50 protein-coding genes (2 of these 50 only partly in view) are annotated in these 57,671 nt (G+C 69.0%); 29 read left to right on the top strand and 21 right to left on the bottom strand.

The genetic code is table 11. The features are described 5' to 3' along the window. The 6 genes from FVE25_RS20970 to FVE25_RS20945 all read right to left on the bottom strand — a co-directional run. Positions 1–1,102, bottom strand: the 5' portion of a protein-coding gene (locus FVE25_RS20970) for an alpha-amylase family protein (RefSeq protein ID WP_157248701.1). 560 nt of this gene lie to the left of the window's left edge; 1,102 of the gene's 1,662 nt are visible here — the first part of the coding sequence; the start codon lies at positions 1,100–1,102; its stop codon lies off the left edge, out of view. Then, entirely contained in the window at positions 1,099–1,995 is an 897-nt protein-coding gene (locus FVE25_RS20965) for a TIGR03885 family FMN-dependent LLM class oxidoreductase (protein ID WP_246267241.1), read from the bottom strand. Before FVE25_RS20965 ends, FVE25_RS20970 begins: the two co-directional genes overlap by 4 nt. A gap of 81 nt (positions 1,996–2,076) precedes the next feature. Continuing rightward, positions 2,077–2,415, bottom strand: coding sequence for a PRC-barrel domain containing protein (locus tag FVE25_RS20960; protein WP_157249044.1), 339 nt, complete (start codon positions 2,413–2,415; stop codon positions 2,077–2,079). Positions 2,416–2,568: 153 nt separating this feature from the next. Further along, positions 2,569–3,408: an alpha/beta fold hydrolase gene (locus FVE25_RS20955; protein WP_157248699.1), complete on the bottom strand. Its 840-nt coding sequence runs from the start codon at positions 3,406–3,408 to the stop codon at positions 2,569–2,571. A gap of 44 nt (positions 3,409–3,452) precedes the next feature. After that, positions 3,453–3,704 (bottom strand): LuxR C-terminal-related transcriptional regulator, encoded by a 252-nt coding sequence (locus FVE25_RS20950; protein WP_157248698.1) that lies wholly within the window; start codon positions 3,702–3,704, stop codon positions 3,453–3,455. A 136-nt stretch (positions 3,705–3,840) separates the two neighbouring features. After that, on the bottom strand, positions 3,841–5,694 hold the full coding sequence (locus tag FVE25_RS20945; protein WP_181019657.1) for a BTAD domain-containing putative transcriptional regulator: 1,854 nt from the start codon (positions 5,692–5,694) through the stop codon (positions 3,841–3,843). A 187-nt stretch (positions 5,695–5,881) separates the two neighbouring features. Between FVE25_RS20945 and FVE25_RS20940 the strand changes: the two genes are divergently transcribed. The 6 genes from FVE25_RS20940 to FVE25_RS20915 are packed head-to-tail and all read left to right on the top strand — an operon-like array spanning position 5,882 to position 12,318. Then, positions 5,882–6,823: an ABC transporter ATP-binding protein gene (locus tag FVE25_RS20940; RefSeq protein ID WP_157248696.1), complete on the top strand. Its 942-nt coding sequence runs from the start codon at positions 5,882–5,884 to the stop codon at positions 6,821–6,823. A gap of 1 nt (position 6,824) precedes the next feature. Then, positions 6,825–7,637: an ABC transporter permease gene (locus FVE25_RS20935; protein WP_157248695.1), complete on the top strand. Its 813-nt coding sequence runs from the start codon at positions 6,825–6,827 to the stop codon at positions 7,635–7,637. Between the two features lie 13 nt (positions 7,638–7,650). After that, positions 7,651–8,787: a YcaO-like family protein gene (locus tag FVE25_RS20930; RefSeq protein ID WP_157248694.1), complete on the top strand. Its 1,137-nt coding sequence runs from the start codon at positions 7,651–7,653 to the stop codon at positions 8,785–8,787. Continuing rightward, positions 8,787–10,082: a TfuA-like protein gene (locus tag FVE25_RS20925; RefSeq protein ID WP_157248693.1), complete on the top strand. Its 1,296-nt coding sequence runs from the start codon at positions 8,787–8,789 to the stop codon at positions 10,080–10,082. The genes FVE25_RS20930 and FVE25_RS20925 overlap by 1 nt, the downstream gene beginning before the upstream one ends. Continuing rightward, on the top strand, positions 10,079–11,275 hold the full coding sequence (locus FVE25_RS20920; RefSeq protein WP_157248692.1) for a cytochrome P450 family protein: 1,197 nt from the start codon (positions 10,079–10,081) through the stop codon (positions 11,273–11,275). The genes FVE25_RS20925 and FVE25_RS20920 overlap by 4 nt, the downstream gene beginning before the upstream one ends. Further along, positions 11,272–12,318, top strand: coding sequence for a methyltransferase (locus tag FVE25_RS20915; RefSeq protein WP_157248691.1), 1,047 nt, complete (start codon positions 11,272–11,274; stop codon positions 12,316–12,318). Before FVE25_RS20920 ends, FVE25_RS20915 begins: the two co-directional genes overlap by 4 nt. Here the strand turns inward: FVE25_RS20915 and FVE25_RS20910 are convergent. From FVE25_RS20910 to FVE25_RS20895, 4 genes are all read right to left on the bottom strand, one after another. Further along, a complete protein-coding gene (locus FVE25_RS20910) occupies positions 12,239–13,561 on the bottom strand; it encodes an NAD(P)/FAD-dependent oxidoreductase (protein ID WP_157248690.1) in 1,323 nt (440 codons plus the stop codon). The two genes, FVE25_RS20915 and FVE25_RS20910, sit on opposite strands and share 80 nt — an antisense overlap. A gap of 13 nt (positions 13,562–13,574) precedes the next feature. Next, positions 13,575–13,853 (bottom strand): PqqD family protein, encoded by a 279-nt coding sequence (locus FVE25_RS20905; RefSeq protein ID WP_157248689.1) that lies wholly within the window; start codon positions 13,851–13,853, stop codon positions 13,575–13,577. Between the two features lie 12 nt (positions 13,854–13,865). Beyond that, positions 13,866–15,326 carry a StsB family radical SAM/SPASM domain sactipeptide maturase gene (gene stsB / locus FVE25_RS20900; RefSeq protein ID WP_157248688.1) on the bottom strand — a complete coding sequence of 487 codons (1,461 nt, stop codon included), beginning with the start codon at positions 15,324–15,326 and terminating at the stop codon, positions 13,866–13,868. 64 nt (positions 15,327–15,390) lie between these two features. Then, positions 15,391–15,657 (bottom strand): StsA-related sactipeptide RiPP, encoded by a 267-nt coding sequence (locus tag FVE25_RS20895; RefSeq protein WP_157248687.1) that lies wholly within the window; start codon positions 15,655–15,657, stop codon positions 15,391–15,393. Positions 15,658–15,812: 155 nt separating this feature from the next. Between FVE25_RS20895 and FVE25_RS20890 the strand changes: the two genes are divergently transcribed. The 6 genes from FVE25_RS20890 (at position 15,813) to FVE25_RS20865 (ending at position 22,895) form a co-directional block, all read left to right on the top strand. Then, the gene (locus FVE25_RS20890; protein ID WP_157248686.1) at positions 15,813–16,013 is read left to right on the top strand and encodes an aroma-sacti cluster domain-containing protein; all 201 of its coding nucleotides are present in this window, start codon (positions 15,813–15,815) and stop codon (positions 16,011–16,013) included. Further along, positions 16,010–18,940 carry an AAA family ATPase gene (locus FVE25_RS20885; protein ID WP_157248685.1) on the top strand — a complete coding sequence of 977 codons (2,931 nt, stop codon included), beginning with the start codon at positions 16,010–16,012 and terminating at the stop codon, positions 18,938–18,940. Before FVE25_RS20890 ends, FVE25_RS20885 begins: the two co-directional genes overlap by 4 nt. After that, a complete protein-coding gene (locus tag FVE25_RS20880) occupies positions 18,931–19,797 on the top strand; it encodes a S8 family serine peptidase (RefSeq protein ID WP_219825587.1) in 867 nt (288 codons plus the stop codon). The genes FVE25_RS20885 and FVE25_RS20880 overlap by 10 nt, the downstream gene beginning before the upstream one ends. After that, positions 19,787–20,383, top strand: a complete 597-nt coding sequence (locus FVE25_RS20875; RefSeq protein ID WP_157248683.1) for a GAF domain-containing protein — start codon at positions 19,787–19,789, stop codon at positions 20,381–20,383. The genes FVE25_RS20880 and FVE25_RS20875 overlap by 11 nt, the downstream gene beginning before the upstream one ends. A 506-nt stretch (positions 20,384–20,889) precedes the next feature. Next, positions 20,890–21,240 (top strand): effector-associated constant component EACC1, encoded by a 351-nt coding sequence (locus FVE25_RS20870; protein WP_157248682.1) that lies wholly within the window; start codon positions 20,890–20,892, stop codon positions 21,238–21,240. Then, positions 21,237–22,895 carry a caspase, EACC1-associated type gene (locus tag FVE25_RS20865; RefSeq protein WP_157248681.1) on the top strand — a complete coding sequence of 553 codons (1,659 nt, stop codon included), beginning with the start codon at positions 21,237–21,239 and terminating at the stop codon, positions 22,893–22,895. Before FVE25_RS20870 ends, FVE25_RS20865 begins: the two co-directional genes overlap by 4 nt. Before the next feature lie 674 nt (positions 22,896–23,569). Here the strand turns inward: FVE25_RS20865 and FVE25_RS20860 are convergent. Then, a complete protein-coding gene (locus tag FVE25_RS20860; protein WP_157248680.1) occupies positions 23,570–24,121 on the bottom strand; it encodes a hypothetical protein in 552 nt (183 codons plus the stop codon). A gap of 1,523 nt (positions 24,122–25,644) precedes the next feature. Between FVE25_RS20860 and FVE25_RS20855 the strand changes: the two genes are divergently transcribed. After that, a complete protein-coding gene (locus tag FVE25_RS20855; protein ID WP_157248679.1) occupies positions 25,645–27,075 on the top strand; it encodes an HNH endonuclease in 1,431 nt (476 codons plus the stop codon). A gap of 234 nt (positions 27,076–27,309) precedes the next feature. Here FVE25_RS20855 and FVE25_RS20850 read toward each other — a convergent pair whose 3' ends face one another. Continuing rightward, positions 27,310–27,519 carry a hypothetical protein gene (locus FVE25_RS20850; protein WP_157248678.1) on the bottom strand — a complete coding sequence of 70 codons (210 nt, stop codon included), beginning with the start codon at positions 27,517–27,519 and terminating at the stop codon, positions 27,310–27,312. A 125-nt stretch (positions 27,520–27,644) separates the two neighbouring features. Here FVE25_RS20850 and FVE25_RS20845 point away from each other — a divergent pair, with 125 nt between their 5' ends. Both FVE25_RS20845 and FVE25_RS20840 read left to right on the top strand, forming a co-directional pair. Further along, positions 27,645–27,986: a DUF5713 family protein gene (locus FVE25_RS20845; protein WP_157248677.1), complete on the top strand. Its 342-nt coding sequence runs from the start codon at positions 27,645–27,647 to the stop codon at positions 27,984–27,986. Between the two features lie 274 nt (positions 27,987–28,260). Beyond that, positions 28,261–28,647, top strand: coding sequence for a RidA family protein (locus tag FVE25_RS20840; RefSeq protein ID WP_157248676.1), 387 nt, complete (start codon positions 28,261–28,263; stop codon positions 28,645–28,647). 51 nt (positions 28,648–28,698) lie between these two features. Here FVE25_RS20840 and FVE25_RS20835 read toward each other — a convergent pair whose 3' ends face one another. Continuing rightward, the gene (locus FVE25_RS20835) at positions 28,699–31,659 is read right to left on the bottom strand and encodes an AfsR/SARP family transcriptional regulator (RefSeq protein ID WP_157248675.1); all 2,961 of its coding nucleotides are present in this window, start codon (positions 31,657–31,659) and stop codon (positions 28,699–28,701) included. Positions 31,660–31,718: 59 nt separating this feature from the next. On the opposite strand from FVE25_RS20835, the gene FVE25_RS20830 reads away from it, so the two are divergent. Together FVE25_RS20830 and FVE25_RS20825 are read left to right on the top strand one after the other, a co-directional pair. Continuing rightward, positions 31,719–32,093, top strand: a complete 375-nt coding sequence (locus FVE25_RS20830) for an NADPH-dependent FMN reductase (RefSeq protein ID WP_157248674.1) — start codon at positions 31,719–31,721, stop codon at positions 32,091–32,093. Continuing rightward, positions 32,090–33,616, top strand: coding sequence for an MFS transporter (locus tag FVE25_RS20825; protein WP_157248673.1), 1,527 nt, complete (start codon positions 32,090–32,092; stop codon positions 33,614–33,616). Before FVE25_RS20830 ends, FVE25_RS20825 begins: the two co-directional genes overlap by 4 nt. 57 nt (positions 33,617–33,673) lie before the next feature. Here FVE25_RS20825 and FVE25_RS20820 read toward each other — a convergent pair whose 3' ends face one another. Continuing rightward, positions 33,674–34,183 (bottom strand): AAA family ATPase, encoded by a 510-nt coding sequence (locus FVE25_RS20820; RefSeq protein ID WP_157248672.1) that lies wholly within the window; start codon positions 34,181–34,183, stop codon positions 33,674–33,676. Further along, on the bottom strand, positions 34,180–35,772 hold the full coding sequence (gene lysS, locus FVE25_RS20815) for a lysine--tRNA ligase (RefSeq protein ID WP_157248671.1): 1,593 nt from the start codon (positions 35,770–35,772) through the stop codon (positions 34,180–34,182). The genes FVE25_RS20820 and lysS overlap by 4 nt, the downstream gene beginning before the upstream one ends. 202 nt (positions 35,773–35,974) lie before the next feature. On the opposite strand from lysS, the gene FVE25_RS20810 reads away from it, so the two are divergent. Beyond that, positions 35,975–36,706, top strand: coding sequence for a glycosyltransferase family 2 protein (locus FVE25_RS20810; RefSeq protein ID WP_157248670.1), 732 nt, complete (start codon positions 35,975–35,977; stop codon positions 36,704–36,706). Then, on the top strand, positions 36,691–37,656 hold the full coding sequence (locus FVE25_RS20805) for a ketopantoate reductase family protein (RefSeq protein WP_157248669.1): 966 nt from the start codon (positions 36,691–36,693) through the stop codon (positions 37,654–37,656). The genes FVE25_RS20810 and FVE25_RS20805 overlap by 16 nt, the downstream gene beginning before the upstream one ends. Here the strand turns inward: FVE25_RS20805 and FVE25_RS20800 are convergent. Further along, positions 37,622–38,149 (bottom strand): DUF6886 family protein, encoded by a 528-nt coding sequence (locus FVE25_RS20800; RefSeq protein WP_157248668.1) that lies wholly within the window; start codon positions 38,147–38,149, stop codon positions 37,622–37,624. The two genes, FVE25_RS20805 and FVE25_RS20800, sit on opposite strands and share 35 nt — an antisense overlap. Before the next feature lie 85 nt (positions 38,150–38,234). Between FVE25_RS20800 and FVE25_RS20795 the strand changes: the two genes are divergently transcribed. Both FVE25_RS20795 and FVE25_RS20790 read left to right on the top strand, forming a co-directional pair. Then, positions 38,235–38,609, top strand: coding sequence for a hypothetical protein (locus FVE25_RS20795; RefSeq protein ID WP_157248667.1), 375 nt, complete (start codon positions 38,235–38,237; stop codon positions 38,607–38,609). A gap of 64 nt (positions 38,610–38,673) precedes the next feature. Further along, on the top strand, positions 38,674–40,575 hold the full coding sequence (locus FVE25_RS20790; protein ID WP_157248666.1) for a sensor histidine kinase: 1,902 nt from the start codon (positions 38,674–38,676) through the stop codon (positions 40,573–40,575). Positions 40,576–40,689: 114 nt separating this feature from the next. Here the strand turns inward: FVE25_RS20790 and FVE25_RS20785 are convergent, their stop codons facing one another. After that, positions 40,690–41,430 (bottom strand): MBL fold metallo-hydrolase, encoded by a 741-nt coding sequence (locus FVE25_RS20785; protein ID WP_246267240.1) that lies wholly within the window; start codon positions 41,428–41,430, stop codon positions 40,690–40,692. Between the two features lie 9 nt (positions 41,431–41,439). Beyond that, positions 41,440–41,580, bottom strand: coding sequence for a hypothetical protein (locus FVE25_RS53900; RefSeq protein WP_181019656.1), 141 nt, complete (start codon positions 41,578–41,580; stop codon positions 41,440–41,442). 309 nt (positions 41,581–41,889) lie between these two features. Between FVE25_RS53900 and rho the strand changes: the two genes are divergently transcribed. The 4 genes from rho (at position 41,890) to FVE25_RS20765 (ending at position 47,448) form a co-directional block, all read left to right on the top strand. Next, positions 41,890–42,969: a transcription termination factor Rho gene (gene rho / locus FVE25_RS20780; protein ID WP_157248665.1), complete on the top strand. Its 1,080-nt coding sequence runs from the start codon at positions 41,890–41,892 to the stop codon at positions 42,967–42,969. Positions 42,970–43,063: 94 nt separating this feature from the next. Beyond that, positions 43,064–43,915, top strand: a complete 852-nt coding sequence (locus tag FVE25_RS20775) for a putative RNA methyltransferase (protein ID WP_181019655.1) — start codon at positions 43,064–43,066, stop codon at positions 43,913–43,915. 143 nt (positions 43,916–44,058) lie between these two features. Continuing rightward, on the top strand, positions 44,059–45,822 hold the full coding sequence (locus FVE25_RS20770) for a prolyl oligopeptidase family serine peptidase (protein WP_157248664.1): 1,764 nt from the start codon (positions 44,059–44,061) through the stop codon (positions 45,820–45,822). A gap of 96 nt (positions 45,823–45,918) precedes the next feature. Beyond that, a complete protein-coding gene (locus tag FVE25_RS20765) occupies positions 45,919–47,448 on the top strand; it encodes an APC family permease (RefSeq protein ID WP_219825585.1) in 1,530 nt (509 codons plus the stop codon). Positions 47,449–47,589: 141 nt separating this feature from the next. Here FVE25_RS20765 and FVE25_RS20760 read toward each other — a convergent pair whose 3' ends face one another. Further along, positions 47,590–49,128: a PP2C family protein-serine/threonine phosphatase gene (locus tag FVE25_RS20760; protein WP_246267238.1), complete on the bottom strand. Its 1,539-nt coding sequence runs from the start codon at positions 49,126–49,128 to the stop codon at positions 47,590–47,592. Between the two features lie 120 nt (positions 49,129–49,248). Here FVE25_RS20760 and FVE25_RS20755 point away from each other — a divergent pair, with 120 nt between their 5' ends. The 3 genes from FVE25_RS20755 (at position 49,249) to FVE25_RS20745 (ending at position 55,840) form a co-directional block, all read left to right on the top strand. Next, positions 49,249–53,418: a HAMP domain-containing protein gene (locus tag FVE25_RS20755; RefSeq protein WP_157248663.1), complete on the top strand. Its 4,170-nt coding sequence runs from the start codon at positions 49,249–49,251 to the stop codon at positions 53,416–53,418. Positions 53,419–53,422: 4 nt separating this feature from the next. Further along, positions 53,423–54,052 (top strand): response regulator, encoded by a 630-nt coding sequence (locus FVE25_RS20750; protein WP_157248662.1) that lies wholly within the window; start codon positions 53,423–53,425, stop codon positions 54,050–54,052. A gap of 639 nt (positions 54,053–54,691) precedes the next feature. After that, positions 54,692–55,840 carry a VLRF1 family aeRF1-type release factor gene (locus FVE25_RS20745; RefSeq protein ID WP_157248661.1) on the top strand — a complete coding sequence of 383 codons (1,149 nt, stop codon included), beginning with the start codon at positions 54,692–54,694 and terminating at the stop codon, positions 55,838–55,840. 15 nt (positions 55,841–55,855) lie between these two features. On the opposite strand, the gene FVE25_RS20740 is transcribed toward FVE25_RS20745, so the two are convergent. Together FVE25_RS20740 and FVE25_RS20735 are read right to left on the bottom strand one after the other, a co-directional pair. Beyond that, positions 55,856–56,683, bottom strand: a complete 828-nt coding sequence (locus FVE25_RS20740; protein ID WP_246267236.1) for a GNAT family N-acetyltransferase — start codon at positions 56,681–56,683, stop codon at positions 55,856–55,858. 58 nt (positions 56,684–56,741) lie between these two features. Continuing rightward, positions 56,742–57,116, bottom strand: a complete 375-nt coding sequence (locus tag FVE25_RS20735; RefSeq protein ID WP_181019654.1) for a hypothetical protein — start codon at positions 57,114–57,116, stop codon at positions 56,742–56,744. 186 nt (positions 57,117–57,302) lie between these two features. Here FVE25_RS20735 and FVE25_RS20730 point away from each other — a divergent pair, with 186 nt between their 5' ends. After that, positions 57,303–57,671: the 5' portion of a sensor histidine kinase gene (locus tag FVE25_RS20730; protein WP_157248659.1), read on the top strand. It continues 882 nt past the right edge of the window; the window shows 369 of its 1,251 coding nt (coding positions 1–369); it begins with the start codon at positions 57,303–57,305; its stop codon lies beyond the right edge, outside the window.

Raw genomic sequence — 57,671 nt, 5'->3', positions numbered from 1 at the left:
AGAAGAGCAGGCTGTAGGCCATTTTGACGCGCCGCAGATCGCCGCCGAGCATGGTCGGCAGCCGGCGCCGCAGGCCGCGGCCGTAGATCTGCATGGTCTTCTCGGGGCCGAAAGCGGCGAAGATCTCCTCGCGCTCCTCGTCGGTGACCTTGTCGAGAGTGAGCTCGTCGTGGTTGCGGAGGAACATCCCCCATTGGCAGTCCTTGGGCGGCCGGGGACGCGCGCGCAGCGCGGAGGCCAGCGGCTCGGCCTCACAGCGGGCCAGCGAGAGCCAGGCGCGCTGCATTGAGATGAAGTCGAAGCACATGGTCAGCTCGGTGCCGTTGCCGCCGCCGAAGTAGCCCATGAGGTCCTTGTAGGGGAGGTTGACCTCGCCGAGGAGGATGGAGCCGCCATCGCGTCGGCCCATGAAGGCGCGCAGGTCGGCCAGGAAGTCGTGGGGGCTGGGCAGCTTCGGGTTGACGTTCTCGATCAGGAACGGCACGGCGTCGACGCGGAAGCCGGACAGGCCCAGCTCCATCCAGAAGCCCAGGATCCTGGCGATCTCGTCGCGCACCTCGGGGTTGGCGACGTTCAGGTCGGGCTGGTGCTTGTAGAAGCTGTGCAGGTAGTACTGGCCGCTCTTCTTGTCGAACTCCCAGAAGGAGTTCTCCTTGTCGGGGAAGACGACCTGCTCCGGATCGTCGGGCTCGGGGGTGTCGGACCAGACGTACCAGTCGCGGTAGGGGTTGTCCTTCGCGGAGCGCGCCTGCTTGAACCACGGGTGCCGGTCGGAGGTGTGGTTGACGACCAGGTCGGCGATCACGCGCAGGCCGCGGTCCTTGGCGGTGCGCATGAACTCCACGAAGTCCCCCAGCGTGCCCAGGCGGGGGTCCACGCTGTAGAAGTCGGTGATGTCGTAGCCGTCGTCGCGGTTGGGCGTGGGGAAGAACGGCATCAGCCACAGGCAGGTGACGCCCAGGCCCGCCAGGTAGTCGATCTGCTGGGTCAGGCCGCGGAAGTCGCCGACGCCGTCGGCGTTGCCGTCCTTGAAGGTCTCGACGTCGAGACAGTAGGCGACGGCGTTCTTCCACCACAGGTCGGAGGTGTAGGTGAGCCTCATGTCAGGGCCTTCGCGAAGGCTTCGACGAAGGGGAGCTGTTCCCTGCCGACGTGGTGGAGATAGATCTCCGTGAAGGGCTCGTAGTGGGACAGCATCTCGATATGGTGCGAAATTTCGTGGGATATCTGGACCACTTGCGCGACCTGTTCCGGTGTGACGTGCTCCGAGACCGCGTCGAAGACCTCGACGCTGTCGATGTCCCAGCAGGCCGGCGGCGGGAAGACGTTGGAACGCCATTGATCGTGCGCGATCCGCTCGGCCTCCTCCCGGGTGGGCGCCCAGCTCAGGTGAACCTGCACCCGCAGCGGCCCGCGTCCCCCGGCCTCCCGGTAGGCCCGGGCGACGTCGTTCGCCTTCGGGCCCCCGACCGTGATCAGCCCGTCGGCCCAGGAGGCGCACCAGCGGGCCGTCTCCTCGCTCACCGCCGCGCCCACCAGGGCCGGCGGCTCCTCCGGACGCGTCCACACCCGGGCCCGGTCGACTCTGACCAGGCCGTCGTGCGTGACCTCCTCGCCCCGCAGGAGCGCGCGGATCACCTCCACGCACTCCAGCAGGCGGGCCTTCCGCACCGCCTTCGGCGGCCAGCGGTCACCGGTGACGTGCTCGTTGGATGCCTCACCGGTGCCGAGCGCCGCCCAGAACCGGCCGGGATACATGGCGCCCAGCGTGCCGATCGCCTGGGCGACGATCGCCGGGTGGTAACGCTGGCCGGGGGCGGTGACCACGCCACAGGGCAGCGACGTGCTCTCCATCGCCGCTCCCAGCCAGGACCAGGCGAAGGCCGACTGGCCCTGCCGTACGCTCCAGGGCGAAAAGTGGTCGGAAGACATGAAGGCTTGGAAGCCCGCCTGCTCGGCCGCGGCTACGGCCTCGAGCAGACGGCTCGGAGGCACCTGTTCGTGCGATGCGTGCAAACCATAAAGCGGCATGGGTCCCACGCTGCCCCGAGAGCGGCCCGGCGAACCCGCCGGTGATCACATGCTGGGATAGCGGCCGTAGTACGTGCCGAGTTCCTCGCGGTAGGAGCTGTCGCGGTAGGTGTCCTTGTCGTACTTCGGCGCGTCCTTGATTTCCTGCTTGGTCCGTGCCAGGTAGACCTTGCGCTCCTGCGGGTCGATCCGGACAACGGTGCCGGCGGGCAGGACGTGCTTGGATCCGAAGATCCACGGGCCGGTGTCGACCACGATGTAGCGTGACCCGACCTCGTGCTGGGCCTCGTCCACGGAACCGATCGAGCCGTCGGTGGCCTCGACGTCGAAGCCGACGATGTTCAGGGTGTCGTCGTCGTAGACGCCGGAACCGTAGCTCCACATATCAGACACAAGAACCTCCTGGTGTGAGTTGAGAACGTGTGTCCTGGGCTGCTGCCCGGCTGTGGGGCGTTAAACGGGGACACCCGAAACGGGGACACCCGTCACGGGGGCCCGAGCGGCGTCGGCACGCCGATCTTCCAGCCCTCCCCGGTGTCAGTCCGACAGGAAGGCCAGGATGGCGTCGGTCTGACCGAAGATCGAGTGTCCGACCCCGGGCAGCGACCGCACCTCCGCGTGGGGGACGCGGCGGCGGATGCGGTCGGCGGTGTCGGCGGAGTCGAACAGGGCGTCGCGCTCGCCGACCGTCACCATGAGCGGCTGGGTCAGGCTGCCCAGCGTCTCGTCGGAGAACCTGGGCAGGCGGGCCGTGCGTGGCTTGAACTGGGTGAAGGTCAGCACCAGGTCGTCGAGGACGGACTCGTCGGGCAGGTTCTCCAGGCCCGCGACGCTGCGCGCGGAGCGGCGGATGCCCCGGCGGCCGAAGAAGCTGAGCGCGATGGCCTTGAACAGCCATGCCGATCTGGTCCTGCCCACGCCGCCCGGGCACATCAGGGCCAGGCGGGTCACCCGGTCGGGGCGGCGGGTGGCGTAGTCCAGGGCCATCCAGCCGCCGAGCGAGGTGGCGACGATGGGGGCGGCGGCGATGCCGAGGGCGTCCAGCACCTCGTCGAGCCATCGCGCGTAGGCGTCGGAGTCGAGCGGCGGGCGGGCGGGCGCGCTCAGCCCCGGCTCGCCGATGAGGTCGACGGCGTAGACGCGGAAATGGCGCGACCAGGAGGTGACGTCGCCGCGCCACATGGTGGCGTTGGTACCGGAGCCGTGCAGCAAGACCAGCGGGGCGGCGTGTTCGGGGCCGGAGGCTACGACGAAGGTCTCGCCCTGGTGGGTCGCCAGGCGGAGGTGGTCGGCGGGGACCGGCCAGGCGTCGAGGGCCTTCTGGTAGCGGTGCCGGATCTCGTTCTCGCCGGCTTCGGTCTTGTAGATCGCGCTCATGCTTGCACCCTATCGTTCCCTATCGAGGGGAGCGAAAGGGAGTATCACGGGTCAGCGCCGCCGGGCATGGGCGGCCAGCTGCCGACGTGCAGGACCTCGTGTACGTAGGAGTAGGCCACGAGCTGGCTGCGGTTGCTGCACTCGAAGCGGTCGAGGAGCTTGCTGATGCGTTCCGCGACCGTGTAGCGGCTGAGGTGCATCTCACGAGCGATGCGTGTTGTCGTGTACCCCCTGGCCAGCATGACTATCAGCGCTCTGTCGCGATCATCTATCAGGCCGTCGGAAGCCAAGTCCATGTGAAGTCCCGGGTCGGATCGCCTTGACAGGAGAAACTCCCCGCGGAGCGTCTCCGCTGCAAAGTTAGAAGCGACCGCTTAAGCAACGGTATGGCCATACCATGCCGCCGGTTATGGGTCCGGGCCGTTTCCGGATTCACCAGGACTGACGGAAACCCTTGCCCTGGAGGATTTCCTCATACAGATTCCGAAGCACTGGGCTCGGATCGATGCCGAGTTCGACAGCGAGGTGCCGGCGCACGGCCTCGTACTGGGACAGCGCCTCGGGTGCCCTTCCGCAGCCGGCGAGCGCCGTCATGCGGGCGGCCACCAGCCGTTCACGGCCCGGGAAGTAGGTGACCAGATCGTCGAGCCTGGTCAGGGCTTCCACGTGGCCACCGCGCTCGATCTCCAGCTCCGCCCAGTCCTCGCTGACGGCGAGGTGCAGGTCGGTGAACCTGCCGACCGCCTCGTCGATCAGCGGGACGCCGGAGAACTCCGCCAGCGGCTGCCCGCGCCAGAGGCTCAGGGCCTCGTCGAGCAGGGCCGCGGCCGCGTCGGCGTCACCACGGCGGCGCAGGTCGCGGCCCGCGGTGGCCAGGTGCCGGAAGCGGAGCAGGTCGAACTCGTCGGAGCCGGCGTCCAGCCGGTAGCCCCAGCCTTCGTAGGAGATCCGGTCGCCGATCTTCCTGCGCAGCATGGAGACGTAGACCTGGAGGTTCTTGCGGGCGGTGGCCGGTGGCCGTTCGCCCCACAGGGAGTCGATGAGCTGCTCGGTCGGGACGACCTGGTTGGCGTTGGAGAGCAGGATCGCGGTCAGCACGCGGGCCTTGCGCGCGCTGATGTGCACGAGCGTGCCGTACACCCGGACCTCGAGTGCGCCGAGCACGCGCACGTCCATGCCGGGCGTCATGTCCTTGGCCTGGCGGGTTCTGTCGGTGCCGAGCATCAGGAACCCGGTGAGGTCGATCGTCGGGCGGCTTTCCCTGGTCGCCTGCCGGTGCAGGTCCTGGACCATCGACAGGGCGGCGATCGAGACGTCGTCCACGCCGGCCTTGGACTCGAACCAGCGCCAGTCGCCTTCCGAGTTCACCTCGAGGAAGACCGGGCCTTCCTTGGTCAGCAGGAAGTCGAAGGCGCCGTAGCGCAGGCCCCAGAGACCGACGAGCCGCTGGACCGCTCCCGCGACGGCCTCGGGGGCGATCACGGGGCTGACGGCGACCGAGGCCGCGTCGCGCCAGATCGCCTCGGGTGAGTGCTTGCGGACGCGGAAGGCCAGGATCTCGCCGTCCAGGTGGTAGACGCGCAGTTCCGCCCAGTGCTCCACGTACTCCTGGACGATCATCGGCATCTCCTGGGCGGGGAGGTTCCTGGCGCCGGCGCCGTCCAAGATCTCGGGGAACATCGCCTCCATGGTGCCCGGCTCGGTCTCCACGAAGTGGCGGTCGAGCGCCTTGACGACGACCCGGTCGGTGGCCAGTTCGGCGCTGGCCGCCGCCGGGTCGGTGGTGATGATCGTTCTGGGGGTGCGGATGCCGGCCCTGGCCGCGCTGTAGAGCTGGACGAGCCTGCCGGGGTCGGTGCCGTCGGGCAACCGTACGGCCGACAGCGAGGACACCTGGTCGACGAGCGCGCACCACGAGTCGGCCCGGAACAGCGACAGGGCCGAGCCGTTCCCTCCGGGGATGGCCCGCGAGGAGAAGTGCCGCACCCAGGTGAGGGTGGGGATGATGCGGCGGCCGTCCACGGTCAGCGAGCCGTCGTCGGGCTGGCTGATGATCTTGAGGCTGGCGATCGCGCCGGCGTCGATGCGCAGGCTCGGCACGCCGAGGGTGCGCAGGCCGCGCTGGAGGACGGCGAACTCGGCCAGTCCCGTCCGATCCAGCAGGACGACGCAGGGCAGGGCCACCTCGGGGTCGGTCTCTTCGGGGAGCTGCCAGCTCACGCCGGGCCGGCCGGCGGGCATCCGCAAGGTGTAGGGCTCGGCTCCAGGTCCTCGCTTGAGATTCACTCGATGTCCCCGCCTCGTGATCGGTGCACGCTTGCTCAAGACGCCGTAAGGCATGGTATGTCGTCCATTGCTGGTCCTTATCAGGTGATCCCCACCCTGGACCGCCCCGGATGCCCACGTTTGTGGGGTTGTGTCACCCAGTGATCGCCAAGCAGTCTCGACGCGACGGCAAGAGAAGGGTGAGTCTGTGTCGAGCGACGTGGTGAAGGCTGCGGGGCTGACCAAACGCTACCGGCGGAGCCCACGACCGGCGGTGGACGACGTCTCGTTCGAGATCGACCAGGGGGAGACCGTCGGGCTCCTCGGCCCCAACGGCGCGGGGAAGACGACGTTGATCAAGATGATCTGCGGCGTCAGCGTGCCCACGTCCGGGCACGTCCGGGTGTTCGACGCCGATCCGGTCCGCGAGCCCGTCGCCGCCAAGAGCGGCATCGGGGCGATGCACCAGTCCGGGCCGTTCGACATGATGTTGCCGGCCCTCGACAACCTGCGGATCGCGGCCATGTTCCGCGGCCTGCGGTGGCGCGAGGTCCGGCCGTGGGCCTTCGAACTGGTGGAGTACTTCGGCCTGACGGAGTCGCTGCCCACGCTGTGCTTCCAGCTCTCGGGCGGGCAGCGGCAGCGCCTGCAGCTGATCCGCGCGCTGCTGACCATTCCCCGGCTGCTGATCCTCGACGAGCCCTCCGCCGGCCTGGACGTGCCCGGACGGCGGCAGGTGGAGCGGTTCGTCACATGGCTGCGCGAGGAGCACGGGGTGACCGTGTTGTGGACCAGCCACCACATCGACGAGGTCGAGCGCAACAGCCAGCGCGTCCTGGTGGTCAACCAGGGCAAGGTGGTGCGCTTCGCCAAGCCGCGCGAGCTCGTCGAAGAGTTCGGGACCACCCACCTGCTGATGACCGTCGAGGACCAGGACGCGGGCAGAGCCGTGGCCGCCTGGGCGGAGAAGGCAGGGCTGACGGCCACCGTCGGCGAGGCGGAGGTGCGATTGGACGGCACACGCGTGCGGGACGTGCTGCCGGAGCTGACCCGGTACTGCCACGAGAACGCGGTGCCGGTCTCCGGGTTCTCGACCGCCACCGACTCCCTGGAGCAGGTGTTTCTCCGGATGACCGAGAACGAAGGGTGACATGGCCGCCAAGCTGACGTTCGCCAGCACGCCCCCGGCCGCCAGGGCGCGGGGAGCCGACCTGCCGGCGGTGTTGTACAGGGAGTACGCGCTGCTCGCCCGCAACCGGGCCTACCTCATCCTCGGCCTGACGCCGATGCTGGTGTACCTCCTGCTGGTCAACACCTCGCTGAGCAACCTCGTCCAGGTCGTCGACTACCGCGGGCTGGACGTCAGGTTCTCGGTGTTCCTGCTGCCCATGACGCTGGCGATGTCGGTCGTCAGCGCCGCCGGCACCTCCGGCACCGCGGTGTTCCAGGAGGAGTTGAGCGGGGTGGCGACGCAGCTGTGGTCCTATCCGCTGCGCAGGTCCCGGTTCCTGCTCGGCAAGCTGATCGCCGGGGTCTCGCTGGTCCTGGGCCAGAGCCTGCTGGGCCTGGGCGTGGCCGCGTTCATCTTCGACTTCCCGTTCACCCCGGAGGGCTGGGTCGGCCTGCTGACGACGCTGGCCCTGGCCGCGCTGGCGTTCAACGGGCTGTACCTGGCGGTGGCGATGACGATCACCGACTTCCAGGCGTTCATGGTCATCTCGAACGTGTCCATTCCGGTGCTCGTCTTCAGCGCGCCCTCCCTGTACACGGTGGACAGCATGCCGCTGGTGCTGCAGTGGGTGTCGGCGGTCAACCCGCTCACGTACGCGATCAACGGCATGCGCGACGCGGCGCTGTTCGGCTTCGCCGACGCGTGGCAGGAGATGCTCGTGCTGGCCGTCATGGCGATCATCAGCTACGGCGTGGGCGGCCGCGCGCTGCTCAACCGCGCCCGCAACATGTGATGGGGCAGGAACCATGCTGACGTGGATGCTCTCCGGCTCCGACCGGACCAAACTGCGGCTGCCCGGCACCGACCGGGCCCACGACCCCGCCGCCACCCTGGAGATGGCCAATCGGGCGGCGGCCACGGCCGGGATCACCAGGGTGGCGGACATCACCTGGCTCGACACCATCGGCATTCCGACCTACCAGGCGATCCGCCCGGCCTCCCTGACCGTCGCCGTCTCCCAGGGCAAGGGGCTGACCCCCGACCTGGCGAAGTTGTCGGCGATGATGGAGGCCATCGAGGTGTGGCACGCCGAGCAGCCGATGACGCCGGTCACCGTCGCCGCCCCCCGGGACGTGGCCGACCAGCTCGTCTACGACCTCCGGGAGCTCCCGCTCTCCTCCCCCACCGTCCTGCACGACGGGCTCCCGCTGGACTGGCAGCCCGCCCGGTCGCTGCTCGACGGCACCCCCACGCTGGTCCCGCAGGAGGCGGTCGGATTCTCGCTCGCGCGCAGGTCCGGCTGGAACGCGCCAGCGTTCTTCGCCTCCACGAACGGCCTGGCCAGCGGGAACACCATGGCGGAGGCGATCCTGCACGCGCTGTACGAGGTGATCGAGCGGGACGCCGTCACCCTGGCCGTGACCGGTGGCGACCGCGGCACCCCGGTCGACCCCGCGAGCGCGGACTCAGCCGCCGTCGCCGAGCTGTGCGAGACGCTGGCCCGCGCCGGAGTGTCGCTGGAGGTCAGGTCCGTGCCATCGGCCACCGAGCTGCCGTGCTTCATCGCCACGATCACCTGCGCCGACTATCCGCCGCCGTTCGCCGGCTACGGCTGCCACCTCAGCTCCGAGATCGCCCTGACCCGCGCCATCACGGAGGCCGCGCAGGCCCGCGTGGCCTACATCTCGGGCGCCCGCGACGACCTCCACCAGGACGTCCACGCCGGCCGCCCGCAACAGCGCCGTCCCGCGGCCCCCGGCGCGGCCATCCAGCCGCAGCGGGCCCACGAAAGCCTGGCCGAGGACCTGGAGGACGTGGTCAAACGCGCCACGGTCGCGTTCGCGCACCCGCCGCTCGTCGCCGACCTGTCCCGCCCCGGCCTCGGCGTCCCCGTCGTCCGCGTCCTGGCGCCCGGCAGCCGGGTCAGCCCGGAGGTGTTCTAGTGAGCTGCGCCACCACCGTCGTCTACACGGGCCCGACGCTCGCCCCCGGCGACGTCCTCGGCGTCCTGCCCGAGGCGCAGGTGCGCCCGCCCGTCTCCCGCGGCGACCTGATGCGCGAGGACTGGACGCGCGGCGACACCGCCGTCCTCATCGACGGCTACTACCGCGAACGCCTGTCCGTCGGCCACAAGGAGATCCTCTGGCTGCTCAACGAAGGTGTGACCGTCATCGGCGCGGCCAGCATGGGCGCGCTGCGCGCCGCCGAGCTCAGCCCGTACGGCATGCGCGGCGTCGGCTCGGTCTACGACATGTACGCCACGGGCCGGATCGACGGCGACGACGAGGTCGCGGTGCTGCACGGGCCCGCCGAGTCGGGCTATCGGTCCGGGACGATCGCGATGGTCAATCTCCGGTACGGCTGCGCCGAGGGAGCACGCGCCGGCCTCATCCCCCCAGACAGCGGTGACCGGATCGTCGCCGCGGCCAAGGACCGGCCGTTCGTCACCCGGACCTGGCCGGACCTGGAGGCGTCGCTGGCGGAGGCCGACCACGAGAGCCTGCGCACGCTGCGGCGGATGATCGGGACCGGCGAGTGGGACCTGAAGCGGCGGGACGCGGTCGCGGCGCTCGAGGCCGTCGGCGACCGGCCTGCCGGGCAGGGGCGGACGTGGGCCGCCGCGCTGACCGGCATCACCCACCACGAGCTGCTGAAGGCGCAGCGGGAGTACGCGCCGGGCCGGTGGATGTCCGATCTGGACGTGCTGAACGCGGCACGGCTGTTCGACCCCGGCTACCCGCTGCTGCACGAGTGGGTGCTGACCGGGATGCTGACCGGCTTCGCCGGGGAACAGGGCCTGACCCTGGAGGAGCATGCCCGCGCCAGGCTCGGCGTGGGCGACGCCGTACCGGATGGGCCCGCGGCGTGGCTCACGGAGCGGGAGCGGGCGGCGCTGCCGGTCGGGGAGCAGGTGCGGCTGGTCATGGTGCGCGTGTGGCCGGTCTGGCAGTCGGCCGACTGGCGGCCGGTCGTGCTGGAGGAGATCAGGGAGTCCGGCGGGTGGCAGGAGTGGGCCGACGTCGTGGCTCGGGCGGACGAGGCCACGGAGCGGGCCCGGGGGCGGCTGGCCGTACCTGCTCCTGAGGTGTGCGGGCGGATCTTCCTGCGGCACTGGCACGAGCAGGGGACGGCGGCGGAGATCGAGATGGCGCGGCGCGGGTTCACGGGGCTGGACGTGCTGGGACGTGCGGTGCGGCGGTTCTTCGCGCTGGACGTCGAGAACGCGCGGCGCCGGTGACCACGCTGGAGCGTCTGGTCGACCCGGCGGATCCCTATCCGGGCCTCCGTCGGCTGCGTGAGCGGGCGCCCGTCTATCGGCACGTGAGCCGGACGACCGGCCGCTCGTACTGGTACCTGACGACATATGACGATGTGCAGAGGGTGCTGCTCGATCCCGGCCTCGGGCGGGAGCTCGACCGGCTGCCCGCCGAGCTCGCCGCGGCGCACCGGAGGGGGGAGCACGATCCGCTGGCGATGCTCCGGCGCAACGTGTTCAACCTCGATCCGCCCGACCACACCAGGCTGCGCCGGCTGCTGGCGCCGGCCTTCGGCGCGCGTACGGTCGCCGCGCTGGACCTGCGCATCCGCGAGGTCGCCGGCGAACTGGCCGACGGGCTCACCGGCGACGTCGACCTGATCGAGGCGCTGGCGCTGCCGCTGCCGATCCTGGTCGTCGCCGAGCTGCTGGGACTGCCCGCCGCGGACCGCCCCCGGCTGCGGCGGTGGAGCGACGTCATGCTGCGCAGCGGGGATCCGGTCCTGGTGCGCGCCGCCGGGATGGAGTTCGCCGCCTACGTCGAGGAGCGGATCGCCGAGCGACGCGCCAGCCCCGGCGACGACCTGCTGTCCCGTCTCGTCCGGGCGGAGCCGAGCGGCGCGATCGACCGCGACGAGCTGGTGTCGAGCGTCTTCCAGCTGCTGATGGCCGGCGACGAGACCACGGTCAACCTGATCGGCAACGGGGTGCTGGAGCTCCTGCGCCATCCCGGTCAGCTCGCGCGGCTGCGTGCCCGGCCGCAGCTCATCGACACCGCGATCGAGGAGATGGTGCGCTTCAACGGTCCCGTCGGGCATTCCCGGATGGTGTACGCCATGTCCGAGGTGACCATCGGCGCGACGACCATTCCCCAAGGGGACGTCGTCGTCCCGGTCCTGCTCGCGGCCAACCGCGACCCGGCCGCCTTCCCCCGCCCGGACGACTTCGACATCGGCCGCACCCCGAACCGGCACCTCGGCTTCGGGCACGGCCTGCACTTCTGCCTCGGCGCCGCGCTGGCCCGGTCACAGGCCAGGGCGGCCATCGGGACCCTGGTGCACCGCTTCCCCGAGATGTCGCTGGCCATCGACCCCGCCGACCTGGAATGGACGCCGGAGCTGTTCCTGCACGGCGTGCGCCGCCTGCCGCTCACGTTGAAAGGCACACGTTCATGACCGACGCGTACGCGTTGCTGTCCCGCATGGCCTTCGGCCACACCACCGCGCAGATCGTGTACGCGGCGGTCCGTCTCGGGGTGCCCGACCTGCTGGCCGAGGGCCCGATGCCGGCCGCGGAGCTCGCCGACGCCACCGGGGCCGATCCGGAGACGCTGGGACGGCTGCTGCGGGCGCTGGTGGCCCTGCGCGTCCTGGACGAGCCGGAGCCGGGACGGCTGGCGCTGACCCCGGTGGGGCGGCCGTTATGCGCCGGCCATCCCCGGTCGATGCGAGCGGCCGTGCTGCTGCTCGGGGACCCGGCGACCTGGCGGGCGTGGGGTGCGCTGACGTACGGCGTGCGCACCGGTGAGACGGCCTTCGACCACGTGCACGGGCTGCCGCTGTTCGACTACCTCGGCCGCCATCCCGAGCTGTCGGCGATCTTCAACGACGCGATGCGGGAGGGAACCTCGGTGCTGGCCGCCGAGGTGCCCAAGGTCTGCGACCTCAGCGGGGCACGGCAGGTCGTCGACATCGGCGGCGGCGCCGGCGCGTTGCTGGCGGCCGTGGTGGCGGCCGTGCCGCAGGCGCGCGGGATCCTGTTCGACACGGCAGAAGGCGGCGCGGGCGCGCCGGAGGCGTTGCGGCGGGCCGGAGTGGACGGCCGGTGCTCGGTGGTGGCCGGCGACTTCTTCGCCTCGGTGCCCGAAGGCGACCTCATGCTGCTGAAGGGCATCCTGCACGACTGGGACGACGAACGATGCGTCACCCTGCTGCGCAACTGCCGCGCGTCCATCGCCCCCGGCGGGCGCCTCCTGGTGCTGGAGCCGATCCTGCCGGAGGCCGCGGCCGTCATGAGCGACATCGCCATGCTCGTCTACACCGGCGGCCGGGAGCGCAGCCGGGAGGAGTACCGGGAGCTGCTGGCCGCCGGCGGGTTCGAGCTGACCGGGGTCACGGCGCCGCTGGGCGGGTCGGGCATCAGGGTTCTCCTGGCCGATCCCGGGCCGACCACCACGCGGACAGATGGGGGTACTGGGCGACCGCCTGCTCGGTGGTGAGCGGCGGGACCTCCTGTTTCAGCGCGGCCCCGCGCCGGGGTCCGGCGGGGATCAGGGTGTGCCGGGCGAAGAACTCGGCCGCGAGGTCCCGGCTGCTCAGCAACGCCCGGCCCAGGCGGGTGCGGATCTCGCGCTCGAACGGGCTCAGCCGTACCTGCTGATCGGTGCGTTCGACCGCCATGTGCCAGGAGTCGTCCGCTTCGGCGGCCAGCGCGGCCTGCAGTCCTTCGGTGGCGGTGCCCCGGCTGGTCAGCTCGTGGTCCAGTTTGAGCACGGTCATCGCGGCGACCGACATGCCGTGCGAGTACATGGGGTTCACCGCCACGGCCGCGTCGCCGATGACGGCGAACCCGGCGGGCAGGCGGGCGCGCTCGAAGAAGCGCCGCCTGTTCGCGGTGTCGCGGTAGGGCCGGATGCCGCCGAGCGGGGTGGCCGCCGCCATGAGGTCGGCGATGAGCGGATCGCGCAGCGAGCGGGCGAAGTCCATGAAGCCCCGCTCGTCCGTGGGCGGTTCGCCCCCGCGGGTACCGGTCAGGGTGACGATCCACCGGCCGTCCTCGATGGGAAACAGCGTGCCCCCGCAGGCCGGCTGCCCCTTCGGATGGATCATGATCGCCGGGACGGCGGCCAGGTGAGCGGGCGGCCGGTAGATCCGGGTGGCGTAGGTCAGGCCGGAGGCGGCGACCTCCTCCTCGATCGGGCCGGCGCCGAGCTCCGCCAGCCACCGCGGCGCCTTCGAACGCCGGCCGGAGGCGTCGAGGACGACCTCGGCCTCGACGCTCTCCACCGCGCCGTCGCCGCGCCGGACCACGACCCCGCGCACCGCGCCGGCGTCTCCGACGAGCCCCAGCGCCCGACTGCCTTCCCGCACCGGTACGGCGACGCGTCGCCGTACCATCTCATCCAGCAGAGCCCTGCTGCAGGAGAGCAGGTAGGCGTCGGTGTCCAGGCGGCGGAACCAGCCCTCGGCGGTGAGGATGAGCGCGTCGCCGGGCAGCCCGTGCCGGTGGGCGCCGCGGGCCAGGAGCTCGTCCACGACCCCGGGCAGCAACGCGTCCAACGCCCTGGCGCCGCTGGTCACGAGTACGTGATTGTGGTGCGACTGCGGGAGACCCCGCCGGGGGACGGCACCCGGCGGGTAGTGGTCGCGTTCGATGACGACGACCTCGTCGGCGTGCTTGGCGAGCACGTGCGCGGCCAGCACGCCGGCGAATCCGCCGCCCAGGACGACCGCCCTGGTCATGGAGCCGCGCACCTCATGGCAGGTGCTCCTCGATCAGGCCGCGCTCGATCATGGAGCCGAGGAACTCCGTCACGTCCAACTGGATGAGCCGGCCGATCGCGGCGCTGTTCCCGGCGAACTCGTCCGACAGCTTGGCGACGATCGGATCCCGCTCGCCGTCGCTGGCGACGAGCATCCAGATCTTGGAGCCCGTGTCGTTCAGGGTGTGGAAGTCCCCGGTCTCGGTGTGGTACAGCGATATGCCCTCTCCGGTTTCCTGCCAGATGACCGCGTCGCTGATGGTGAGCGGCACGCTCCACCTCCTCTATACCGGCGTGATGGGAAGCAGCTCGCGGACGCTGATCGCGTCCGGCGAGGGTGGCACGTAGGTCTTCCAGTCCTCGTAGACCGGGTGCACGCCACCGCCGGCGACCAGGCGGGGCGTCGTCATCTCGGTGTGGTCCGCGGCGAGTTCCTCGGAGGTGATCCCGTTCTCCAGCCAGAGCTGCGTGGCGATGCCGTGCCGCAGGATCCTGCACTGGTGGCGGCTGTTGCGCCGCGGGTCCCCGGATTCCGACATGTGCGTCGCCCGGCAGCCGCCGCCGCAGAACGGCTTGATGTAGCACTTGGCGCAGTCGGCGTGGTAGTCGCCGCCGTACACCGAGCTGGTACGCATCTCGCGCAGCACCGGGTTGCCGAAGATCTCCGCCAGCGGCTTCTGGCGCACGTTGCCCGCGAGCTGCTCGCGGCCCGTGATGAGCTTGCACGGGTAGACGTCGCCCAGCGAGTTGATGTAGATCTCGTTGCCGCCCATGCCGCAGTTGGCCCGGATGGAGCACGGTGTCAGCGGCTTGGGCCCGTCCAGCCGCAGGCAGCCGGTGGCCGGGGAGGTCCAGGCGGTGTACTGGATCTTGAGGTGGTCCTCCCAGCCGAAGTCGTAGTCGTCGTCCACGCCCCGGCCCAGCTTGTTGTGGTACATCAGCCGGACGCTGTGCACGTCCAGGCCGTCGGCGAAGTTCGCGAAGGACACCAGTTCGTCGACGTTGTCCGACGTGACGATGTGGTTGATCTTCGGCACCACGCCGGCCTCGTTGAGCAGGCGCAGCGCGTGGTGGGTCCTGTCGAACGAGCCCGCGCCCCTGGTGCGATCGTGGGCCTCCGCCGTACCTCCGTCGACGCTGACCGTGACCGAGTTGAACAGCTCGGCGAAGCGGTCGGCCTGCTCGCGGGACCTGATCATCGTGGCGTTGGTGATGATGTTGGACTTCAGGCCGCTCCGGTTGGCGTGTTCCACGATCTGGAACAGGTCCTTCCTGAGCATCGGCTCGCCGCCGGTGAAGATCAGGAGGTTGGCCCCCATCTCGGCGACCTGCGTGACCAGGCGGAGCGACTCCTCGGTGTTCAGCTCGCCGGGCAGGCATTTCTCGGAAGAGGCGTAGCAGTAGGGGCAGCGCAAATTGCAGCCGTCGGTGATGGCGTAGTACACCTGGTTGAGCGACGGCTCGGCGAATTCGCGTCTCGGGCGGTTGCCGTTGTAATAGACGATCCAGTTCAGGATGAGTTTGGCGAGGGTGCGCTCGGCCTCGGCGGATTCATCGGGCGGCGTCGGCTCACCATTCACCCGGAATCGCGCCAGGGACTCCAGAACACCGAACTCGCGGGCATCCAGGAGACACCGGCCACCTATTTGCGGATTGACCACCAAGTATTTCGTGCCGTGTACGAAATAGGTCAGGTCCGCGGGCACCTCGAACAACGCTCGGTTTCCGGCCAGTTTCCCGGGCACCGTTCACCTCCACGCTTTCAGCGGTGAACGCGGACCTGGGCCCGCGTCCACCAGCCGGTTGGGACTATTCCGCCTGTCCGGACCCGGACCAGATGCTGCACATGCACTTCGCGTCAGCGTCGAGGCCGTGCGCCTCCACCGCGGGCCGGCTCCACTCGCTGTCGGAGCAGTGGGCCAGCACCTCCGGCAGCGACGGAATACGGTGCTTGAGCGAGACGAGCAGATTCACTTCCTCCTGGTTCAACGTGGAGAACGCCGCCTCCACATCCGGGGACATGGAGCTCTTCAGCACTCCGGCTTCGCGCAGGGCTTGCCGCGGGTCGAAGGACATGCCTTCACCTCTCTATCCGATGGGCTGCGTTGCAGGTCGAGTATGTGTCGCTGATAAGCGGGTGACACAACCACACGAATGTGGGTGCCCGGTTCCCTTGCGATCGGTAAGGCGCCGATTCAGGCTGGATTTCGCATGAGCGAAAGGAGGGGTTGATGAACGGGACCGGATCGGGTGTGTTCGACGCGCTGGCCGTACTGCGAGAGGCGGGGCATCCCATCGACCTGCTCGACGAACGGCACCGGCGGGTGTTCTCCGAACTGACGGAGGACGAGGTCGCGCTGCTGAACTCCATCAAGAAGCGCCTGGACGACGTCGCCGGCGACGTCGAGGCACAGGAGCTCAAGCTCGTATGAACCGGCCCGTCCGCCGCAATGTCGTGATCCTCTTCATCGACATCGTCGGGTCGACGGAACTGGCCGAGCGGCTCGACCCCGAGCTGCTGCTGCGGATCCTCGAGCGCTACTACGACGTGTGCCGGTCAGAGATCTTCGCCCGCGGCGGGGTCGTGGAGAAGTACATCGGGGACGCCATCATGGCGGTGTTCGGCGTCCCCGCCGGCAGAGAGGACGACGCGCTGCGGGCGGCGAGCGCCGCCTGCGCGGCGATGACCGCCATCCACCGGCTGAGCGAGGCCGGCGTCCGCCTGGACGCCCACTGCGGCATCGCCTTCGGCCAGGTGATGGTCGTCGACAGGGCCGGCGAGGACGTGCGGGTGATAGGCGACGCGGTCAACACCGCCAGCCGGCTGCAGTCCGCCGCCGGAGCCGGCGAGATCCTGCTCGGCGACGACGTCGCCCGGCTGATCCGCGGGCGGGCGGTCCTGGGCGAGGTCCCGCCGCTCACGCTCAAGGGCAAGCGGGACCCGGTCCGGGCCTGGCGCCTGATCGGCATGGAGCACGGTGAGCCGGAGACCGACACGATCCCTCTCGTCGGCCGGGCCGAGGAGTTGCGCCGGCTGACCCGGCTGCACCAACAGGTCGTGGCCGAGCGGCGCTGCGGCATGGCGACGCTGCTCGGCGTGCCGGGCATCGGCAAATCCCGGCTGGTCAGGGAGTTCCTGGCCGGCCTGCCCGGCGAGGTGACGGTGCTGACCGGCCGGTGCCCGTCCTACGGGCTCGGCGCGACCTACCGGCCCATCGCGGAGATCCTCGACTCCCTTGACGGCTGGGCCGACGTCGCCGGGCCGACGTTGCGCGACCTCTCGTCCGGTGTCTCGGAGATCGCGCTGGCCGTCCGGTCACTGTTCGAGACGCTCGCCCGGCGGCGACCGCTGGTCGTGATCTTCGAGGACCTGCAGTGGGCCGAGCCGACCCTGCTCGACCTCATCGAGGACTGCGCGAAATGGCTGCCGGACGTGCCGGTGCTGATCCTCTGCCTCGCCCGCCCCGAACTCTGCGACAGCCGTCCCTCCTGGAGCGGGACCATCGTGGAACTGGGCCCGCTCGGACCGCCGGACATGGCGCGGCTGGTCGGCGAGCTGTGCGCGGGCCGCGCCGAGGTCGTCGCCCACGACGACAGCCTCCACCGCCGAGTCATCCACGGCTCCGACGGCAACCCGCTGTTCGCCGAACTCATGCTGGAAACCCTCGCCGAGGGCGCCGACTCGCTGCCGCCCACCATCCAGGCGCTGCTCGGGGCCCGGCTCGACCGGCTCGCCGGGCCGGAGCGCGACACCCTCGAACGGGCGGCGACCATCGGCCAGACCTTCACCGCCGACCAGGTCGACACGCTCTACGACGCCGAACCCCGGCCCACCGCCACGACACTCAAACGACTCCAGCACGGCCGCCTGATCCGCCGCGGCGCCCGGCCGGACGCCTACGAGTTCACCCAGACGCTCACGCGGGAGACCGTCTACGCCCTGACCAGCAAGGAACTGCGCGCCGACTGGCACCACAGGCTCGCCTCCACGGCGGGCTCCGCGCTGGGGGACGTCAGCAGGCACCTGGTGGCCGCCTGCCGGCTCACCATGGAGGTGCGCCCGGGCGACCCGATCCTCCACGCCCTGACCGACCGGGCCGCCGCCTCGCTGATCCGGGACGGCAGCCAGGCGTTGCACCGCAAAGACCTGCCCGCCGCGATCGCGCTGCTGGAGCAGGGCAGGGAGATGCTGCCGCCCGGCCGGGCCGAACACCGGTCGCTGGCCGTACGCATCAGCGACGCCGAACTGGCCCGCGGCGAGGCCACCAGGGCGCAGGCCGCGCTGGCCAGAGCGGAAGAACTCCTGCCCGGCGACCGCCGCAACCAGCTCACCTGCGCCATCCAGCGAAGGATCCTGTCGCGGACCGGAACCCCGGAGGAACTGGCCTCCTTCCGCGCACGGCTGACCTTCCGCAAACGGCTGACCTTCCGCGAACAGGTGGCCTTCCGCGAACAGGTGGCCTTCCGCGAACAGGTGGCCGACGACCTGAGCTGGTGCCGCTTCCACCAGTTGGAGGCGCTGATCCACACCGAAGCCGGCCGTTTCGCCCCCGCCGACCGCGCGCTCCGCTCCGGTCTGGCCCGAGCCAGGGTCATGGACGACCGCTACGAGGAGGACCGCCTGCTCGGCGGCCTGTGCGAGCTGGTCCAGTGGTCGTTGACGCCGGTCGAGGAGGGCCTCGCGCTCTGCGCCGACCTGCTGGCCAGGTTCGCCGGCGACCGCGCGCTGCTGGTGCCGGTCCTCGTCACCAGAGCCCGCCTGCTCGGCCTGGCCGGCGACCTCCCCGCCGCCCACGCCGCCCTCGACACCGCCGACGCCTACGCCCGTGAGCTCCACCTGGACCTGCCCGCGATCGCCGCCATCCAGGTCAGAGGACTGATCGAGGCCATGGCCGGCCGGCACGAGCAGGCCAGAAGCCTGTTCACGCGCGCCGCGGCCGCCCTGCGCGGCGCCGGGTACGACACGCCCGCCGTAACGCTGGAGATCTACGCCGCGCGCGAGGCTCTCCGCCAGGGAGAGGTACGGCAGGCCGCCACCGACCTGGCCCGCGCCACGGCCCGGCCGCGGCTCCAGCTCAGAGGCGAACTGGCCGCCATCACGACCGGCGCCGCGATCGCCTCGCGCGGCGGCGAACACGCGCAGGCGCTGCGCGCCGCCACCCGGGCGATCACGCTGCTCGACTCGACCGACGACCCCTGCCTGCGCGGGGACATCCTCTTCGAGGTCGCGCAGATCCGCCGAGCCGCCGGCGCCGACCCCACGGAGTCGGCCCGGCGCGCACAGGAGGCGTACCTGAGCAAGGGCGCGAGCCTGCCGGCGCGGAAGGTAGGCGACTGGATAGGAGACACATGTCCATGACACCCCCCTGGCGCAGGCCCAGAGGCGCGCACTTCCCCGGGGTGCCCGCCTGGGGGCTGGCCACCGCCCGCCAAGCACCGGAACGCTTCCAGGTCAGCCCCCTGGAGCCGGTGACCAAACAGTGGGCCTGGGGCGGAGCGGACGGCACCGGCGTGCGCGTCTGCGTCGTGGACACCGGCGTGGACGGCGACCACGAGCGCATCGGCGGCCTCGAACGCTCACTGGAAGTAGTCGCCGGCGACGACGGCGAACTCGTCGTGACCGACTGCCCCCCGACCGACCCCGCCGGCCACGGCACCGCCTGCGCCAGCGTGATCCGGTCGGTCTCCCCCGGCGTGTCGCTGACCTCGCTGCGCGTGCTCACCGACGGAAAGTCCGGCACCGGCGACGCGCTCATCCACGGATTGCGCTGGGCCGTCGAGGAGGGCTTCGACCTGGTCAACCTGAGCCTGTCGACGACGAGATCGAGCCTGCGGGAGTCCCTGCACGAACTGGCCGACCGCGCCTACTTCCGCCGCTGCCTGCTGATCGCCGCCGCGCACAACATGCCCATCCTCAGCTTCCCCTGGACGTTCTCCTCCGTCGTCTCCGTCGCCAGCCACGACCAGGCCGACCCCATGACCTACTTCTACAACCCGGCGCCTCCGGCGGAATTCCACGCACGAGGCGTCAAAGTCCCCGTCGCCTGGCCGGGCGGCAAGGAGATCCGCAGCACCGGCAACAGCTTCGCCGCCCCCCACATCACCGGCATCTGCGCACTCATCCTGAGCAAACACCCGTGGCTCACGCCGTTCCAGCTCAAAACCGTCCTCTACCTGGCCGCCGACAACACCGGAGAAGAGCCCCATGTCTCCTGACGACCTCGCCACCACCGAACGCCGGCTGCTGCAGTCCATCGTCGAGGTGGCCCGCCACATGTTCGGCGCCGCGGCCTCCTCCATCTTCCTCGTCGACCCGGACACCGGCGACCTGACCTTCGAAGCCGTCTCAGGCGCCGGCGAAGAGAACCTGATCGGCAGCCGCTTCCCCGCCGGCACCGGGATCGCGGGCTGGGTGGCGGTCAGCGGCCAGCCGATGGTCGCCGACGACCTGACCAGCGCGACACAGTTCGCCCGCGACGCCGCGGAATCCACCGGCTACGTCCCGGGCACCATCATGGCCGCGCCGCTCATCAGGTTCGAGGAATGCGTCGGCGTGCTGGAAGTATTGGACCGGGCCGAATCCCGCAGCGACCTGGACGACATGGAACTCCTCGCCCTCTTCGCCACCCAGGCCGCCTGCGCCCTGGAACTCCTGCTCAAGGTACGGCACAGCCACCAGGAACCGGCGGACTGCGGCGCACTGATCCGCCGAATCGGCGAAAAGCTGACGGGCCGGCCCGGGCCGGCGGAGGTGACAGCGATCCGCCTGCTGACCATCGCCGACGACCTACTCTCCCACTGACCTCTTGCACGACGTTTGAGATCGAAATCACCACAAAGATCATTCTGTCGGCGCTCTAGGCTCTTTCCGCGAACACGATTGGTGGTACCGGACCCAGCCGATGTCGATCCTGTGATCTCAGTGGACACGAAGGGCCCTGGGGCGGCGCCAGTGAGGGCGTTGGCGATCTTGAGGTCGTCGCCGAGGCAGATGGCGGCATCGCCGAATCTGATGTGGTCGTTTGGACACGAGCTTGACCGGTGTTCGGTTGCACTACCTCTGCCATGATCTTCACGTGGGTGCCCATCAGGGCGCCGATCAAGCCATCCGCCGAAGCACCCGGCCTCAAGGTAGACAAGGCGTGATGTCTCGAATCCCTTGACCAGGCACACGTAAGAGCCTCTGCTAGAAATCAGGCCACAGGACAAGGGCGCACTTGGTGCCCGATTTGACAGTATTTGCACGCGATGTGACGTGCGGCGGTAGCATCCGCAAGGCGGGTACATCTGAGATTGGCAGGAGTAACGATGGTCAGAACAGTCAACCTTCGCATGAGTGGAGATTTTGCCGAGCAGGAGCTTCGCTCTCTCCATGACTGGCTGATGAAGGACCTCGATTCCCTTGACTATATGGAAGTACGCTTGCGGTCGAAAGACCCCGAGCCTGGCGAGATGGGCGATACCCTCGATCTCATTGCTCTGGTGGTGACCAGCGCCTTGCAGTGGCCGGCGTTCGTCGCGTCTCTGTCGCAGTGGCGCGGTACGCGGCGTCATCGCCCGCAGGTCACCATTGAGCATGGGGGGACAACTGTCGTGGTGTCTGAGGCAGAGTCGGAATTCGTAGTTCAGATTCTTAAGGCGTTGGAGGATCACGGATGACGCTACCCGATCCATTAACGTCACGTGCTGTTCTGATCGGCATCAGCGAGTACACTCATCTGAGCCCTCTCCCCGCCGTGGCGAATAACCTTCAAATGCTGGCCAGCCTACTTCAGCGACCTGACCTATGGGGCCTGCCGGCAGCGCATTGCACAGTGGTACATAACCCAACCTCGATAGATGCGATGATGGATCCGCTGTGGCAGGCCCGCGAGGAGGCTAGGGACACGCTCCTCGTGTACTTTGCGGGTCACGGGTTGATGCATTCCGTGGAAAGCGATCTCTATCTCACGCTCGTCGACTCTTATAGGGATCGCATGTACAGCGCCGTAGCATACGACACTGTGCGAAATGAGATCCGGGCAAGCTTTGCCCGGCGCAAAATTGTGATCCTCGATTGCTGCTACAGCGGACTCGCACTCGGCCTACTAGGGCCGGAGGATGCGGCTGAGCGAGTCGCAAACGGCGCCCGCATCAATGGCACCTACCTTATGACAGCGACGGCCGAGAACAAGACGGCTACCGGCGGCCTAGATACATACACAGCTTTTACCGGTGAACTCATCCACCTCATTAAAGAGGGAATACCAGAACAGCCTGAGCTTCTAGAGCTGGATACGATATTTCATCACGCGCGCGCGTCACTACGCGATAAAGGACTTCCCATCCCGCAGAAGCGTGAATCAAACCTCGCAGCTCACATTACCCTAGTGCGCAACCGTGCACACAAGAGTCAGAAGCAGGTCACGCTCAAAGAGTCCTATGGCCCAATTGAGGGTATCCGAGTAGGTGCCATATTCAACAATCGTCGAGCCTTGCACGACGCGGGCGTACATCGCCCTCTTCAGGCCGGCATCTGTGGTACTGCTGAACGGGGCGGCGCAGAGTCCATCGTCGTTTCGGGAGGCTACAAGGATGACGAAGACCACGGGGACGTGATTATTTACACGGGCCACGGCGGACGGGACCCCAACACCGGAGTCCAGATCAAGGATCAATCGTCGGAAGATTCAGGCAATGCCGCCCTTATTATGAGCATGATGACCGGACTGCCTGTTCGCGTAATTCGTGGCTCTGGCGGCAACAAGCGGTTCTCTCCGCCTGCCGGCTATAGCTACGACGGTCTCTTCACGGTTGCCGATTACTGGACGAAGCGCAGCGTCAATGGCCCTAACGTGCTCCAATTCCGACTCGAACAAATTGAGGGCAGCCCTCCCGAGAAGGCCACCGCTCATCGCCTAAGTCGCAAGCTTCCCCCGGGCCGTCGGGAAGAGATTGCCCCCGGCATTTACGCCGATAGATTGCTTGCCGCAAAGATCAAGCAGATTTACGATTACGCTTGTCAAGTGTGCAGCGTCGTGCTTGAGGTACCAGGTGGACTTCGGTTTTCCACGACCGTACACATTCGCGGGCTAGAGCAGCCTCACCTGGGACCCGACAATGAGGCCAACATGCTATGCCTCTGTCCTAACCATCGAGACCTGTTCAAGTATGGGGCGATTACCATAGAAGATGATTTTCGTGTCATCGATCAGACCGATGGCGAGCCTATTGGTAAGCTCACACTAAAACACGATATCGACCGTGATCATCTTCGATATCATCGTCAACACCACACTCTCGGTCACCGGCGACTCACAGACAGCCTGGACTAGGAGACCACCCAGCTTCGCCATACGCCGTCACGCCAGAGTGTCTGTGGGGTCAGAGTTTGGGTTTTTCGCGGTAGCCGCCCAGGCGCTTTCCTGCGAGACAGCGCCCAAGCCTGCACCACGCCTGATCCATTTCCTTAAACTCCCGACAGGACTAAGTTCGGAAGCTCTGAAACGACAAGATCCCATCAACTACAGCCCAGCCGCCTTAAGAACGGCCCGAGGTGGACCTCATTACCGCCTACTCGAACACCACATCGCAGGTGGCAGAGCTACGCCACATGATCCAATCTTAGCTGCGGCAGTTGCCAGAGAGCTTCAATTGCTTGCAGAGGAGGATCTCGTACCGGACGACCGGCCTAACACCGGGTTCGGCAGGTCTCCATTCTGGGAGGATCTGTTCCCTGCCGAAGGTCGAGCACGCCACCTTCGGTTGGGGCCGCCATCATGAGCTGCGGCGCTGCCAAGACCTCCCCGTCAAGCGACGGTACGGCCCGCGTCCCGCCGGGCCGGGACAAGCCGGTTGTACTTAGCCCAGGGCACCCGCCACATGTGGACCCGGCCGGACATCCGTCGCATCGACGCCGGCGACCTGACGCTCGACACTTTTGACAGTGTCAGGACATAGCTCCCATCTGATCGTTTCGAGACGAGGGGAGGCTATGGAAGACCTGGGCCTAGCGTCCCAGCCCGCCCTGTCCCGCTGATTCAGAGGTCACCAGCACCTCATCAGAGCCCTCATCAATCTCCGACGACTGCGAGGATTGCACGAAGCGCACGCCTTCTGCTTCAGCGAACTCGTGCAAGATCCCCACCACGTACTCACCCAACCGTCCTTCCTTCGCTCGCAGAGCCTCAAGAACCAGGTGATCAGCTTCGTCGAGTCGGCGCATGCCAGATGCGAAAAGCAGTGCGGAGCCAACAAGAACTGTGGCCCCAGCGACCGCCGAGAGCATGATCGCGACACTGACCGCCAACCCTACGAGCGGAGCAGCGACACCGATTCGGAACTCGGCTTCTGCACGAGCTCGATCCACCGCATCGTGAACCTCTGTCTCCTCGCCAAGCAATCTCGCAGGCATAAGCGACATCTCGCGGTGGATGATCCTCACCATTGCATTCAAATCACCCAGGGCCGCTTCTCCGACCGGCAGAGCATCCTGACGGTTCCCACCGCGCGGATGAGTGAGATAGAGCCATCTGCGCCCCCAAAGGGCTCGGGCCAGCATGGCAAAGACCGTCGCCCATCGGGCGTCACGGCCAACGCCGGGAAGTGTAGAGAGCCGGGACCACACCCTCACCCCTCGGCCGTTGAACTCATACCGATCCACTTGGACTATCCCGTGATCAACGAGGAGATTGCGGAGTGAGCTGGTGGAGCGGGGCCTTGCATAGTGGAGCGGCAGCGGCACGACATAGGCGAACCACATGGACCGCGATAGAGACAGTAGGCCCAGGATGTAGCTGAGAAAACTCGCTGCGATGCTGACCCCAGGAAGTCCTACGGCACCCGCAAGCACATAAACGTCTGCCAGGATTCCACTGGCTTGAGCTTGCGGGGGCAGGTCTCTTGCCCAGACAAGCCAGACGACGGCCAGCCATACGTAACCTGCGGCTAGAGGTGCACGAAGCTGCCGAATGCCTGGTAGAAGGTTAGTTAGCACGTCCCGATCGTGCGCTCATGCCCAGGGGACTTCAACACCTACTCGTTGCTCCATCCCGCTGGCAGCCATCCCAGGATTCGACGGGGCCACCCCTAGACCCATGTGAAGTTATCGGCAAAGAACTCCAGCAGCTAGACCTCGAGATTGACGGAGTCCTTCGTCTGCCACACCTTGACCACGTAGGGCGTTTGGCGCGTTTCCTGCTCCTGGAACTCCGGCTCGCCAGACGCCTGGAGCGAGTCAGGGGATGGACATGCCGACGTTCTTCCACGCCAGCGCCAGCGTGGCAGTCGGTCCATCCGGGGCTTACCTGCCGACCGGCGCCCGATACGACGCGGCGACCAACCGTCCCAGCCAAGACTCAGTCTTCCTCCCTCACAACACGCGCAAGCCGCGCGCCGCAGGCGCGCACGATCGAATCGCCCGAGCGCAGCGAGGACCATAGGCCGCGGTGGGCTCCAACTGCCCAACCACCCAGTCGGACAACGGGTGGGAGCTCAAGAAGAACGCCCGAGCGCAGCGAGGACGACCAGGGGTCGGGGCCGTGCCCCGACTGGAAGAACGCGCGAAGCACCATGCCCTTAGCCCCGGGAATCGTCCGACCGGAGGGATGACCTTTAGGGGCCGAGCTTCGGCTTGACTGGAGAAACGCCTGGAACCCATACGCGCGAAGCGCGCCAAGGTGAACGACCTTGCTTGTGGACCTAAGCGTTGCCTACTCGAACACGGGCCGCAGGTACGGAGCTGCGTCACATGATCGAGCTTTGGGCAACGCCCATTGCCACTAGATCGCCCTGCTGGGTGATCACTTCATGACGGCTCAACGCCGGAGCCCCGGTCAGGAGCTTTACGCTCAGCTCGGGTGGTGACGATGCGCGGAGCGAAGGGCCGTTGTGTGGGTGGCGTCGCCGTACTTCCCGGCTGCGCAGCAGATGAGAAGACCCGCAGGCTCGGCGGCAAAAGGCCGCACACTACAGACCGCCACCCGCGAACTGGGGGTCCTGCCGCGAGTGGTGAACTACCTACAGACAGGGGGTTCCCGGGGTGGACACGCGAGCGAATTTGTCAGGGTTGGCTAGCTTTTATATGTGATCACCTCCCCTGCCCTCCGACGCGACTTCATCAAGAAGATCGGCAAGTTGTCCCCTCGCGTTGTGCGAGGCAACGCCCATACGCACCGTCCACTTCTGCTGCTGTGGCTGCTCGGTCGCACTGCCGTTGGTGCATCTCGGTTAACCACCTGGAAGGAAACGCGCGCCGCGTTCGAGAAGCTCGAAGCCACCTACGGCAACGGCACCACGTCCGACAGTGCCCAGTACCCGTTCTGGGTCTTGCATGCCACGGATGCCCTCTGGGAGATCGAGGCCGCGGACCAGATCACGCCCTCACCAGGACGACGCCGACCCACCATCAGCGTGCTTGACCAAGTCAATCCCGAAGCCGGCTTCACACCGGACGTGTACGCGATGCTGAGCACGGACTCTGGTCTGGTGGCGAACGCGGCTGCGATTCTACTGGCCCGCTTCTTCAATCCCGTACCAGCGGGGCTGGTCGCTGCCGTTGGTCTGGACGGTCTACTGCCAGCCGGCCGAGAGGTTGACCTGGTCCTGCCGATCCCCGGATCTGTGGCGTTCCCCAAACGAAAGGCCATTCACACAGACCTTGGGGGTCAGTGGACCAGTGGGATCAGTACCCTTGACGACGGCCTGATGTGCGTATTCTCCAACGCTAAGGGTCCCTATGACGACCAAGCCATCCCTGGTACGGATCTGATCGAGTACCGCGGTCAAGGGCTGAGTGGCGACCAAACCCTCCAAGGTGGGGGCAACGCTCAACTGCTGGTTTGCCAGGAGAAACGGGAACCTATCAGGTACTGGCACCAGCCTGCCGATGGCGAATGGGGCTTTGACACGTGGGCCGTCATTGTGGATCGGCGCAGGGTGTGGGGCAAGGGCGAGGACAAACAGTGGAGGCGCGAGTTCGCCTGGGTACTGGCCCCGGTGCCGTCCCCCTTCCGAAACCAATGGCCGCAGTCAGTCATTGATCGGCTTGCCCAGGATGACGGGCAGACGCACGACGAGACTCTCGGGACAGAAGCTCCTACTGCGGTCACCAAGCAGGATGCAGGCAGGCAGTACCGCAAGCTATGTGAGTCCGTAGAACGCAGAGAAGCGGTCAACCACACCAGGACGACCCACACCGCTTCTGACCGCTACTTCCGCTCTGCGGATGCCCGTATTGCCGTGATGCTGCGCGCCCAAGGCACGTGCGAGAACCCCGACTGTGGCGGCCAACCGGCTGATGTCACCGACAAGGGTGGTGCCATCCTCGAAGTCGACCACGTCGACGAACGGGCCACCCAGGGCCGCGACCACCCTGCGAACATGATTGCGTTGTGTCCCAACTGCCATTCGATCAAAACTCGAGGCAGTACCAGGCACGACCTCAAACGCAAGCTGAAGGCGCAGGTCGAGCGTCTCCACCGTGAAGCACAAGCGTGGGAGACCCTGACCACATAACCAGCAGAAACAGGATCACGCGAAGGCTGATTCATACACCACGCCCGTGGACGTGGCCCCGAATCGTTGCTCACCCGGATGATCAGCCTCGGCGCCTCGGTATCACGGTGGCCGAGCCACAGCTGCATTGTCGGTCGCTCCAGGACGGAACACCACTCAGATGACCGTGCCCGCGCCAAGTGGATCACCGTGGCTTCCGGCGGAACTCAAGCTGCACTCGAGGATTCCATGCCCTCAGCAGGAGCGGTAGTGGCCTTCCTCCTGCCACCAGGCCCAACGCACGCTAGGAGCCTTCGCGGTCGTGGAGGAACTGGGCGACACCCAGGAGTCGGCGAGGCGTTCGAGCCGTTCCATCAGGGCGAGGTCGGTGATCGTCTCCGCGTTGTACAGGAGGCGGGCGGCGTTTGCGATGTCCACCATGGTCTCGGTGTCGGGTTGGTTCATGACGCATTCCGGCTGTTTACGGATTTGTCGGAGCATAGGCCACTGCAGCACCACAGGTTGCCGAGTTACCCGCCATGGCATGATCTGACCTGCAAAAGGCTGACCCGCCCCCTATGGAGTTCACTGTGCCGCTCACCAACCAGCGAGTCGTCGACCACGCGTTCTTCGCGAGCATGTACCGGGACGACTACTACCCCGACCACGTTGTGGACAAAGCCCGGCAGATCCTCCTCAACCTGTGCGAGCGCATCGAGGAGGTACGACCGGCGGATCTGACCGGCCTGTACGGGCTTACGCATGCCGCGACCGAGGACGTCAACGACCTGGAGTCGGAGTTCGCGGCGGCAGGCAGCGAGATCGAGACGGTGGCGAGGGAGGCGATCGCGGAGGAGTTCTGGTTCGTCGCCACCGCATACGGGTTCACCGAGGTGGACGTTGAGGAGCTGATCGCGCCTCGGGAGTGGTGACCACCGGCTCCGGGGGTCTGCCGATCGCCTAGGTGCTCGCCTCGCCAGGCGTCCGGTAGGACGCCTGGCGAGGTATTTCGGGTTGCGGCAACCGCGGATGTTAGCGCCCGTCCCCCCGACTTCCGGCACCTCTCCGCGGGAGAAACACTACTCTCGGTATAAGTTTCGTCGCAACTGGTTATGGATTTCTCTACCCGGGGAAGGGGACGCGGGGCCAATTAAGCGGCCAATCAGGACGGGTGGAGAAGAGGTCTCCGCAGGTAGATTGCCGGATATGGAGATTCTTACGCGGAATCCGCGCGATGGTGTTTATGCGGCAACCGAGGACTATGTCCACGCGATCGAGGTGCGTGGGGCGGAGCGGATGTTGTTCGTGGCCGGGACCATGGGGCTGGACGGGGGCGGGAATCCTGGGAGGACGCTGGAGGAGCAGCTGGGGCTCATATGGTCAAATATCCGGGCGATCCTGGCCGCCGCCGACATGACCGTGGACAACATCGTCCGGCTGACCAGCTACCTCAGAAGCCCGGACTACGCCGAGGCCAACGCCAAGGCGAGGACGGACGCGCTGGGCGGGCGGCCGGTTCCGACCACGGCCATCGTGGTCCAGACTCTGCAGGAGTCCTGGCTGGTGGAACTCGAGGTGATCGCCGCCGGATAAATCCCGTTAAATCGGCTACACCGACTACACCGACTGCACCGACTAAATCGTCTAAATCGACTCGAAGCCTCGGACATACTCCGCCTCAAAGCCATCCCCCTGCAACCGGGCCGTGATGCGATCCACGTCGAACCGCTCCCCTTCGGGCAACGGCGCACCCACGGAAGCCCGCAACCCAGCAGCCCGTCCCAGCAAATAGGCCCCCTCGGCAGCCGAAGCAGCAACCCCGGCCAGCCCCTCAAAGGCGAGCGCCACGGCCCGAGGATCCCCGACGGCCTCGGCCCGGGCCAGGCTCTCCCGATGCCGGGCCCGGGCCCCGTCGAGATCCCCTCGCATCTCCGCGACGAACCCGAGCTCAGCCTGGATCAGCGCCAGGGCGGCATCGGAGTCCAGCGCATGATCCCAGTCGATCCACTCCAGAAGCTCCGCCTCGGCCTCGTCGAGCCGCCCCTGCCTCCGGTAGGACAGCGCCAGCCCGAGCCCGGCGAACTCCTCCCCCACCGTGTATCCCTGCTCGCCGGCAAGCACCTTGGCCCGCCGGTGCAGCGAGTCGGCCTGCTCGAAGCTCCCTTCCAGCAGGGCGAGCCGGCCGAGCAGGGAGAACTTGTCCGCGACCTCGGTCCACAGCCCCAGTTCCTCGGCCATCCGCAGCCCGTCCCGATGGACCCGCGCGGCCTCGGCGTAGTCCCCCACGACCTCGGCATGCCAGGCGACGGCGAACCCGGCGTGCGACTGCCCCCACCGATCCCCCAGCTCGGCGAACAGCTCCAGACTCTCCCGCCCATAGGAGTGAGCGGCATCCAGCGAACTCCTCAGCAACGCCTGCCGAGCCTGGACGGACCGCGCGAAGGCGAGACCCCACTGATCGCCAATGGCCGAGAACCCGCGGGCGGCCCGGGCGGCCAGCTCTTCACCGGCGTTAAGATCGCCGATCCCGAGCTGCGCGGCGGCGAGAAAAGCCTGCGCCCGCGCGAGCCCGGCGATGTACCCGAGGTCGTCCACCGCCCGGGGAGCCGGCACGGACGTGACGGCCTCGCCGGTGCGCAGGGTGAAGGCGGCCAGCCACGTCCGGGTGATGTCGCCGCCTTCGCGAACCTGGGCCAGATACCGCTGCCCCTCGCCCAGCCGGCCCCGCAGCACCCAGTACCAGGCCAGCGCGTTGACCAGCCGTTCCGACGGCGCGGCGGCCCGGAAGTTGGCCGCCTCCGCGTCCAGCCGCAGCAGCCACTGCCGCTGTTCCGGCCCCCGCAGGTACGGCTCGGCCCGCTCGGCCAGCGCCACGTAGTACTCCCGATGCCGGCGCCGGATCTCCTCGGCCTCGCCGGCGTCCCGCAGCCGCTCGACGCAGTAGGCGGCCACCGACTCCAGCAGCCGATACCGCGGCCCCTCGGTCACCACGACGAGTGACCGGTCCACCAGCCTGGGCAGAAGGGGCAGGGCGTCCTCGCCGCACACCGCCTCGGCCGCCTCCAGCGTGCACCCGTCGGCATGGACGGCCAGCCGCCGCAAGACCACCTGCTCGTCGGGCCCCAGCAGCTCCCAGCTCCAGTCGATCATGGCCCGGAGCGTCCGCTGCCGGGCGGGCGCGTCGTTCCGCCCGCCCTCCAGCACCCGGAACCGATCGTCCAGCCGGGCGGACAGCTCCCGGACTCCCAGCGCGCGTACCCGGGTGGCCGCCAGCTCCAACGCCAGCGGGATCCCGTCGAGTCGCCGGCAGATGGTCGCCACGGACGCGGCGTCCAGCTCCACGCCGGGTGCGGCGGCCGAAGCCCGTGCCACGAACAGGCGCTCGGCCGCATCCTGGGGCAGGGCGGGCACATTCCACAGCTGCTCTCCCGCCACCCCCAACGGCTCCTGGCTGGTCGCCAGGATCCGCAACGACGGCGCACTCCCCAGCAGCAAGGCGGCCAGCCGCGCGACAGGCTCGGTCACGTGCTCGCAGTTGTCCAGTACGAGCAGCATGTCCTTGCCCCGCAACGCCTCGGCCAGCCGTACGGCCAGCGAGGGGCCTTCGTCACGCACCCCGAGCGTGGCCGCCACGACCTCGGCCACCTCCCCGCCGGTGGCCCCGGCCAGCTCGACCAGCCAGACGCCGTCGGGGCGGGCCGCGCGCTGCGCGGTCTCCACGGCCAGCCGGGTCTTGCCGACGCCTCCTGGCCCGGTCAGGGTGACGAGCCGCGAGCCGTACAGCAGCTCGGTGACGGCGGCGACGTCCGCGTCACGCCCGATGAGGTCGGTGAGGGGGACGGGCAGGTTGGTACGGCGGGCCGCGACCACGGGCGGGTCCAGCGCGGGATCCTGCCGGAGGATGGCCTGGTGGAGCCCGGCGAGATCGGGCCCCGGCACCAGCCCCAGCTCTTCGTCGAGCTGGACCCGCAGGTCCGCGTAGCTGTCCAGGGCCTCCTTCTGCCGCCCGGCCCGGTAGAGGGCCCGCAGGTGGGCGGCGCGCAGCCGTTCCCGGAGGGGGTGGCGAGCGACGAGGTCGCCCAGTTCGTCGGCGAGCAGGGCGTGCTCGCCCAGGTCCAGCCGGGCTTCTGCGTGCTCCTCCAGGGCGGTCAGCCGGAGTTCCTCCAGCCGCGCGATCTCGGGCCTGGCGAACTCCTCGTCGGCGAAGTCGATCAACGCCGGCCCGCGCCACAGCGCCAGCGCGTCGGCCAGCAGCGCGGCTTTGGCGGCGCCGTCCAGCGCCCTGGCCTCGGTCAGCAGCGTCTGGAACCGACCGGTGTCGACCTCGGATGGAGCCACTTCGAGCCGGTAGCCGGAGGCCCCCGAGACCACGCTCTCCTTGCCGACGATGCGGCGGAGCTGGGAGACGCGGGTCTGCAGGGCGCCCGTGGGGTTGGCGGGCAGGGCGCCGCTCCAGAGGGAGTCGATGAGCCGGTCGGCCGGAACCACTCTGCCGGGGGCGAGCAGCAGGTGGGCCAGCAGGGTGCGGACCTTCACCTCGGGCACCCTGACCTGCGCGCCCTCCGGCCCCCACACCGCGAGCGGCCCCAGCACCCCGAATCGCATGAGCCTCACCGTAGTGGAGCTGGAGAAAACCTGAAGTGCCCGGATGCACAGTTCGGTGCATGAACGACGGACACCCGCGGCTGGCGGTGGTCACCGGCTCGGATCACTCGGCGGCCGCCCTGATCGCCGAGCGGGCTTGTGTGACCTTCGGGCTGGAGGTCGACGTGATCGATCTCGAGTCCGCCCGCCTGCCGGACCCGGCGCCTTCGCGGGCGCTGGTGCCGCCGGCCGTACGGGATCTGAAGCCGTGGCTGGTCGCGGCTCAGGGGTTCGTGGTGGTGGCGGTCCGGTCGTGGACGCTGCGCAAGGCGGTGTTCTGGTGCGCCGAGGCGTGGCGGGCCAAGCCGGTCGCGCTGGTCACCGATCCTGCGCTGCTGATCCCGTCCACCATCGATCGAATGTTCGGCAATCTTCTACGACAGGATTTTTCATGAACAAGGCTGGACCCCGGCAGTGGTTCGGGCTCTCGATCCTCCTGCTGCCCACCGTGCTGCTCTTCCTGGCCATGACCGTGTTGTTCCTGGCCACGCCGCAGATCGCGGCGGACCTGGATCCGAGCGGATCGCAGCTGTTGTGGATCAACGATATCTACGGCTTCATGATGGCCGGTCTGCTCGTGGCCTTCGGGACCGTGGGTGACCGGATCGGACGCAGGAAGATTCTGTTGTTCGGCGCGGCGGCCTTCGGCGTGGCCTCGCTGGCGGCTTCGCTGGCGCCGAACGCCGATCTGCTCATCGCGGCCCGGGCGGTGATGGGCGTGGGCGCGGCGGCGGTGATGCCGTCGACGCTCTCGCTGATCAGCAACATGTTCAAGGACGACAGGCAGCGCGGCACCGCCATCGGCCTGTGGGCGGCCTCGATCTCCGTCGGCGTCGCGGTCGGGCCGCTGGTCGGCGGGTTGCTGCTGGAGGCGTTCTGGTGGGGCGCGGCGCTGCTGGCGGGCGTTCCGGTCATGCTGGTCGTGCTGGTCGGGGCGCCGTTCCTGATCCCCGAATACCGCGCGCCGAAGAGCGGCGGTCTCGACCTGACGAGCGTGCTGCTGTCGATGCTGACGCTGCTGCCGATCGTCTACGGCGTGAAGGAGCTGGCCAAGAGCGGCGCCGGCGTGGTCTCCCTGGGGACGCTCGCGGCCGGCCTGCTGTTCGGGGTGATCTTCGTGCGCAGGCAGCTGCGCCTGGAGAACCCGCTGCTGGACATGCGGCTGTTCGCCAACAAGGTCTTCAGCGGCGCGCTGGGCGTGTTCATGCTGAGCGCGATCGCGCTGGGCGGTGTGTACCTGCTGTTCACGCAGTACCTGCAGCTCGTGGCCGGCCTGTCGCCGCTCGAGGCCGGGCTGTGGATCCTGCCCGCGGCCCTGGCGCTGGTGGCGGTCTCGACGTTGTCGCCGGTCCTCGCCCGCAGGGTACGGCCGGCGTACGTGATCAGCGGCGGCGCGCTGCTGTCGGTGCTCGGTTACCTGCTGATGACCCAGGTGGGCAGCGTGGCGGGCCTGCCGATGCTGATCACCGGCTTCTACGTGCTCTACCCGGGCATCGCCCCGGCGATGGCACTGAACACGGCCCTGGTGATCGGCGCGGCGCCGCCGGAGAAGGCCGGCGCCGCCTCCGCGGTGAACACCACCGCCAGCGACCTGGGCACCTCACTGGGCGTCGCGGTCCTCGGCACCGTGGGCACGGCCGTCTACCGTGCGGCGATGCCCGCCGGGGCGCCCGACACCCTGTCCGGCGCGCTGGTGGCGGCCGAGGACCTGCCCGGCCAGGCCGGTGCGGCGCTGGCGGCGGCGGCGCGGGCCGCCTACACCGATGGCCTGAACGTGGCGGGCGGCATCGCCGCGGCCCTGGTGGCCGGGGCGATCGTCCTGGCGCTGACGACGCTCAGGAAGGTCCCGGCCACGCAGCACACCCAGGCCGCCGAGCCCGAGCCGGCCACCGAGCGGGAGGAGGTGGTAGCCGCATAAATCCCAGTGAGAGTGGACATATCGCCCGGGTTGGAGGGACTCCCTCCGGCCCGGGCTTCACCCTATGCGCGCCAGGATCAGGTCCACGGTCTGCTCGACGGTCAGCGAGCTGGAGTCGATCCAGTGGCCGATGCGCGGAGTCTCGGTCCGCAGCGAGTGGTCGAGCTGGGCGACCGTCCATTCGCCGTAGCCGGTCTTGGGCCGCTCGCGCTCCCGCAGTTCCACCACCTCTGCCGAGGGCGCCAGCACCACGACCTCCAACGGGCTGCGCACCAGAGACACGAAGTACTCCAGCTCCTTGCCCAGCACCACGTCCTGCACGACGGCCGTGAACCCCGCCTCGGCATACCGGTCGGCCACCCCGGCCGCGATGGCGTAGCGCAGCCGGAGCTGGCCGAGAGCCTCCTCGGCGAGTTCGGGCGTCATCTCCGCGCGCCCGTTCACCACCATCCGCCGGAAGGCGTCCCCCCGGACGTGCGCCGACCGCGGCAGCCGCTCGGCCAGCGCCTGCGCCACCGTGGACTTGCCCGACGCCGAGATCCCCGTGATCAGAATGACGCGGCTCATGCCGACACCAGCCTCCGCACCCGCTCGGCGCCGACGGCCAGCAGCAGCGTGGGCAGCCGCGGCCCGGTGTCCCGCCCGATCAGCAGCCGGTAGAGCAGCGCGAAGAAGCCCCGCTGCGCCTGCTTCAGCTCCGGAGTCGGCTTGGCGTCCACCGGCAACCCGGCCACCAGCTTCGGCACGCCGTACACCAGCGTGGACAGTCCCTCGACCGACCAGTGCTCGTCGAGCCCCTCCAGGAACAGCCGGATCGACGCGGCGGCCTCCTCGCCGAGGCCGGACAGCAGCTCGGCGTCGGGCTCGTCGCGCACGTGGGTGCGCAGTTCGGCGGGCACCTGCGTCTCCACCCACCGCTGCGCCCTGTCCAGCCGGGGACGTGCCTCGTCCAGGGCCGCCACGCCGTCCACGTCGCCGAGGATGCGCAGGGTCTGCCGCGGGTCGCCGGTGGTGATGTCGGCGATCGAGGCCAGCGTCCGGTAGGTGACCGGGTGCGGCGTGGCCGGCAGCGTGCCCGCCGCGGTCGAGGTGGCGCGGGCGTGGGCGGCCTTCTCGGCGGGCAACCCGCCACCGGACCCGATCTTCCGGCCGAGCGCGTCCCACTCGTCGTAGAGGCGCTGGATCTCCTGGTCGAAGGCGATCTTGAAGGACTGCTCCGGCTTACGGCGGGCGTACAGCCAGCGCAGCACCGGCGCCTCCATGATCTCCAGGGCGTCGGCCGGAGTCGGGACGCCGCCCTTGGAACTGCTCATCTTGGCCATGCCGGTGATGCCGACGAAGGCGTACATGGGGCCGATGGGTTGTTCGCCGCCGAAGACCTCGCCGACGATCCGGCCGCCCACGATCCAGGCCGAGCCGGGCGAGTGGTGGTCGACGCCGGAGGGCTCGAAGACCACGCCCTCGTGCGCCCAGCGCATCGGCCAGTCCACCTTCCAGACGAGCTTGCCCCGGTCGTGCTCGGCCAGCCGTACGCTCTCGCCGAAACCGCACGCGCAGGTGTAGGCCAGTTCGGTGCTCTCGTCGTCGTAGGCCGTGACCGTGGTGAGGTCGCGCTCGCACAGCGCGCAGTACGGCTTGTAGGGGAAGTAGCGCTCCACGGCCTTGGTGCGGTACTGGTCGAGAATGGCGTCGATCTTGCCGCGGTGCTCCATCGCGCGCAGGATCGGCTCGCGGTAGGCGCCCGCGGTGTAGCGCTCGGTCTGGCTGATGGCCGTGACCTCGATGCCGAGTTCGGCCAGGGCGGCGGTCAGCGGCGCCTTGAAGTGCTCGGCCCAGTTGGGGTGCTCGCTGCCGGGCGGGGCGGGCACCGCGGTGAGCGGCTTGCCGACGTGCGCCTCCCAGGCGGGGTCGATGCCGGCGGGCACGCGGCGGAAACGGTCGTAGTCATCCCAGGACAGCAGGTGCACGCACGCCCGCCCGCGGCGGCGAATCTCGTCGGCCACGAGGTGCGGGGTCATGACCTCGCGGAGATTTCCCAGGTGGATCGGTCCTGACGGGCTGAGGCCGGAGGCGCAGACGACGGGTTTGCCCGGCGCGCGACGATCCGCCTCGGCGATGACCTCGTCTGCGAACTTGGCGACCCAGTCTGCGATCATCGCCCCATTCTGGCAGCCTCCGGGCGGCGGGCGGCTACCGTTTCCCCAATCCGGCACATTTCAGCTTTCCCGTCAAGTGGCCACATCCGGACAGCTTTCCCGCTGATTTCCTGGCTGGCGGGAAGAATCCGGTGTTATAGATCCTTTGACTGTGCAAGGCGATGTCAAGCCGCCTGCAGGCATCCGGGCGCACCTTGTAGCCATGAAGCTCTCCGCCAGCGTCACCGTTGTGGTCCCGGCCATGAACGAAGCCGAGAACCTGCCTCACGTCTTCGCCACCCTGCCGTCCTGGATCGACGAGGTCATCCTGGTGGACGGCAACTCGACCGACGACACCGTCGCCGTCGCCCGCCGCCTGCGTCCCGACCTCCGCGTCGTCACCCAGACCGGGCGGGGCAAGGGCAACGCCCTGATCGCCGGATTCGCCGCCGCCAAGGGCGACATCATCGTCATGATCGACGCCGACGGCTCGACCGACGGCCGCGAGATCGGCGCCTTCGTCCAGGCGCTGGTCGAGGGCGCGGACTTCGCCAAGGGCTCGCGGTACGTGCCCGGCGGCGGCTCCAGCGACATCAGCCCGCTGCGCTCCCTGGGCAACCGGACGCTGACCGGCCTGACGAACCTGCTGTATGGAACGCGCTACACCGACCTGTGCTACGGCTACAACGCCTTCTGGGCCCGTCACCTCGACGCGATGGCGCTCGACTGCGACGGCTTCGAGATCGAGACCCTCATGAACGTGCGCGCCGCCCAGGCCGGCCTGCTCATCCAGGAGGTGCCCAGCCACGAGCACTGCCGCATCCACGGCGAGAGCAACCTGCACGCCGTGCGTGACGGCTGGCGCGTGCTGAAGACGATCCTGCGCGAGCGCAGCCGAGGCCGTCTGGTCGCCGCACCGGCGCCTAGTAGCCTCGGATCATGCGCTATATCGTGATCGGTGCCGGCGCTGTCGGCGGCACCATCGGGGCCAAGCTCTTCCAGGGCGGCCACGAGGTGTTGCTCATCGCCCGCGGCGCCCACCACGCAGCCCTCCGCGCGAGCGGCATGCGACTGATCACCCCCAGCACCACCGAGACGCTCGCCGTCCCGGTGGCCGACGGCCCCGTCCCCACCGGCGAGGACGACGTGCTCGTCCTGGCCACCAAGTCCCAGGACACCGTCGCCGCCCTCGACGGCTGGTCCCGCGAGCTGCCGGTCGTCCTGGCCCAGAACGGCGTCGGCAACGAGCCGGTCGCCCTGCGGCGTTTCGCACGCGTGTACGGCATGTGCGTCTGGCTGCCCGCCCTCCACCTGGAGCCGGGCGTCGTCGTCTCGTACGGCGCGCCGCACCCGGGCATGCTGCACGTCGGCCGTTATCCACAGGGTGTGGACGACCTGGCCGCGCAGGTGACCGCCGACCTGACCGGCTCCGGGTTCGTGACGCGGCCCGTACCGGATGTGATGCGCTGGAAGTACGGCAAGCTGCTCGGCAACCTCGGCAACGCGGCCGAGGCGCTGTGCGAGCCCGGCTTCGCCGACATCCACGTCCAGGCCAGAGCCGAGGCGATGCGCGTGCTGGACGCGGCCGGGATCGCCTACAGCACCCAGGAGGAGGAGCGCGAGCTGCGCGGCCACCTTGTGGACCTGGCTCCCGTGGACGGCGTGGCCCGCGGCGGCGGTTCTTCGTGGCAGAGCCTGGCCAGGGGCAACGGCACCATCGAGGCCGACTTCCTCAACGGCGAGATCGTGTTGCTGGCCCGCACGCTCGGCCTCCCGGCGCCGGTCAACGAGGTGCTGCAGCGCGAGGCCAACCGGGCGGCGCGCGAGAAGCTGCCTCCCGGCTCGATGCCGGTGGCCAAGCTCCAGGCGCTCATCGACGAGCGTTGCGCAGCCGTATCCCGCTGAACTCCAGTGTGCTCGCGGTGACCTGGTTCCAGAACGGCCAGAGGTTGTCGAGCACGCGAAGCTGGATCCCGGCCTCCTCGTGCAGGTCGATCAGGTCGGTCACCGGCTCCGGCGGCCCCAGCGGCACCACCGGCACCTCGGCGACGACCGCGTGCGGCGGGTCTCCGATGGGCCGGAACGGCTCGGCCGGCAGCCGGTAGGCGTACAACCTGACATCCATGATCGCCTTGAGCCAGCCGTACTCGATGGCGTGCACCCGGTCGCCGGAGCCGGCACCGATGATGCGCTCGGCGTCCCGCTCGGTGGTGCGCGGCCCCTTCCAGGCCATCGCCCGCGGGCAGTCGCGCGGGAACCAGTAGTCGGGGCAGCGGTCGGGACCGACGGCCCAGACGTACGGCTCGCGCCGCGACGAGGTCCTGGCGACGTGGGGCTCGAACTGGTCGATGGTCGGGTCCTCGGAGAAGTGCAGCACCTGGCCTGGTCCGGGTCTCATGAGACCAATCGTGACCTGGCGCTCCAGGGAAAGCACGCATATTTCCCCCTCGGCGGGGCAGCAGCAACCGCCGAGGTGAATTCAGATGATCGTTTTGGGTCTTGTTCTCGTACTGATCGCGACCGGTGCGATCGTCGTGGCGGCGATGGAGCCGAGTGCGACGGCCACCGACGCGTCCTTCACCATCCTCAACTACTCCTTCGCGCCGAACCATCTGGAGATGTTCGTCGCGGGCGCCGCGGTCGCCGCGGTTCTGCTGATCGGCATCGCGATGGTCAACTCGGGGGCGCGGCGGGCGGCCGTGCGCCGCCGGGAGTCGCGCCACAACCGGCACGAGGCCGCTCGGCTGGAAGAGGAGAAGCGGGCGCTCGAGCGCCGACTGGAGCACGAGGCTCCCCGGCAGAACCATGACCGGCTCGTTGCCGGCAGTCACCGGCGGACCGAGGATCATCCGGCATAGCGCCCAAATCCGGCGTCTCCGGGTGTAAGGTGCGAGGCGCTCGCATCGTGCACCCGGAGGTCGCATGCCCCCCCAGCGTGGCCGCCCCATTGCGCTCAAGCTCCTGGTCCTGCTGTTCGTCCCGCTGGTCTCGCTGGTGGGTCTATGGGCGTTCGCCGCGGGGCTGACCGGCGGTGAGGGAATGCGCCTCCTGGAGATCAACAACCTGGTCAACAACCTGGTGGACCCGGCCGAGCAGGTCGTCATCCAGCTCCAGACCGAGCGCCAGCTGTCCATCGAGCACATCTCCGGCAAACGCCAGGGCGACGAGGTGGCCAAACAGCGCGGGCAGACCGACCACGCCCTGAAGCGCCTGCACCAGCTCGCCGCCGCCGAGCAGAACATCTCCCCCGAGATGGACGCCCAGCTGCGCGGCCTCAACACCGCGCTGGAACAACTGCCCGACATCCGGACCATCGCCTCCGGCTACGCGCCCCGGCCCCTCGACGTGATCATCGGCTACAACCGGATCGTCGACGCGGTCTACCGCATGTACGACGCGATGATCCTCGTCCCCGACACCTCGCTCTACCGGCAGGCCCGCGCCATCACCATGCTCGGCGAGGCCAAGGAGCTCCTCGCCCGCGAACGGGCCGTGGTCACGGTCGTCCTCGACGTCGGCAAGGTCGGCAAGGGCGAGCGCGAGGCGTTCACCGGCATGGTCGCCACCCGGCGGCTGCTGTTCACCCAGGCGCTGGCCCAGCTCGACGACGGGCTGCGCGCGCCGTACGACGCGCTCGTGGCCGGACCCGCCTACCGCGAGTTCCTCGAACTCGAGGACCTCCTGGGCGGCCAGGCCACCTTCAACGGCCTGCCCGCCGGCGCGGCCACCTGGCCCACCGACGCGAGCAACCTCTGGACCGCCGTCGAACGCAACCAGCTCGAGGCCACCCGCGGCATCGTGAGCCGGGTCAACCCCACCGCCAACGCCATCCTCATCAAGATCGGCATCGCGGGCGGCGTCGGCCTGCTCGCCGTCATCGCCTCCATCGGCCTCTCGCTGCGCTTCCGCCGCCGCCTCGTCCGCGAGCTGGCCGCCCTCCGCGCCGCCGCCGCGGAACTGGCCGAGGTACGGCTGCGCGGCCTCGTCCAGCGGCTGCGGGCCGGCAACCAGGCGCCGGAGCCCATCCAGATCGAGCCCCTGACCGTGGCAGCCAACACCACCGAGGTCCACGACATCGTCCAGGCGTTCAACAGCGTGCAGAGCACCGCCGTCGAGGCCGCCGTCGGCCAGGCCAGGCTCCGGCACGGCGTCAACCAGGTCTTCGTCAACCTCGCCCGGCGCAACCAGTCGCTGCTGCACCGCCAGCTCCTCCAGCTCGACGGCATGGAGCGCGGCACCGAGGACCCCGAAGAGCTGGAAGACCTGTTCAAGCTCGACCACCTGACCACCCGCATGCGACGGCACGCGGAAAGCCTGATCATCCTGTCGGGGCAGGCGCCCGGACGCGGCTGGCGCAACCCGGTGCCCATCCTCGACGTGCTGCGCGCCGCCGTCGCCGAGGTGGAGGAGTACCAGCGCGTCGAGGTGCTCCAGCCGCCCGCCATCGCCCTGGCCGGCAGCGCCGTCACCGACGTCGCCCACCTCGTGGCCGAGCTCGTGGAGAACGCCACGCTGTTCTCGCCGCCGCAGACCCGGGTGGACCTGCGCAGCACCATCACCCCGCACGGGCTCAGCATCGAGATCGAGGACCGGGGGCTCGGGCTGACCCGCACCGAGATCGACGAGCTCAACGCGCGGCTGGAGGCCACCCCCGAGTTCGACCTGGCGCAGAGCGACCGGCTCGGGCTGTTCGTGGTGGCCCGCCTGGCCGCCCGGCACGGCATCCTGGTACGGCTCGGCCCCTCGCCGTACGGCGGGCTGACGGCGCTGGTGGGGCTGCCGGGCACGTTGCTGTCGGAACAGCCGGCACTGGCGGGCCGCTGACCGTCCGCGCCTTCTTCTCCTGGGCGGGCGCGGCCTGCGGCACGATCAGAGCGGCGCTCCGGCCGACACCTTCATGGCCATCCCCGGTTCGCAGCGTTGTCGTTCTCTTGGATGTCACAACTGCACGAAGGGGTCGGGGAAGTGCGCCGTCGCCAGCAGCCGGCCTTCCGCGCGCAGCCGGGCCACCTGCTCCATGCGGGTCTTGGCGGCCAGGTCGGAGTCGTCGTCGTAGACGTAGCGGATCGTCGGATCGGCCAGTTGCACCGGGTGGTGAAGGACGTCGCCGAGCATGGTGAAGCCGCCGGTCTCGACGATCTGGTGACCGGGGGTGTGGCCCGGTGCCGGCCGTACCCAGATGCCGGGGTGGATCTGCGCGTCACCGTCGACGACGTGCAGGGTGTCGCCGAGCGGATCGAGGATCGCGGTCCTGATCGTGTCGGAGACGTTGTCCACCTCGGCGCGCTGAATGACGTGGCGGGCGTTCGGGAAGACCGGCCGGCCGGAGGTCACCGAGCCGCCGCAGTGGTCGCTGTGCAGGTGCGTGATGACGACCGTGTCCACGTCCTCGGGGGTGGCGCCCGCGGCGGCCAGCTCATCGAGCAGGCGGCCGGGCACGGGCGCCCAGACTGCGGCGGGCGAGTCGGTCGCGCCGACGCCGGTGTCCACCAGCGTGACCCGGCCGTCGCGGCCGCGCAGCAGATAACAGTGGAAGTGGAGAACCCACGGACCCTCGTCGGTCTCGGCGCCGAGAAAGGTCTCCAGGAATGGCAGGCGGAGAGCCGGGCCCATCGGGCCTACGGCGTCACACAGAGGGGTGATGTCGACACCCGCCACGATCGTCGATTGGTGAGGCACCGCCCCAGACTAGGCCGCCACGAAATGCCTGGCTACGAAGTCGTTCTCCAGGTCCGCGGCGTAGACCGTGCGGCAGCAGGTGGCGCAGCGGTACATGATCGGGCCTTCGTCGAGTTCGGTCTGGCATCTAGGACATTGGGTGCTGCTCATGATGATCCCCCTATTGGCTTCTTAACTCCTATGAAACCCACAGCGAATTGCAGGGGTCCTGCAGCTCGCTTGCCACGTTCTATGCCGCCGCCCACCTCGGCCGGGGGGTGAACTCGGGAAGACCCCCCGGGAATAGCACCGAAGGGCTAGGCGTTGTGCGGGTCGGAACGTGTGATACGTTGCCAGCAGCGTTGAGCTCTTGGCTCCGCTGTTCATCCCCTACGGTTGCCCCGCCCGTGTTGAGGGCCCGGCCCACCGTGATTCTCACCATAGCCGACGTGTGTCGGCGTGCCCTCGAGGAGGGTCATCATGTCTGTCCAAACCATTCCCAAGCAACGCTCCGAAGCGCCTGTCCGGCAGGTCCACGGCCTGCTGGACATCCGCGGCAAGACCGCCCATATCGGCGATCTCCGTATCCCCGCCGACCGGGCCGGCCAGCTCGGACTGCGCCATGGCGACCAGATTGCCGCCACCGCGTCCGGCGGCAAGCTCGTCACCGTCGAGACCGTCAACGGTCAGAGCGCGTGGCGCGACCGGCCGCACTTCGGCGACCTCACCCCCATCTACCCCACCGAGCGGCTCGCCATCGAGACCGACTCCCTGACCACGCGGGTCATCGACCTGTTCGCGCCCATCGGCAAAGGCCAGCGCGGGCTCATCGTGGCGCCGCCCAAAGCGGGCAAGACCATGGTGCTGCAGGCCCTGGCCGCCGCCATCACCGCCAACCACCCCGAGATCCACCTCATCGTGCTGCTCGTCGGGGAGCGGCCGGAAGAGGTGACCGAAATGAGGGCGACCATCGCCGGCGAGGTGTACTCCTCGACCTTCGACCACCCCGACCGCGAGCACACCGCGATCGCCGAACTCGCCATCGAACGCGCCAAACGGCTCGTCGAGCAGGGCAAGGACGTGGTCGTGCTGCTCGACTCCCTCACCCGGCTCGGCCGGGCCTACAACAACCTGTCGCCCGGGACCGGGCGCGTCCTCACCGGCGGACTCGCCGCCGCCGCGCTCTACCCGCCCAAGCGGTTCTTCGGGGCCGCGCGCAACGTCCTCGACGGCGGATCGCTCACCATCCTCGCCACCGCGCTCGTCGGCACCGGCTCCAAGCTGGACGACAGCCTGTACGAGGAGTTCAAGGGCACCGGCAACAGCGAGATCCACCTGACCAGGGACCTGGCCGAGAAGCGGCTGTTCCCGGCCGTGGACATCGACGCCTCGGGGACGCGGCGCGAGGAGATCCTGCTCCACGCGGACGAGCAGGAGATCGTGTGGAAACTGCGCCGCATGCTCACCTCGCTGGATCGCGGCAAGGGCACCGAACTGCTCATCGACAAGCTCCGCGAAACCCCGTCGAACGCCGCCTTCCTCCTCCAGGCGGCATCCTGACCGATCACGGCCTTCCCTCGCCGAGGGCCGCAACCCGGTGCCCTAACTCCCTCAGGCGGCATCCCCACCGTGCCGGGTTGGCTTTAATGGGCTGGTGCTTGCCGACGTCGTCCCCTACCTGGTCTGCCCCGTCTGCCGGGGATCCCTGGAGTTGCTGCCGGGCACGGTGCGCTGCGCCTCCGGTCACGCCTTCGACGTCGCCCGCCAGGGGTACGTGAGCCTGCTGACCGGCTCCAGATCGCCCGGCACCGCCGACACCCCCCAGATGGTCGCCGCCCGCGACGCCTTCCTGGCCGCCGGCCACTACGCCCCGCTGGCCGCGGAACTGGCGAAGCTCTGCTCCGGCGCCGCCGTCACCGTGGAGGCGGGGGCCGGCACCGGGTACTACCTCGCCCGTGCGCTCGGGCCCGGCGGAGTGGGGATCGCCTTCGACGTCTCCAAGCACGCGGTGAAGCGGGCCGCGCGGGCGCACGAGCGGATCGGGGCCTTCGTCGGGGACGTGTGGCAGCCCCTGCCGATCGCCTCCGGCGTGGCCGACGTGGTGCTCGACGTGTTCGCGCCGCGCAACGGGTCGGAGTTCGCCCGGGTTCTGCGTGCGGGCGGGCGGCTGGTCGTCGTGACGCCGGCCGTACGGCATCTGGAACCCCTGGTGTCCGGGCTGGGGTTGCTGACGGTCGATGCGGACAAACAGGATCGGGTGGCGCGCGGGCTGCCGGAGTTCACGCTGGTCGAGCAGCGGGAGCTCGCCTACGATCTGGAGCTCGGGGCGGAGGAGATCGCCGCGGTGGTCGGCATGGGTCCGAGCGCGTGGCACTTGGAGGAGGATGTGCTGCGTGCCAGGATTTCGGGGCTGTTGCGGGAGAAAAATCTGCGAAAGATGTCAACCCACGTCGCATTTCAACTGTCTATCTTCGGGGTGGTGACGCGATCAAGGTCCGTTCCTTGACGGACATAAGGGACCCGTGTTACTGATGGGGTATTTAGTCCGAAATTCCCCCACATTCCCCAAGTATTTCCGCGACACAGGCGCGATACTGGACGCCAACCCGCGCCCGGGAAGCGCGGTTCCAGAGGGAGGGGACGCGCCGCATGAAGGCGGAGGAACGCTGGCAGGCCAGGTTCCGGGCGCCGCGCATGACGTTGCCCGCCTGGGCGCGCCAGGCCCCGAACCGCTCGATCTACAGGAGCAACGTCACCGGTACCTGGGAGGTCTACGCCTGGGACCGCACCGCCGGAGTCACCCGCCAGGTCACCGACCAGCCCAAGGGCACCGCCCACGCCGCCATCGACCCCACCGGCCAGTGGATCTACTGGTTCGCCGACCCCGAGGGCAACGAGCTCGGCGGCTGGATGCGCCAGCCGTTCACCGGCGGCCCCGACGTACCCGTCGATCCGGACATCCCGCAGGCCCAGACCGGCGGCATCGTCCTCTCCGCCACCGGCGCCGCGGCCATCAGCCTGGCCGGTGACGGCGTCTTCCGCATCTATCTGGTACGGCACGGCGAACCCACCAGGCTCATCCACGAGCACACCGAGGCGGGCTGGGTCGCCGACATCTCCCTCGACGGCACCCTCATCGCCATCAACCACGGCGAATACGGCGACTTCCGCCGCCCCGCGCTCCGGGTGGTCCGCCAGAACGGCGACACCGTCGGCGAACTCTACGACGGCCCGGACAAAGGCGTCATCGGCCTGCGCTTCGCCCCCATCATGGGCGACCGCCGCCTGCTCACGCTGCACGAGCGCCGGCGCCGCCTCGAACCGCTGCTCTGGGACCCGGTCTCCGGCGAGCAGCGCGAGATCTGGCTGAAGGACCCCGGCGACCTCACCGCCGAGTGGTACGCCGACGGCCGCGCCCTGCTCATCACCCGCGAGGACCGCGCCCGCAGCCACCTGCACCGCTACGACCTGGCCGGCGGCGGCCTGACCCCGATCGAGATCCCGCACGGCGTGATCGACGAGGCGACGCCACGGCCCGGCGGCCACGTCGAATACACCTGGTCCAGCGGCTCCCGCCCGCCCGTGGTGCGCTCCAGCAACGGCCAGGTCGTGATGAACCCGTCCGGCCCCGCCGCCCCGCCCAGCGTCCCGGTCGAGGACATCGACGTCGAAGGACCCGGCGGCCGCATCCACGCGCTGATCTCCCGTCCCGAGGGCGGGAGCGCTCCCTTCCCGACCGTCTTCCTCCTCCACGGCGGCCCCACCGCGCAGGACCGCGACTCCTACTCGCCCGAGGTGGCCGCCTGGGTGGACGCGGGTTTCGCCGTCGTCCGGGTCAACTACCGCGGCTCCACCGGGTACGGCACGGCCTGGCGGGACGCCCTGCACGGCGATGTGGGCCACATCGAGCTGGCCGACGTCTCCGCGGTGCGCGAGTGGGTGGTGGGACGCGGCGTCACCGACCCGGAGCGCATGGTGATCGCGGGCACCGCCTGGGGCGGGTATCTGGCGTTGCTCGCGCTGGGCACGCAGCCGGAGTTCTGGAAGGCGGGCATCGCGGCGGTCCCGATCGCCTGCCACCCGACCTGCTACGAGGACGAGGCGGAGAGCCTGCGCGCCTACCAGCGCTCGTTGTTCGGCGGTTCGCCGGACGAGCAGCCGGAGCGCTACGTGGCCAGTTCCCCGATCACCTACGTGGACCGGGTCAAGAGCCCGGTGCTGATCCTGGCTGGTGAAAACGATATCCGCTGCCCTTTGCGGCAGATCGAGAAGTACGTAGCGAAACTCGCCGAGCACGGCCGCGAGCATGAGATCTACACCTATGACGCGGTGCGCGGCTCGCTGGTGACGTCCGAGCGTATTGCCCAAATGGCACTTCAGCTAGATTTCGCCCGCAAACACACTAACAACTGACATATCGTAAAAGGTTGGGCCGAAATCTGACTTGAATGTCGCCCGCAACCGAATACAGCATCGTGGCACTTCAGCTGTCCTCGGAAGGGCGTGCACGTGAGCACCACCACCGCCACCCCTGTCAACCGGCTCAAAAAGGACGCCGTCGGCCTCGTGGGCGTCATCTTCATGGCCGTCGCCACTGCCGCCCCGATCACCGCCATGACCGGCAACGTGCCCATCGTCATCAGCGCCGGCAACGGCCTGGGCGTGCCCGCCGGATATCTGTTCGCCACCGCCGTACTGACGATCTTCTCGGTCGGTTACACGGCGATGGCCAAGCACATCACCGCCGCCGGCGCCTTCTACGGCTACATCTCCCACGGCCTCGGCCAGGTCGCCGGCATGATCGCCGGACTGCTCGCGACCATGGCCTACGTGGTCTTCGAAGCCTCCATCATCGGCTTCTTCGCCTACTCCGCCCACGACACCTTCACATCGCTGGCCGGCGTGGACATCCACTGGCTCTGGTTCGCCTTCCTCGGCCTGGCGCTGAACACGATCCTCGCCTACTTCGACATCAACCTCACCGCCAAGGTCCTGGGCGTCTTCCTCGTCACCGAAATCCTCATGCTCGGCCTGACGGCCACCGTGACCCTGTTCCACGGCGGCGGCCCCGACGGCCTGATGGCCGAAACCCTCAACCCCGCCGGCGCCTTCACCGTCACCGGCATGGACGTCGGCGCCGTCGGGCTCGGCCTGTTCATGTGCTTCTGGTCCTGGGTCGGCTTCGAGTCCACCGCCATGTACGGCGAGGAGTCCCGCAACCCCAAGAAGATCATCCCGATCGCCACGCTCGTCTCCGTCGTGGGCATCGGCCTCTTCTACACCTTCGTCTCCTGGATGACCGTCGCCGCCAACGGCGCCGCCTCCCCCAAGATCGCCGCCGAGAAGTTCGCCGGCATCTTCTTCGACCCCACCGAGCAGCTGATCGGCCCGTGGGCGGTGACGTTGTTCAAAATCCTCATCCTCACGGGCTCCTTCGCCTGCGCCATGGCCTTCCACAACTGCGCCGCCCGCTACCTGTACGCCATGGGCCGCGAGAACCTCATCCCCGGAACCGCCCGCACCCTGGGCGCCACCCACCCCGTGCACGGCTCGCCCCACGTAGCCGGCTTCGTCCAAACAGCCATCTCGGTCATCTTGGTCCTGGCGTTCTTCTTCGCCGGCATGGACCCCTACGTGCACATGTACACCCTCCTGGCCGTCCTGGGCACGCTGGCCATCCTGGTCGTCCAGACCATGTGCTCGTTCTCGGTCATCGGCTACTTCCACCTACGCCGCAAACACCCCGAAACCGCCAGCCTCTGGCGCACCCTGCTCGCCCCGCTGATCGGCGGCCTGGCCATGGCCTACGTCATCCTCCTCCTCTTCCAGAACCAGGAAGCCGCCGCCGGCGCCGCCTCCAAAACCGCCCTCTTCACCGCCATCCCCTGGATCGTCGTCACCCTGGCCCTGCTCGGCCTGGCTGCCGCCCTGTACCTCCGCACCCGCCACCCCGCCAGATACGCCATCATCGGCCGCATAGTCCTGGAAGACACCACCGAACGCGACACCCCCACCCCAACCCCCGAACCAACGCGGTAAACCACCCCACCCCACCGGCGAGGGGTACGGCGAAGCCGACGCCGCCCTACGGTGCCCGCCAGGCGCCTCCAGGCACCACGCCCTCCGGCAGCCCCACCACCCCAGGCAGCCTGTGTATGCCAGGCGCCGCCGTACAAGAGGTCAGCGAGCCCGGAGGACCAGGATGGCGAGGTCGTCGGCGCTGGGTTCCGGGGCGAAGTCCTCGGCGGCCCGGCGGATGCGTTCGGCGACCGCGCGGGCCGACAGCCCGACGCATTCGGCGAGCAGCTTGGCCAGCCCGCCACCGTCGTCGAGGAGGCGGCCGCCGCTGCGGCGTTCGGTGACGCCGTCGGTGACGGCCAGCAGGACGTCGCCGTGGTCCAGGTGGAGGGTGTCGGCCTCGAAGACCACCTCGGGGAAGACGCCCAGCAGGGATTGCGGGGTCGTGACGGCCTCCACGACGCCGCTGGGCTTCAGGCGGAGGGCTTCGGGGTGGCCCGCGGACACGAGGCGCACCTCCAGCCCGTCGGACACGGGTGTGATGTCGCCATGCAAAAGGGTGAGAAAGCGGGCCCTTTCCCCTTCCTCCAGGATGGCCTGGTTCAGCCGGCCCAGGACGGCGGCCACGCCGTACCCCTCGCGGGCGAGCAGGCGCAGCGTGTGGCGGGCCAGGCCCGTCACCGCGGCGGCTTCCGGGCCGGTGCCGCAGACGTCGCCGATGGCGAAGCGCCAGGTGCCGTCGGCGGCGAACAGGTCGTAGAAGTCGCCGCCGACCTCGTTGGCCTCGCCGGCCGGTTCGTAGACGACGCCGTAGTCGAGGCCGGGGACCTCGGGCTCGTTCGGCGGCAGGAGGCTGCGCTGGAGCGCCCGGTTGGCGGCGGCCTGCTGGGCGTACAGGCGGGCGTTGTCCATGGCGAGGGCGGCCCGGCGGCCGATGTCCTCGGCGAACTGGACGACCTCGTCGGCGAAGCGGTCGGCGCGGCCCAGGTACATCATGCCGAGCTGCCGGCCCCGGGCGGTCAGCGGGACGGCGAGCACCTGGGAGTCGGCGAAGTGCAGGGCGGCGGTGCGGGTGCCGGCCTCGTGGATGCCGATGGCGGTGAGGTCCTCGCGCAGGCGGTCGATGCGGGCCTCGTCGGCGTGCCAGAGGTAGGCCAGGCGGAGGGGTCCGACGACGCTGTCGGTGGTGTAGACGGCGCACCAGCTGGACAGGCGGGGCACCACGATCTGGGCGATGATGGCGGGCACCATGTCGGGGTCGAGGGTGCCGGCGAGGAGGTCGCTGGCGTCGGCCAGGAACCCGAGCCAGTGGGGACCCCGGGCGCTCTCCTCGACCCATTCGGCGGCGACGTTCTCCACGGAACCGGGTACCGTGAGCCTTGCCCAATGGACGCGGGAATCGCCGGTGAAGGTGATCCCCCACTCCTCCACTTCGACCGAAGGCCCCTTGGGGTCGGCCTGGGGCGCGAGGCGCTGCCGCAGTTCGACCTGTACGGCGTAGCCGAAATGTTTCCAGATCACCTCGAACGGCTCGTCCGCAACCTGCTCTGCCAGTTCGCCCGCGACTTGCTCGGCGTCGGCCATGAGCGGCACGATCGCCCAGGCCGTCATCACCTCGTGGGTGAACCGCCGAGCCGCGGGCACGGCTGATTCGCCCGGCGCGAACGTGGCAGCGAGCAAGGCGTGGGGAGAAGCAGTCATCCCAACGTGCCTACCACACTTACCGCTGACATGGGGTAAATCCAAGGACAGGACTACGAGCTACTCATCGTGACAGACTTGAATCACTCGCGGTGACACCCCGGGAGTGAAGGAGGCCCCATGACCACGGCCAAGATCGCGCCTACGCCAGAAGAGAGGACGTACACAGAGTCGGATCTCGTCCCGATACTCGAGACCCTCTTCTCCTGGCGCGACGGGGACTTCCGGCGCCGGGTGCCGCATGCTCCCGCGGGGATCCTGAGTGAGGTTCGCCTTCTGCTCAACGAGGTGGCGGATCGGCGTGAGCATCTTGCCAACGAGCTGGTCCGGGTGCGCAAGGAAGTGGTCAAGGAAGGCCGGTTCGGCGAACGGCTGACGCCGGGCCCGGGTGTCGGGGCCTGGGCGGAGAGCGTCGAGTCGGTGAACATGCTGATCGACGCGCTCGTGAGCCCGGTGAGCGGGGCCGCGGACGTGATCGACGCGGTGGCGAAGGGCGACCTGTCCCGGCGCATCGATCTGGACCGCTCGGCCAGGGGCGAGGTGCGCCGGCTGGGCAAGGCGATCAACGGCATGGTCGACCAGCTCGCCTTGTTCAACTCCGAGGTGACCAGGGTGGCCCGGGAGGCGGGCACCGAGGGGCGCCTGGGCGGCAGCGCGAACCTGCGGGGCATGTCGGGGAGCTGGCGTGATCTCACCGAGGCCGTGAACACGATGTCCTCGCGCGTGGCGGCGCAGGTGCGCGACATCGCGGTGGTGACCACGGCGGTGGCCAAGGGCGACCTGAGCCGCAAGGTGACGGTCGACGCGGTCGGCGAGATGTTCGAGCTGAAGAACACCGTGAACACGATGGTGGATCAGCTGTCGGCGTTCGCCGAGGAGGTGACCCGCGTGGCCCGCGAGGTGGGCACGGAGGGTCAGCTGGGCGGCCAGGCGCAGGTGAGCGGGGTCTCGGGGACCTGGAAGGACCTCACGGACAACGTCAACTTCATGGCCAACAACCTGACCTCCCAGGTGCGCAGCATCGCGATCGTGGCGACGGCGGTGGCGCAGGGCAACCTGTCCAAGAAGATCACCGTCGATGCCGAGGGCGAGATCCTGGAGCTGAAGGAGACCATGAACACGATGGTCGACCAGCTCTCGTCCTTCGCCGACGAGGTGACCCGCGTGGCCCGCGAGGTGGGCACCGAGGGCAAGCTGGGCGGCCGCGCCGAGGTGAAGGGCGTGTCGGGCGTCTGGAAGGACCTCACCGACAACGTCAACTCGATGGCCAACAACCTGACTTACCAGGTGCGCAACATCGCCCAGGTCACCACGGCCGTCGCCAACGGCGACCTGACCCGCAAGATCGACGTGGACGCGCAGGGCGAGATCCTCGAGCTCAAGTCGACCATGAACACGATGGTGGACCAGCTGTCGAGCTTCGCCTCGGAGGTGACCCGAGTCGCCCGCGAGGTGGGCACGGAGGGCCAGCTCGGCGGCCAGGCGCAGGTCCGGGGCGTGTCCGGGGTCTGGAAGGACCTGACGGAGAACGTCAACTTCATGGCCAACAACCTGACCTCGCAGGTGCGGCAGATCGCGGCGGTCTCCTCGGCGGTGGCGCAGGGCAACCTGTCCAAGAAGATCACCGTCGACGCCCAGGGCGAGATCCTGCAGCTCAAGGACACCCTGAACACCATGGTGGACCAGCTCTCGTCCTTCGCCGACGAGGTCACCCGCGTGGCCCGCGAGGTCGGCACGCAGGGCCAGCTCGGCGGCCAGGCGCGGGTGCAGGGCGTGTCGGGTGTGTGGAAGGACCTCACCGACAACGTCAACTTCATGGCCAACAACCTGACCTACCAGGTGCGCAACATCGCCGAGGTCACCACCGCGGTGGCCAACGGCGACCTGACCCGCAAGATCGACGTGGACGCCCAGGGCGAGATCCTGGCCCTCAAGACCACCATCAACCGCATGGTGGACCAGCTGTCGAGCTTCGCCTCCGAGGTCACGCGCGTGGCCCGCGAGGTGGGTTCAGAAGGCAGGCTGGGCGGCCAGGCCCGGGTGGAAGGCGTCGAGGGCACCTGGAAGCGCCTGACCGAGTCCGTGAACGAGCTGGCCGGCAACCTCACCACGCAGGTGCGCGCCATCGCCACCGTGACCAGCGCCGTGGCCCAGGGCGACCTGACCCGCTCCATCGCCGTCGAGGCGCAGGGCGAGCTGGCCGAGCTCAAGGACAACGTCAACTACATGGTGGCCAACCTCCGCGAGACCACCCAGGCCAACCAGGAGCAGGACTGGCTCAAGTCCAACCTGGCCCGCATCTCCCGGCTCATGCAGGGCCACCGCGACCTGTTCGAGGTGGCCAAGCTGATCATGAGCGAGCTGACGCCGCTCGTCTCCGCCCGTTACGGCGCCTTCTACGGCCGCGACCCCGAGGGCGAGCACGACCTCGTGCTCATCGGCGGGTACGGCGTGCGGCCCGACCACGGTCCCCGGCACAAGTTCGCGATCGGCGAGGGCATGGTCGGCCAGGCGGCGGCCGAGGGCAGGCACATCATCCTCGACAACGTGCCGGCCGGGTTCATCACCATCGACAGCGGCCTGAGCTCCTCGACGCCCGCGCAGATCGTGGTGCTGCCGATCCTGTTCGAGAGCCGGGTGCTGGGTGTGCTGGAGCTGGCCTCCTTCACCCCGTTCGGCGAGGTGCACCTGGACTTCCTGACGCAGCTCGTCGAGACCATCGGCGTCACGATGAACACCATCATCGCCAACTCCCGCACCGAGGACCTCCTCACCGAGTCCCAGCGCCTCACGCGCGAGCTGCAGGAACGCTCCGACGAGCTGCAGCGCCAGCAGGAGGAGCTGCGCCGCTCCAACTCCGAGCTGGAGGACAAGGCGGGCCTGCTGGCCAAGCAGAACCGCGCCATCGAGATCCAGAACTTCCAGATCGAGCAGGCCAGGCGGACCCTGGAGGAGCGCGCCGAGCAGCTCGCGGTCTCCAACCGCTACCGGTCGGAGTTCCTGGCCAACATGTCGCACGAGCTGCGCACGCCGCTCAACAGCCTGCTCGTGCTGGCCAAGCTGCTGACCGAGAACGCCGAGGGCAACCTGACCTCGCAGCAGGTCGAGTTCGCCCGCACGATCCACGGCGCCGGATCGGCGCTGCTCCAGCTCATCAACGACATGCTCGACCTGTCCAAGGTCGAGGCCGGCCGGATGGACATCCACCCGGCCACGCTGTCGCTGCCCAAGCTGGTCGACTACGTCGATGCGGCCTTCGCCCCGCTCGCCCAGGACAAGGGCCTGGCCTTCAGCGTCGAGGTGGACGACAACACCCCGCTGGAACTCCACACCGACGAGCAGCGGCTGCAGCAGGTGCTGCGCAACCTGCTGTCGAACGCGGTCAAGTTCACCCCGAAGGGCGAGGTCAAGATGCGGGTCGTCCGGGCGCCGTCCGGCATCGACTACGACGACGCGTTCCTGCGCCAGGCCGACGACCTGCTGGCCTTCGAGGTCGTGGACACCGGCATCGGCATCGCGATGGACAAGCGCGAGGTCATCTTCGAGGCGTTCCGCCAGGCGGACGGCACCACCAGCCGCAAGTACGGCGGCACCGGCCTCGGCCTGTCGATCTGCCGCGAGATCGCCCGCCTGCTCGGCGGCGAGATCCACGTGGACAGCGAGCTCGGCAAGGGCAGCACGTTCACCCTCTACCTGCCCGCCTCCTACACCGGCCCGCTCCCGGCCGGCGACGGCGGCGTGGCCCGGCGCCAGGTGCTGGCCATGCCGGTGGAGGAGCCCACGGTCACGATGCCCGAACCGCCGCTCCCGATGGACATCGACCTCCCCGAGCTGTCCGAACCATCGGAAACCACCCAGTGGCAGGGCGACGACCCGCTGTCCGGGGCCAAGATCCTCATCGTGGACGACGACATCCGCAACGTCTTCGCCCTGACCAGCGTCCTCGAACGCCACGGCTCGACCGTCGTCTACGCCGAGAACGGCCGCGAGGGCATCGAGCAACTCGAACGCAACGAGGACGTGGCGCTCGTCCTGATGGACATCATGATGCCCGAGATGGACGGCTGGGCCACCACGTCCGCCATCCGCCGCATGCCGCAGTTCGCCGATCTGCCGATCATCGCGTTGACCGCTAAGGTCATGCGGGGCGATCGTGAGAAGAGCATCGCCTCGGGCGCCTCCGACTACGTGCCCAAGCCGGTCGACGTGGACCGCCTGCTCGAACGACTGCGCGGCTGGCTCAGCCGCGGGCGGGTGAACAAGCCCGACGACTCACCCGAAGGATCGTGATCGAGTGCCGGACCGAGCGAAGATCCTCCTCGTGGACGACCGCGAGGAGAACCTCATCGCCCTGGAGGCCATCCTCAGCTCCCTCGACCTGGTGCCGGTGCGCGCCAGGTCGGGTGAGGAGGCCCTCAAGGCGCTGCTCAACACCGAGTTCGCGCTGATCCTGCTGGACGTGCGGATGCCCGGCATGGACGGCTTCGAAACGGCCGCCCACATCAAGCGGCGCGAACGCACCCGCAACATCCCGATCATCTTCCTGACCGTGGTCGACAGCGCCCCCGACTACGCCTTCCGCGGCTACGCGGCGGGCGCCGTCGACTATCTGACCAAGCCGTTCGACCCGTGGGTGCTGCGGGCGAAGGTGTCGGTGTTCACCGAGCTGTACAACATGAACAAGCGCCTGACCGAGCAGGCGTCCCTGCTCCGCGAACGCCTGGCCTCCGAACTCCCGCCCGGCGCCTCGCCACAGGGCTCGGTCCTGCCGGAACTCTCCCGCCGGTTGGGAGCGGTGGAGGACGAACTGGCCCGGGTGCGCGATCTGGCCCGCAAGTACCAGGACCCGGTGCTGTCGGCACCCCTATCCGACCTCACCGAACGCGTCGCCCACCTGCGCGCAGGCTTCGACGCACTCTCGTAGGGGACGTTTTGTTGCGTTGATGTTTTACGTTGATGTTTTACGGCGTGGCCGCCGCGCCCGCCACCCGCCGTCGTGGGCGGGCGCAGGTCGGGGGGATCGCTTCTCACGTCGGACGGATGGCCCGCCGTCACGGCCCTTCGTTCACCCCGTCCCACGGGCCCCCGGGGTTCCCGCCGTACCCGATGCGCCGGACACCGCCGCACATCTCCTCACCGCACCGGCGCCTGACAGGAGCGCCCCGGTGTAGCCAACCCCCAGGACTTCCGCCGCGTGCCTGGTCCCCCGGGATGCCGTGCCTGGTCCCGGAGGCCGTGCCCGGTCCCAGGGGTGCCGTGCCCGGTCCCAGGGGGCCGTGACTTCCCCGTTCTCCGGCGGCGGACGCGGGTGGCTTGGCCAGTTCCGTGTTATGGCGGGGTCCCGGGTTGGCAAAGGGCGTGGGCGGGGGGCGTTCGGGGGTGGGCCGGGGCTGTGTCCTGGTCGGGGCTGCGGGCGGGAGCTCGGGGATGCCCTGGGGTCCTCGGCTGCCGGAGCCACAGGCCGGTAAAGGCGGGGGAAATATCCAACAGAGTGGGTGATTGTGGTGGTTTGGGGTTTCTAGGGTCGGTAGTGATCCGATGCCGGGAGAACGGAGTTGCTGCCGTGTTCGACCAGACCTTCCTCCGCGAGCTCGTCGCCATGAAGGATGACATCGGCGTGGTGTCCCTGTACGCTACCGCGAACCCACGGGAGGAGGCGTCCACCCGACCGGCCAGGGCCATCCGGCTCAGGAACGACCTGGCCATCATCCGGGACCAGGTCGGCGGCTGGCCGGAACGCGACCGCCGCGAGGCCGTCCTGGCCAGGCTCGAACACCTGGAGCCCGACATCCTGGAGTTGCTGGACGCCGCGGAATCGGGGATCGGACGGGCCCTGTTCGCCGCCGTCGGCGACAAGGACGTGCGGAAGGTGTCGCTGCAGGTGCCCATCGCGGACTGCGCGGTGCTCGAGCCGACCGCCTACATCCGTCCGCTCATCACCGCCATGGCCACCAGCGCCCCGGCCGGCCTGGTGCTGGTCTCGCGCGACGGCCTCAGGCTGATCGACGTCCGGTACGGCCTGGCCGAGGACGTCGAGCAGGAGCCCTTCGAGATCGACACCGAGGACTGGCGCCCCATGGTCGGCCCTGGGCCCGGCGGGACGAACCAGCCCATAGCCACCCAGACCGACCGATTCCACCGGAGGATCGAGGACCACCTCCGGCGCAGTCTCCAGCGCAGCGCCCCCGAGATCACCAGGCGGGCCAAGGAGAACGGCTGGGCCGACGTCCTGCTCATCGGCGACGTCGAACTCACCGAGACCCTGGCCACGGCCCTGCACCCGCTCGACACGATCCAGGTGGACAAGATCGTGGACGCCCTCTCACCCGGCGAAGCGGCCAGGAAGGTGTCCGCCGAACTCGCCGCCACCCGGATCCGCCGGGACACCGCCCTGGTGACCAAGGCCGTGGACGCCGCCAAGTGCGGCGGCCGCGGCGCCCTGGGGCTCAACCAGACCCTCGCGCTGCTCAACGAGGGCCGCGTCGATCACCTGCTCCTCGACGAGTCGGCCACCTGGACGGGGTTCAAGGGGCTGGACGGCTTCCTGTATGACCAGCGGCCCGTCAGCGTGCCGGCCGACGAGGTGCCCGATCTCGGGGAACGCATGATCGAGACCGCCCTGAACACCGGCGTCACCCTGACGACCCTGACCATGACCGCCGCCGCGCCGCTCCTGCCGTACGACGGGGTCGCGGCGCTGCTCCGCTGGTGACGCCGGTCATCCCGGTCAGCTCTTGGCGAGCTGGAGGAAGTGGATCGGGGTGTTGGCCTGGCAGCCGATGCGTTCGTAGACCGGCTGCCCGGCCTGCGTGGCGTGCAGGACCAGGCGCCGGTGCCCGGTGTGCTTGAGGCCCTCGTGGATCGCCTTGCGGGTGACGGCTTCGCCGTACCCCTTGCGCATTTCGGCGGGGAGGGTCGCGACGAGGGCCAGGAAGATCGAGTCCGGGCCGGCGACGGTGGCGGCGCAGGTCACCGGGCGGCCGTCGCGGTATCCGAGGTAGGCGTGGACGTCGCCGCCGCGCCGGCCCGAGACGCCGTTCGACCCGTCACCGCGCCAGAGTGCGGATCCGGCCAGCGCGTCTCTGCCCACCTCCGGCGGCATGCCGTACGCGAGGGCGTTGATCTCGCCGTAGTCGGCGAGGTGCTCGTCGGTCTCCACACGGCGGAACTCCAGCTCGGGGTGGTGAGGCTCGGGAAGGGTCAGGTCCCCGGCCATGCCGCGGCCGGAGAACGCCAGCTCCAGGCCGGGCTCGGCGGCCCGGCTGAACAGCTCGTCCTTCGCCTGGCGGCTCAGCAGGTCCTCGAAGATCCACACATATCCGGCCTGGGACCTGGTCCTCATGAACGACGCCGCCCGTGAGAGCTGGTCGCTGAGGGCGTCCGCCTGGATGTCGGCGCCGGTCAGCGTCACGGTGTTCCAGAACCCGAACGTGCTGTCGGCCCACATGCGGCAAACGCCGTCGTCGGTGCCGACCTGGCCGCCTCGGTCGCGGACCAGAGCCGTCCAGACGGTGATGAGGTGATCCTTGGACTCCAGCGCGGCGGGGGATGACACAGCGAAGGTCCCTTCTCTCAATGATCTATGCATCGAGTTTGCCGCACGGGAGCCGGGGTCAGCGTGACTTGGGGAAGGCCGCCCGCAGCCGGGGCCCGTTGACGAGGAAGGCGGCTGCCCCGATCGCCACGGCGCAGGCGACCTGCATCAGGACGAACCACCTCGGAAGGGCTCCCGGGATCGCGTCGATGGCGACGATCGCGATCGGCACGACGACCGACATGATGCGCACGCGGACGTAGGCCCATCGCGCGCCCCGCTCGGCGAGGGCGGTGAACCAGTAGGTCACCGCGGCACTGGCGAGCACTCCGCCCGACCGTCCCCACATGAACGAGGTCACCGGGTGTCCGCTGATCGCCAGGATGACGACCGTGGCGAGGACCACCACGCTCAGCGCGCCGTAAACCGCCACGAAGAGCTTCACGGTTTTCATGGTTGTTCGTCCCTCCTGTTGACTGTTGCGGAGAAGACGCTAGGAAACGCATGGTTTGTGCGGTATGTGGCTGGACGTACGGCAGGGTGGGCCTAGACCCACTTCTGGGGTGAGCTGGGGGGATTCGCAGTCGATGAGGTGCACAGTGGAGCCATCAGGAGGTCATCCAGCAAGGAAGAGAAGCTCATGAGACAGTGGCTCGCCGGCGCCGGCACCGGGTTCGTCCGGGCCTGTGCCGTACTCGCCGTCACCATGCCGATCCCGGCCGTATGGGCCGCCGCCGTGGCGCTGGGCATCTGGTGGGGGCCGGGCAACCCGTGGTCATGGCTGGCCCCGATCATCCTGGTGTGCGGGGGCACGCTCGCCCTGTCCCGCCCGGTGTGCCGGATGTTCCGCTTCCTCGTCGCCCGCTGGACCGGCACCGTCATCCCCGCCGGATACCGGCAACCCGGCCCGGTGACCCGGATGTCCACCGGCTTCTGGTGGAACGGCTTCACCTACGAACGCACCAGCCGCGACGCCCTCATGGACCAGAAGTGGCGCATCAGGTGGCGC

The organism is Nonomuraea typhae (genome assembly GCF_009760925.1).
Taxonomy (GTDB): Bacteria; Actinomycetota; Actinomycetes; order Streptosporangiales; family Streptosporangiaceae; genus Nonomuraea; species Nonomuraea typhae.
Note: the sequence above shows the minus strand (reverse complement) of the source record. Positions and strands in the feature narration are given on the sequence as shown.

Excerpts from the sequence above, each read along its gene's own strand:
- FVE25_RS20885 (WP_157248685.1), top strand. The coding sequence starts at position 16,010 with ATGAACCGGCCCGTCCGCCGCAATGTCGTGATCCTCTTCATCGACATC.
- FVE25_RS20760 (WP_246267238.1), bottom strand. The coding sequence starts at position 49,128 with ATGACTGCTTCTCCCCACGCCTTGCTCGCTGCCACGTTCGCGCCGGGC.
- FVE25_RS20810 (WP_157248670.1), top strand. The coding sequence starts at position 35,975 with ATGAAGCTCTCCGCCAGCGTCACCGTTGTGGTCCCGGCCATGAACGAA.
- FVE25_RS20735 (WP_181019654.1), bottom strand. The coding sequence starts at position 57,116 with ATGAAAACCGTGAAGCTCTTCGTGGCGGTTTACGGCGCGCTGAGCGTG.
- FVE25_RS20795 (WP_157248667.1), top strand. The coding sequence starts at position 38,235 with ATGATCGTTTTGGGTCTTGTTCTCGTACTGATCGCGACCGGTGCGATC.
- FVE25_RS20935 (WP_157248695.1), top strand. The coding sequence starts at position 6,825 with ATGGCCGCCAAGCTGACGTTCGCCAGCACGCCCCCGGCCGCCAGGGCG.
- FVE25_RS20820 (WP_157248672.1), bottom strand. The coding sequence starts at position 34,183 with ATGAGCCGCGTCATTCTGATCACGGGGATCTCGGCGTCGGGCAAGTCC.
- FVE25_RS20960 (WP_157249044.1), bottom strand. The coding sequence starts at position 2,415 with ATGTGGAGCTACGGTTCCGGCGTCTACGACGACGACACCCTGAACATC.
- FVE25_RS20835 (WP_157248675.1), bottom strand. The coding sequence starts at position 31,659 with ATGCGATTCGGGGTGCTGGGGCCGCTCGCGGTGTGGGGGCCGGAGGGC.
- lysS (WP_157248671.1), bottom strand. The coding sequence starts at position 35,772 with ATGATCGCAGACTGGGTCGCCAAGTTCGCAGACGAGGTCATCGCCGAG.
- FVE25_RS20840 (WP_157248676.1), top strand. The coding sequence starts at position 28,261 with ATGGAGATTCTTACGCGGAATCCGCGCGATGGTGTTTATGCGGCAACC.
- FVE25_RS20805 (WP_157248669.1), top strand. The coding sequence starts at position 36,691 with ATGCGCTATATCGTGATCGGTGCCGGCGCTGTCGGCGGCACCATCGGG.
- FVE25_RS20880 (WP_219825587.1), top strand. The coding sequence starts at position 18,931 with ATGTCCATGACACCCCCCTGGCGCAGGCCCAGAGGCGCGCACTTCCCC.
- FVE25_RS20755 (WP_157248663.1), top strand. The coding sequence starts at position 49,249 with ATGACCACGGCCAAGATCGCGCCTACGCCAGAAGAGAGGACGTACACA.
- FVE25_RS20950 (WP_157248698.1), bottom strand. The coding sequence starts at position 3,704 with ATGGACTTGGCTTCCGACGGCCTGATAGATGATCGCGACAGAGCGCTG.
- FVE25_RS20825 (WP_157248673.1), top strand. The coding sequence starts at position 32,090 with ATGAACAAGGCTGGACCCCGGCAGTGGTTCGGGCTCTCGATCCTCCTG.
- FVE25_RS20800 (WP_157248668.1), bottom strand. The coding sequence starts at position 38,149 with ATGAGACCCGGACCAGGCCAGGTGCTGCACTTCTCCGAGGACCCGACC.
- FVE25_RS20790 (WP_157248666.1), top strand. The coding sequence starts at position 38,674 with ATGCCCCCCCAGCGTGGCCGCCCCATTGCGCTCAAGCTCCTGGTCCTG.
- FVE25_RS20875 (WP_157248683.1), top strand. The coding sequence starts at position 19,787 with ATGTCTCCTGACGACCTCGCCACCACCGAACGCCGGCTGCTGCAGTCC.
- FVE25_RS20955 (WP_157248699.1), bottom strand. The coding sequence starts at position 3,408 with ATGAGCGCGATCTACAAGACCGAAGCCGGCGAGAACGAGATCCGGCAC.
- FVE25_RS20830 (WP_157248674.1), top strand. The coding sequence starts at position 31,719 with ATGAACGACGGACACCCGCGGCTGGCGGTGGTCACCGGCTCGGATCAC.
- FVE25_RS20850 (WP_157248678.1), bottom strand. The coding sequence starts at position 27,519 with ATGAACCAACCCGACACCGAGACCATGGTGGACATCGCAAACGCCGCC.
- FVE25_RS20890 (WP_157248686.1), top strand. The coding sequence starts at position 15,813 with ATGAACGGGACCGGATCGGGTGTGTTCGACGCGCTGGCCGTACTGCGA.
- FVE25_RS20895 (WP_157248687.1), bottom strand. The coding sequence starts at position 15,657 with ATGTCCTTCGACCCGCGGCAAGCCCTGCGCGAAGCCGGAGTGCTGAAG.
- FVE25_RS20770 (WP_157248664.1), top strand. The coding sequence starts at position 44,059 with ATGAAGGCGGAGGAACGCTGGCAGGCCAGGTTCCGGGCGCCGCGCATG.
- FVE25_RS20860 (WP_157248680.1), bottom strand. The coding sequence starts at position 24,121 with ATGCTGGCCCGAGCCCTTTGGGGGCGCAGATGGCTCTATCTCACTCAT.
- FVE25_RS53900 (WP_181019656.1), bottom strand. The coding sequence starts at position 41,580 with ATGAGCAGCACCCAATGTCCTAGATGCCAGACCGAACTCGACGAAGGC.
- FVE25_RS20930 (WP_157248694.1), top strand. The coding sequence starts at position 7,651 with ATGCTGACGTGGATGCTCTCCGGCTCCGACCGGACCAAACTGCGGCTG.
- FVE25_RS20915 (WP_157248691.1), top strand. The coding sequence starts at position 11,272 with ATGACCGACGCGTACGCGTTGCTGTCCCGCATGGCCTTCGGCCACACC.
- FVE25_RS20870 (WP_157248682.1), top strand. The coding sequence starts at position 20,890 with ATGGTCAGAACAGTCAACCTTCGCATGAGTGGAGATTTTGCCGAGCAG.
- rho (WP_157248665.1), top strand. The coding sequence starts at position 41,890 with ATGTCTGTCCAAACCATTCCCAAGCAACGCTCCGAAGCGCCTGTCCGG.
- FVE25_RS20865 (WP_157248681.1), top strand. The coding sequence starts at position 21,237 with ATGACGCTACCCGATCCATTAACGTCACGTGCTGTTCTGATCGGCATC.
- FVE25_RS20910 (WP_157248690.1), bottom strand. The coding sequence starts at position 13,561 with ATGACCAGGGCGGTCGTCCTGGGCGGCGGATTCGCCGGCGTGCTGGCC.